This is a genomic window from Aeromonas sp. S18(2024), assembly GCF_041402525.1.
In the GTDB taxonomy this organism is placed as follows: Bacteria; Pseudomonadota; Gammaproteobacteria; order Enterobacterales; family Aeromonadaceae; genus Aeromonas; species Aeromonas enteropelogenes.
The window spans coordinates 115,344-172,631 of record NZ_JBGLQV010000004.1 but is presented as its reverse complement, the minus strand read 5'-3'; the positions used below and the strand labels follow the sequence as shown (position 1 = coordinate 172,631).

The following is a 57,288-nucleotide window of genomic DNA, read 5'->3' as shown; positions in this document are numbered from 1 at the left end:
GTGGGCTTTCTGGTGGGACTGACCGGGGGATTGCACCGCTATACCCTGGGGGGATTTACCGATCTGGCCTGCGCCATCTCCACCACTTGTGAAGGACTGCTGGGCGGTCTGGTGCACTGGCGCTTGATGCGATCCGGCCGGATGGGCGCGCTGTTTGAACCCAAGGTTGCCTTCTTCACCACCCTTTACGCCGAAATGCTGCAGATGGTGATCATCTTGCTGGTGGCCGCCCCCTTCGACAAGGCGCTGCTGCTGGTGCGCACCATCGCCACCCCGATGATCCTGGCCAACTCCTGCGGGGCGGCGCTCTTCATCAGCATGATCCGCGACCAGCAACTGATGTACGAGAAGTTCTCCCGGGTCTTCTCCGCCAAGGCGCTCAACATCGCCAACCGCACCGTGGGGATCATGAGCCAGGGCTTCACCCCGGAGGCGAGCAGCAAAATCGCCAAAATTATTCAGGAAGAGACCGGGGTCGGCGCCGTCGCCATCACGGATACCGACAAGATCCTCGCCTTTATCGGGATCGGGGAGGATCACCACAAGCCGGGTACTCCCATCACCTCGGCCACCACCATGGAAGCCATCGCCCAGAACAAGGTGCTGTTTGCCGATGGCAACAGCCAGCCCTACCGCTGCAGCATCTCACCCCAGTGCCAGCTCGGCTCTGTGCTGGTGATCCCGCTGCAGGGGGACAAGGGAGTGATCGGCACCATCAAGCTCTACGAGCCGAAGAAGCGGCTGTTCCTCAAGATCAACCACACCCTGGGCGAGGGGATTGCCAACCTGCTGTCGCAGCAGTTGCTGGCCGGTCGGCTGGAGCAGCAGCAGCGGCTGCTGGTGCAGTCCGAGCTCAAGCTTATCCAGGCCCAGATCAACCCCCATTTCCTGTTCAACACCCTCAACACCATCAGCGCCATCACCCGGCGGGATCCGGACAAGGCGCGCGATTTGCTGCTGCACCTCTCCCTGTTCTTTCGCAAGAACCTCAAGCGCCACAGCGGTCTCAGCACCCTGCAGGAGGAGCAGGAGCACTGTCAGTCCTATCTGGAGATTGAACTCGCCCGCTTTGGTGATCGCCTGACGGTGATCAACGAGATCCCGGCCCACCTAGCCAACCTGCAGCTGCCGAGCTTCACTCTGCAGCCGCTGATTGAAAACGCCATCAAGCACGGCATCTCGACCCTGCTGGAGCAGGGGCGGATCCGCCTCTATACCGAGGAGCACGCTGACAGCGTGACCATCCACGTCGAGGACAACGCCGGCACCTGGCAACCCCAGCCGGCTGGCGATGGCCTGGGCATGACCATAGTGGACAGGCGACTCAAGAGCGCCTTTGGCGAGCGCTACGGGGTGAGCGTTGCGTGCGAGCCGGAGCAATGGACCCGGGTCTCCTGCACCATTCCCAAAGTGGCTCCCTGATGCAGGCCGTTATCTCTGTCCTGGCGTCAGCAGGATATGGCGCCGGCCCTGTGCCCGACCCCATGCACCCATTCATGTTTGATAGGAGGAAATCATGATCCGCGCCCTGCTTGTCGATGACGAGCCCTACGCCCGTGAAGAGCTGGCCCAGCAATTGGCCGGCTATCCCGACATCGAGATCCTGGGCACGGCGGCCAACGCCATCGAGGCGCTGCCGCTTATCCAGCAGCTCAAGCCACAAGTAGTGTTTCTCGATATCCAGATGCCCAAGCTCAGCGGCATGGAGCTGGTGGCCATGCTCGATCCCCTGCCCCGCATCGTGTTTGTCACCGCCTTCGACGAATACGCCATCCAGGCGTTTGAGGAGAACGCCTTCGACTACCTGCTCAAACCGGTGGAACCCGCCCGGCTGGCCAAGACCATCGCCCGCCTGCGCCAGGACATCAGCCCGCAACCGATTGAGACGCTGGCCCCCGCCATTCACCACATTCCGGGTTATCTGCACAACCGGGTACGCCTCTTGCCCATCAATCAGGTGGAGTATGCCTTCTCCGATCTCGGCGGCGTCCATGTGGCTTGCCAGGGTGAGTTGTTTCATACCCAGCTCACCCTCAAATCCCTGGAGGAGAAGAGCCCGCTGCTGCGTTGTCACCGCCAGTATCTGATCGCCCCGGAGGCCATCTTCGAGATCCAGCTGCTGGAAAACCAGCTGGCGGAAATAGTCACGCCGAGCGGCGCCCGGGTACCGGTGAGCCGCCGCTACCTCAAGGAGTTGAAGGATAGGCTGGGTCTGGAGTAAGGCCGTTTGTGTGCGCTTGATCACAGGCACCAACCACTCGCAGCGCCATGGCGCCGCTCGTCCCGTTTCCACTGCCGGCAGCGCCCATCCCCGCTAGACTGCTCATGCACATCAAAGAATAACAATGCAGGAGCGTAACAATGGTCTGGTTCTTCCTATGCGTCGGCTTGCTCGTAGCCGGCTATTTCGTATACGGCAAATTCATCGAACGGATATTTGGCCCGAAACCCGAGCTGAAAACCCCCGCCATCACCATGGCGGACGGGGTTGACTATGTCCCCATGTCGGACAAGAAAGTCTATCTGGTCCAACTGCTCAACATCGCCGGCGTCGGCCCCATCTTCGGCCCCATCCTGGGTGCCTTGTATGGTCCGGTCGCCATGCTGTGGATCGTGTTTGGCTGCATCTTCGCCGGTGCAGTACACGACTACTTCTCCGGCATGCTGTCGGTGCGCGCCAAGGGCGCCTCGGTGCCGACCGTGGTCGGTGAGCACCTGGGCAACGCCGCCAAGCACTTCATGAACCTGTTCGCCGTAGTCCTGTTGATGCTGGTGGGCGTGGTGTTCGTGCTGAGCCCGGCAGGCCTGCTGGCTAACCTGACCTCCACCGATCTGGTCTACTGGATCATGGCCATCTTCGCCTACTACATCCTGGCGACCATAGTGCCCATCGACAAGATCATCGGCCGCTTCTACCCCATCTTCGGCGCACTGCTGGTATTCATGTCGGTCGGCCTCATCATCGGCCTGATCGTCTCCGGCAAGGGCTTCTACAACACAGGGATGGACTTCTCCAACCTGCACCCGACCGATCTGCCCCTGTGGCCGCTGCTCTTCATCACCATCGCTTGTGGTGCTGTGTCCGGCTTCCACGCCACCCAGTCCCCGCTGATGGCGCGCTGCATGCAGAACGAAAAATCCGGCCGCTTCATTTTCTACGGCGCCATGATCGGTGAAGGCATCATCGCCCTCATCTGGTGCACCCTGGGTCTCTCCTTCTACGACAGCACTGAAGCGCTCAACGCCACCCTGGCAAGCGGCGGTCCCTCTGCCGTGGTACACGAAGTCTCCACCAGCCTGCTCGGCACCGTTGGCGGCATCCTGGCCATCCTCGGCGTGGTGATCCTGCCCATCACCTCGGGTGACACCGCGTTTCGCAGCGCCCGCCTCATCGTGGCGGACTTCCTGAACCTGACCCAGAAGCCGATGGCCAAGCGTCTGCTGATCGCCATCCCCATGTTTGTCCTCGGTTTCATCATCTCCAAGGCCGAGTTCGGGGTGATCTGGCGCTACTTCGGCTGGGCCAACCAGACTACCGCCGTCATGATGCTGTGGGCCGCTGCCGCCTACCTCATCAAGGAGGGCAAGCTGCACTGGGTATGCACCATCCCGGCCATGTTCATGACTGCCGTGGTGTTCACCTACCTGGCCAACGCCCCCATCGGTTTTGGTCTGGAGATGGGTATCTCCACCATCATCGGTCTGGTCGCCACTGCCGTGATCACCGCCACCTTCCTGATCAAGTTCCGCCAGCCACTGGTGAGCCAGACCAGCGAAAGTTGACGCAAATAACACCTGAATCAAAAGGGGGCCCGTGCGGCCCCCTTTTTGATGAAAACAATATTAACGCCCTTCCTTGAAAACCCCATCCCAAATCAGGCTTTCCGCATTATCATGGCGGGCGATATCACGTTAACGATGTGATTATTAATTGCTTTAGTGGCAACAAAAACCAATTATCAATGGGTGCTCAAGCCGCCGGAGGTCTACATGTCCCTTGATTACTTTGCACTCGGTCTGCTCGTGTTTGTCGGGTTGGTCATCTTCTACGGCATCATCGTGATCCACGATATTCCCTACGAGATAGCCAAGCACCGCGACCACCCCCATCAGGACGCCATTCATGTCGCCGGTTGGGTCAGCCTCTTCACCCTCCATGTCCTCTGGCCCTTTCTCTGGATCTGGGCAACCCTCTACCGCCCTGATCGCGGCTGGGGCTTCAACAAGCGTCTGGCAAAGGATGAAGAGGAACTCGCCGCCCTCAGGGAAGAGCTGGCCGAGCTGAAAAACCGCCTCAACCATATCGAACAGAGCGAACAAAAGGGATAAGCCATGGACCTGCTACTGATCCTGACCTACACGGCCATCTGTGTGGCCATCTTCAAAATCTTCCGTATCCCGCTCAACAAGTGGACAGTACCGACGGCGGTACTCGGGGGCGTGTTGATCATCGGCACCCTGATCATGCTGATGAACTACAACCACCCCTACTCCGAAATGGCGCGCAACTACTATATCTCCACCCCTATAGTGCCGCTGGTGAAGGGGCGCGTCGTGGAAGTGCCCGTCAAACCGAACCAGCAGGTCAAACAGGGGGACGTGCTGTTTCGCATCGACGACACGCCGTTCAAGCAGCAGGTTGCCAGCCTGCAGGCCCGCCTGCAGTCAAACCAGGATCACATCAAGTCCATCGACGCACGCCTGCGCTCCGCCCGGCTGGATCGTGACCGCGCCCAGGAGCTGCTGCGCCGCGGCATCGGCAAGCAGCGGGATCTCGACGTGAGCCAGGCCAATGTCGACGATCTGGTTTCCCAGCTCGATCAGCAGCGCGCCCTGGTCAACGACGTACAGGCCCAGCTGGAAAAGGCCCGTTATGACCTCGAGCAGACGGTGGTGCTTGCCCCCTCCGACGGCTTCGTGCTGCAACTGGCGCTGCGTCCGGGCATGATTGCCACCCCCTACCTCTATCGTCCCGTCATGACCTTCGTACACCAGAGCGAGAACTACTACGTGGGCTGGTTCTGGCAAAACAGCATGCAGCGACTGGAAGTCGGCGACGAGGCCGAAGTAGTGATCGACGGCATTCCCGGCAAGATCTTCAAGGGCGAAGTCACTGTCGTGGTGCCCGCCATCGCCGCCGGTAACGTACAGGCCAACTCAGGTCTGCTGGACCAGAGCACCGCCCAGCGCCCGGGTCGCTTGCCGGTCACCATCAAGATCACCGACCCCGAGTGGTCCAAGTATCAGGTGATCGCCGGTGCCAGCGGCCAGGCGGCCATCTACACCCACCACTTCCACCATGTTTCCATCATGCGCAAAGTGCTGCTGCGGATGGCGAGCTGGCTCAACTACCTGTTCCCCTTCCACTAAGCTTCGTTGCTATCTCCTGTCCAGAGGGCCGCGCTTGCCGGCCCTCTGTTTTTAAGCCAGACATTTAAAAACCGAATCCCTATAATGGCGCCATCTTGCAGCAGCCAGTCTCCCCATGTTCGTTCTCAGACCCTATCAAACCGACGCCGTCAACGCCGTCATCAGCCACTTTCGCAAACATCCGGATCCCGCCGTCATCGTGCTGCCCACCGGGGCCGGCAAGAGTCTGGTGATCGCCGAGCTGGCGCGAAAAGCCCGCGGCCGGGTGCTGGTGCTGGCCCACGTCAAGGAGCTGGTGGAGCAGAACCACGCCAAGTACGAGGCCTGGGGACTCAAGGCCGACATCTTCGCCGCCGGACTGTCTCGCAAGGAAGCCTGCGCCCAGGTGGTGTTCGGCTCGGTGCAGTCGGTGGCGCGCAACCTGGACGCCTTTGATGGCGCCTTCTCCCTGCTCATCATCGACGAGTGCCACCGGGTGTCGCTCGATGACGAGAGCCAGTACCATCAGGTGATCGACCATCTCAAGGCCGCCAACCCGGCACTCAAGATCCTGGGTCTCACCGCCACCCCTTACCGGCTCGGCCTTGGCTGGATTTACCGGCGTCACTACCACGGCATGGTACGCAGCCACGGGGATCGGCTGTTTGGCGACTGCGTGTTCGAGCTGCCCCTGCGTTTCATGGTGAAAAACGGCTACCTGACCCCGCCGCGCCTGATTGATGCCCCCATAGTCCACTACGACTTCAGCAAGCTGGTACCGCGGGAGAATGGCCTCTTCAGCGAGGCGGATCTCAACGGCGAGCTCAAGCGCCAGGAGCGGGTCACCCCCCATATCCTGAGCCAGGTATTGGTGTATGCCGCCGAACGTCAGGGGGTGATGATCTTCGCCGCCACCGTCGAACACGCCCGCGAGATTCACGGCCTGCTCGGTGCCAAAGGAGAGAAAGCGGCCCTGATCACCGGCGAAACCCCGGGGCAGGAGCGCGATGCCCTTATCAGCGCGTTCAAGGCCCGCGAACTCAAGTTCCTGGTCAACGTGGCGGTGCTCACCACCGGCTTTGACGCCCCCCATGTCGATCTTATCGTGATGCTCAGACCCACCGAGTCGGTATCGCTCTACCAGCAGATAGTGGGGCGCGGCCTGCGCCTGTCACCTGGCAAGACCGACTGCCTGGTGCTCGATTATGCCGGCAACAACTTCAACCTGTTTGCCCCCGAGGTGGGGGAACCCAGGCCCCACGCCGGCACCGAGCCGGTGCAGGTTCCCTGCCCCGCCTGCGGCTTTGCCAACACCTTCTGGGGCAAGACAGACGAGGATGGCAAGGTCATAGAGCACTACGGCCGCCGCTGTCAGGGGTTGTTTGAAGATGACGAGGGCCACCGCGAGGAGTGTGACTACCGCTTTCGAGCCAAGATCTGCCCCGCCTGCGGCGCCGAAAACGACATCGCCGCCCGCCGCTGCCAGAGCTGCGATCAGCTGCTGGTGGATCCGGACGACAAGCTTAAAGAGGCGCTCAATCTCAAGGACTGCATGGTGATCCGCTGCGCCGGCCTCACCCTGGCCGCTGGCCGTGGCAAACAGGGGGAGCGACTGGAGGTGACCTATCACGACGAGGATGGCCTCACCCTCTGGGAATACTTCGCTTTTCACTCCGCCGGCGCACGGCGCTTGTTTCAACAGCGCTTTGTGCGTCATCATTGGCCCGCCCCGGGGCTGGAGCCCGAATTTGCCACCCTGGAGAGCGTGCTGGCCGCATCCGGCCAGTTCCGTCACCCGGATTTCGTCATCGCGCGCAAGTCAGGACGGTTTTGGCAGGTGAAAGAGAAAATTTTTGATTATGACGGCCGGTATCGTACTGCCAACGCCCTCTATTGAGGACGAGCGCCGGTCGGCAGATGAACATCGTCGATTATCAGAGTCGGTACTCCACTGCCGACACCCTTCATCAAGTTTGAGGATCCTATGCTGCGGCTGTTGATTGGTTTTTGCGCCCTCGTTTCCATGGCGGTTCACGCCACCCCGCTCACCCCGCCCAAGGGTGGCCAGTACGCCATCATAGTGCAGGGCAACAACGGCATTGAGTTTGCCCGCAACGCAGATGACATGATTGCCCCCGCTTCCACCATGAAGGTGCTGACCGCCCTGGCCGCCCGCCTGGAGCTGGGTGCCGACTTCCGCTTCGCCACCGATATCCAGGCCGAGCCCGGTGCCAAGCAGGGCAACGCCATCAACGGCGATATCTGGATCAACTTCGTCGGCGACCCCACCCTGTCGAAAATGGATCTGCTGGCCCTGTTCAAGCAGCTCGGCATCAACCGCATCAACGGCAACGTCTACGTCAACACCGGTGCCTACAACGGCTACGAGCGCGGCAATGGCTGGTCGTGGGGGGATCAGACCCTCTGCTTCGCAGCGCCTGTCTCCTCCGTCATCATTGACAAGAACTGCGCCTACGCCACCATCACCGCCACCCAGATCGGCAAGCCGGCGGTGGGCAATGTCGCCAAAGGCGTCGCCATCGGCGTCGGTGCCGACAACGTGGAGGTGATGAGCTATGGCGACATGGCACGCCAGTTCTGCGCCCTGGAAGTGGACATGGCCAAGGGCAACTTCTATGAGCTCAAGGGCTGCATCACCCCGAACAAGGAGCCCCAGGGGCTGCGCTTTGCCATCCATGACGTGGAGGCCTGGGGCTGGGACAACATCCGCTGGGCGATGGACCGGGCAGGCATCAAGCACGACGGTCTGCTGCGGATCACCCACAAGGCACCGGTCGGAGCCCAGACCCTGGCGACCCACTACTCGGTCTCCCTGCCCATCATGCTGGCCAAGATGCTGAAGAAATCGGACAACCTCTACGCCGACACCTTCCTGAAAACCGTTGGCCGCCACTACTACAACAAGCCGGGTAGCTATCGCAGCGGCACCATGGCGGTGCGCGCCATCCTCACCAAACACGGCATTGACCTTGGCAACGCCACCTTGGCCGATGGCTCCGGCCTCTCTGCTCACAATCTCATCAGCGCCCGCCAGATGCTGTCGGTGCTGAACTTCATCCAGAAAAATGATGCCGAGCTCGACTTCATCAAGCTGCTGCCAAGCTCCCAGGTGGATGGCACCCTGGCCTGGCGACGCAGCGTCACCGCCCCCATGATGAAAAACAAGGTCCATGCCAAGACCGGCACCATCACAGGCACCTCCAACCTGGCCGGTTTCATCGACACCGCCGGTGGCCAACGCAAGGCCTTCGTCATCTTCCAGCGCGGCCTGTCGCAGGATCCGGCCACTCACGAGCGCTATCGTGCCAGCAAGGCGCCCTGGCCCTGGACCCTGTTCGAAAAAGGCGTGCTGGAGAGCATCTATCAGCAGCAACCCATCCAGATTGCCGCCCAGTAACAGACTCAGTCACAACAGGGGGCAGCGTGCTGCCCCGATAAAACTCTGCCCCAGCTTGAAACGACGAGCGAAAGAGCCTCTCTCGGCTGCTCGCCACACAGGGTTGAGCCGATAGAGCCACTCGCAGCAGGGTTGAGCCGATAGAGCCACTCGCAGCAGGGTATCGACAATTTCAGCTTTAAGTCAGCACGAGGCGAGGCTATGCTGGGCCCAGCCTCAATTAACGACCCCATAACGGAGAGATAAGATGTTTGCAGTGATTTTTGGTCGCCCGGGTTGCCCCTATTGTGTCCGCGCCAAGCAGATAGCCGAGCAGCTGGTCGAGCAGCGCGACGATTTCAAATTCCGCTACGTGGATATCCATGCAGAAGGCATCACCAAGGAAGATCTGGCCAAGAGCGCCGGCAAGCCGGTCAATACCGTGCCGCAGATCTTTCTGGACGAGCAGCACATCGGTGGCTGCACCGATTTCGAAGCCTACGCCAAAGAGCATCTGGGCCTCTACCAGTAATTCCTGCGGGTCATCCCGTGCTGGCAAGCCGCCAGCAGCGTATAAAAAATCCGGCGCCAATGGCGCCGGATTTTTTATGGGCAAAACTCGCACATCATCCCTTGTCAGGGAGTCAGCGACTGGGCCGCAAAGCGAGCGATGATGGGGTTGTGATCGGAGGAATCGGTCGCGGGCGAGCTCACCTCCACCAGGTCCAGATTGCGGTAGTAGAGGTGATCGAGCGGGCGGCCGAAGGCGGTGCGGCGCAAGTCGGGCACGGGCACGGCCTCCTGCAGGCCCAGCTCGTCCACCAGCTTGTTTAACCAGAACTGGCGCTTGTCGCTCCAGGTGTTGAAGTCCCCGGCCAGGATCACCGGTCCCTGATGGCGGCGCACCAGAGCGGTCAGATCATTGAGCTGCTCGCGGAAGGTGGCCATCCCCAGCTCGAAGTTGACCGCATGCAGATTGATCACCAGCACGCCGTCAGGATCGCCCTGTAGCGGATAGAGGCTCACCAGCCCGGACTTGGGGATGCGCAGCAGCGGCTCGGGGGAGCGCACGCCACAGACGAACGCCTGCGGGGTCTTGGCCACCGTCATCACGCCAAACGAAACGGAACCCTGGGTGAAGGCTTGCAACTGCTGCCACTGGAAATTCCCGGCGCGCAGCCAGTCGAGCATCTCGGGGCGGGTCGCCGACTCTTGCAAGAGCACCAGATCCTGCCCCTTGGCGTACTGGTCCATCCCCTCGCGCCAGTTCTTGCGCTGCCCCTTGTAGAGGTTCCACACGGTAATGCCAAACTCGCGCGGCAGCGCCGTGGTCGCCAGCGCCACCAGTGGCGGGCGCTGGCAATCGAGATCCGGCACGATTCCTTGCGCGGTCACCAGATGGTTCTGATCCGGCACGTCGAAACAGCCCACCAACCCCAGGGTCAGCAGAGAGGTACCCAGAATGCGATAACTATTTTTCATTGGCTACTTTGCATTGTGCTGTGACCATCACAAACGTCATGAGTGCCGACTAAGCTGATAAGTTCCCGTTCCGCTCAACCAGAAGGAGATGCCCCCATGGCGAAAGAACTCAGGTACAACGTGACGTTTTATGATCAACAAGGAAATTGTCATCAAGTGGAACTTGCCACCGTCTACCAGATCAGACGGGACCCGCAGTGCGATCTCTGCCTGTTTGACACCCTGCAATACGTCGGGTCGGAAGAGATGCTGGAACGCATGATACGGCAAAAAACCGGGCTTGAGCAGGAAATATCCATCATCAATGCCCGGTTGCTCTGATCACTCGCTCACCGGAACCGGGCGGGATTTGCCGTTTTCGTCGATGGCGACGTAGGTAAAGACCCCCTCGGTCACGCAGTAACGCTGGGCGTCGTTTTCACGCAGCACCGGCTTGACCCACACCTCCAGCTTGAGCTTCATGGAGCTGCGGCCGATCTTCATGCAGCGGCCGTAGCAGCAGACCACGTCCCCTACTTTAACCGGGCTGTGAAAGGTCATGCCCTCGACGGATACGGTACAAATACGTCCCTTTGCCAGCTCCTTGGCCATGATGCCCCCACCTATATCCATCTGGGACATGATCCAGCCACCAAAGATGTCGCCATTGGGGTTGGTATCGGCTGGCATCGCCAGAGTTCTCAGCAACAGCTCCCCATCGGGGTGACGTTGTGTATCTACCATCATTACTGCCTCTCTATCATGGATGGGCGGCATGATAGGGGGCGATCTGCCCCTTGGCAAACCTCAATTGCCACGGGCCGCCAGCTCGGCGAACCAGTGGGCCGGATCGGGCCAGCGATAGTTGAATCCCAGTTGCTCGCAGATGCGCAGCCCGTCGATGGGCAAAAACTCCCCGGCAGGCTCGATAAACACTGGCGCGGGCAACCCCAGCTGGCGCGCGGCAAAGGGATAGAACTGCTCGCGGCGCGGATGAACCGGCGCGCTCAGGTTGTAGGCATCCCCATCCTTGCCCCGTTCAAGCAGCAGCAGGCAGGCGGCCACCACATCGTCCAGATGGACCAGATTGACCGCCTGGGCGCCTCCTTCCAGGGTCTTGCCGGCCAAAAAACGCCCCGGATGACGATCCGGGCCATAGAGGCCGGAGGGGCGCACTATCATCACGCACTCGAAACCGGCCGCCTGCACCGCCTGCTCCGCCGCCAGCATCCGCTCGCCGCGGGCATGACGCGGCTTGGGTTGCTCCCCCTCCGCTTGGCCTGCGCCCCATACCGAGGTGGCACTGACAAACAGCACTCGCCGGGTGCCGTGCGCTTTGGCAAGCGCGCAGGCCTGCGCCACCGCTGCCGGATAATCGTCGGTCTTGCTTGGCGGTACGCAGATCACCAGGGTTTCACAGGGGATAGGCCACTGCTCTTTTTTATCAGCGACGGGCATATCGGCAGAAATCGTCAGCGGATGGGCATGGATCCCCTCCTCCTGCAGACGGGCCGCCTTCTCGGCGCTGCTGACCGTCACCGCCACCTGTTTGCCAGCTGCCAGCAGGGTCCGCGCCAGCGGCAAGCCCAACCAGCCCGCCCCCAGAATGCCGAACGTCCCGGCGATATGTTGCTCTGTCATCGTCCCCTTCTCCTGCTTGACGCTGTTTGCCCCGCAGCTTACCTACCTTGGAAGGAAAAGAAAGCCTCATTTGGCAGATAGAAAATGCGGCTAAAGAGGTATGATTAGGAGCAGACTATCGATTTCATACACTGAAAATGCAAAATTGATTAACTGGTCAAGCGCATACTTTACTTCTAAGTGATACTTTAATAGCTTCGGGAAGCTCGACATCATTTTCAATAATATTTATCGCCGACTCTAACCATGTAATGTCATCATCTCTGTATTGCTCCAGCTCTCTATAATTATCCTTAGCCAAGACTGTACACAATTGTTCTCTTACTGTGCCAGAGCATTCATGCATCGAATAAAACTCGATAAATTTATGAATAGCGTTAATTCGTTCCTCCCGATATTTAATATTTACCAATGAGATATCTTTACTATGAATTTCTTGCTGTCTCTCTCACCCACTGATAAAACTCTCTAACTTGAGTATGATAGTCATCAATTATTTTTCTAAGGTCTATGCTATCTCCCTGTGCTCTGATAAATCTTTTAGCCATAGATTTTATACTACTGGACTTAAGCAGCTCTGTTGAATCAATAGTAACAGAGAAGATAAAACCTTCATTCGATTGCGAGTCGAACCTCATTACAGTACCAATTGATGGTAATTTTTCATGCTGGCAGTAAGTTCTTAAAAATTCTATAAACTTACTTAGTGTGTTTTCATCAAAACGAGCTTTGACTTCTACTTCATAGTCATCAAACATATGTTCATTTTCTTTATACACCCTACGATACAAAACCCTTGAGTGATCGATTAAAGATTTTGCGGCACATACATAATTATGTAGCTTAAAACCAAGATGAGTTAGTACCTCTTCCAATTTCCAGCGATTAACCACCGCGAATAGCTCAAGCCCAACCTTTTCATTACACAAAAAATCAATTACAGATATAAGCTCCTGATAATTACTGTCAAATAACCTTAACGAATAGTCGAAATGTTTTAAGAGTTCAATTCTATTCTTTGCTTCATCTAAACTCATTGTAATACCTTGTACTGGCATAGGAAAAAGTGAATTATAATGATAATTCCCAATTACTAACAAATGAAGGAGAAGTTAAAGGAAGCAAATTTCAATCCAATTTAAATCCGTACTTTTTTCTATTTAGAGCTTCTTCCTGTCTTGAAATGTAGTTCAATTTTACAACTCCTTTTCATCTCACCCAATAATGACACGATAATAAACAACGCTCACCCAAATAAATCTGGCATCTCTTTCACAATGGTTTCTTGCTCTGCCCCCTACAACTCAAACCTACTATATCAAAATCATTGTAAAAATATCGCTATTACAATAACCATGCTTATGGCCAAGTAGATTAGCATTTCCCTTATAAATACATCCCACGCATCCCCCAAAAAGCGGGCCATTGGCCCGCTTGGTTATATTTCACCCACCCTGCAATCACACCGGCGGATGGAACTGGCTGGCCTCGCGGGTGGCCATCTCCTCGTAGATGGCCCATTTCTGCCACGCCACCTGCTGCGCCACCTGCATCAACCGTTCGGCCTCCTCCGGGTGGCTCTGGGCCAGCACCCGGTAACGGGTCTCCTCGGCCCGGTAGTCGGCGAGCGGAATGGAGGGGCGCAGGCTGTCGAGGCTAAAGGGGTTCTGCCCCGCACTGCGCAATACCGGGTTGTAGCGCATCAGCGGCCAGTGCCCGGAGGCCACGGCGCGTTTTTGCTGGGTCAGCCCCTGCTCCATATCGATGCCGTGGGCGATGCAGTGGCTATAGGCGATGATAAGGGACGGGCCCGGATAGGCCTCGGCCTCGCGCAACGCTTGCAGCGCCTGCTGCGGGTTGGCACCAAAGGCGATGCGAGCCACATAGACGTTGCCATAGGAGATGGCCTGCAATGCCACATCCTTCTTGGCCAGCGTCTTGCCCCCCGCCGCAAACTTGGCGACGGCACCGAGCGGCGTCGATTTCGACATCTGGCCGCCGGTGTTGGAGTAGACCTCGGTATCCATCACCAGCACGTTCACATCCCGCCCGGAGGCGAGCACATGATCGAGCCCTGCCGAGCCGATGTCATAGGCCCAGCCATCGCCGCCGATGATCCAGACCGAGCGGCGCACCAGCTGATCGATAAGCGAGAGCAGCTCCTGGGCCCGGCTGGAACGCACCTCTTCCAATCTTTCGCGCACCTGCGCCACCCGGCCTCGCTGGGCGCGGATCTCCGACTCCAGCCGCTGCGGGGCGTTGATGAGGGTGTCGACCAGCGTCTCCCCAAGCTCCCCCTTCATGGCCTGCAGCGCCGCCACCGCCTGGGCGTGGTGCTGATCGGCTGTGAGACGGAAGCCAAAGCCAAACTCGGCGTTGTCCTCAAACAGGGAGTTCGACCAGGCCGGCCCCTTGCCTTCACCATTCTTGGCCCAGGGGGTAGTCGGCAAGTTGCCGCCATAGATGGAGGAGCAGCCGGTGGCGTTGGCCACCAGCATGCGATCGCCAAATAGCTGGGTCAGCAGCTTCAGATAGGGCGTCTCGCCACAGCCCGCGCAGGCGCCGGAGAACTCGAACAGGGGCTCGAGGAACTGGGCGCCGCGCACCGTGGAAAAATCCACCCGCTCACGGGCAGGCCAGGGCAGGCTCTCGAACCAGTGCAGTGCCTGCTTCTGGCCGGCCAGATGCGGCGCCTTGTCCATCATGACGATGGCGCGCTCCCCTTCGTGCTCTTCATCGGCACCGGCTCGCACCGGGCAAGCCTGCACGCACTGGCCGCAACCGGTGCAATCCTCCGGATAGAGCTGCAAGGTGTAGCGGCTGTCGGGGAAGCCCCTGGCGGTCACCGGCACCGACTGCGCCGCCTCGGGGGCGCTCGCCAGCCAGTCCTGGTGATAGAACTTGGCCCGCAGCGCCGCGTGGGGGCAGACGAAGACGCAGTTGCCGCACTGGATGCAGATCTCCGAATGCCAGATAGGGATCTCGCGGGCGATATCCCGCTTCTCGAAGCGGCTGGTGGCGGTGGGGTAAGTGCCATCCACCGGCAGCATGGAGACGGGGATCAAATCGCCGCGCCCCGCCAGCATCTCGCCTGTGACCCGCTGGACAAACTCGCTGCCGCCGGGGGCCAGGGGCAGCGGATAGTCGCCCGCCTCGTCCTCCCCGTCCGGAATGCTCACCCGGTAGAGGTGAGCCAGGGTATCGTCCACCGCCGCGAAGTTGTGCGCCACCACCTCGGGCCCCTTGCGGGCATAGCTCTTCTCGATGCTCTCCTTGATGAGCGCGATCGCCTCATCCCGCGGCAAGATGCCGGCCAGGGCGAAGAAGCAGGTCTGCATCACGGTGTTGATGCGATTGCCCATGCCGTTTTGCTCGGCCACCCGATCCCCGTCGATGCAGTAGAGCTGGATATTGAGGGCGCGAATGCGGGCGCGCAGCCGCTCGGGCAGCTGCTCCCACACCACATCGGCCTCAAAAGGTGCGTTAAGCAGCAGGGTTGCCCCTTCTGCGGCGTGTTCGAGCAGGTCTACCGACTCCACAAAGCCCCACTGGTGGCAGCCGATAAAGCTCGCCTGCTCGATAAGCCAGGGGGCGTCGATGGGCTCGGGGCCAAAGCGCAGATGGGAGACGGTGCGCGAGCCCGACTTCTTGGAGTCGTAGACGAAGTAGCCCTGGGCGTGGAAGCCCTCCAGCTCGCCGATGATCTTGATGCTGTTCTTGTTGGCGCCGACTGTGCCGTCGGCGCCGAGGCCGAAGAAGAGCGCCCGCACCCGGCTGGCAGGCTCCAGATCGCCGATGGGGTGCCAGGCCAGACTGAGGCCGGAGACGTCATCCACAATCCCCACGGTAAAGCGCGGGCGCGGCGCATCGGAGGAGAGCTCCTCAAACACGGCGGCGCACATGGCGGGGGTGAACTCTTTGGAAGACAAACCGTAGCGACCGCCACTGAGCCAGGGCAGGCGCTTGACAAGGCCGCGCTGCAGACCGTCGATAAGGGCGCTTTGCACATCCAGCAGCAGCGGCTCACCGCCCGCCCCCGGCTCCTTGGTGCGATCCAGCACCGCCATGCGTCGCACGCTGGCAGGTAGCGCATCGAGCAGCGCCTGCACCGGGAAGGGGCGATAGAGGCGCACCACCAGCACCCCGGTCTTGCGATCCTGCTGGTTGAGCCAATCTACCGTGGTGCGGGCGGTGGCCGCCCCCGACCCCATCAGCACGATGACGTCGGTGGCATCGGGGGCGCCGTGATACTCCACCAGCTGGTAGTGACGGCCGGTCAGCTTGCCAAGGCTCTCCATGCACTGCTGCACCCGGGCCGGCACCGCCTCGTAGAAGGGGTTGACGCTCTCGCGGGACTGGAAATAGGTATCCGGGTTCTGGGCAGTGCCGCGCATCACCGGATGATCCGGGTTGAGCGCCCGGGCGCGGTGGGCGCGCACCCAGTCGTTGTCGATAAGGGCGCGGATCTCGTCCCGGTGCAGGGCCACTATCTTGTTCACCTCGTGGGAGGTGCGAAAACCGTCGAAGAAGTGAATGAAGGGCACCCGGCACTGCAGGGTGACGCTGTGGGCAATCAGCGCCAGATCCTGCGCCTCCTGCACCGAACCGGAGGCGAGCATGGCAAAGCCGGTGCTGCGCGCCGCCATCACGTCCTGATGATCGCCAAAAATCGAGAGCCCCTGCGCCGCCAGCGAACGGGCCGCCACATGAAACACCGCCGAGGTCAATTCGCCGGCGATCTTGTACATGTTGGGCAGCATCAGCATCAGCCCTTGACTCGCGGTGAAGGTGGTGGCGAGCGCCCCCGCCTGCAGGGCGCCGTGGACCGTACCGGCCGCCCCCCCTTCGCTCTGCATCTCCACCACGGTGGGGATGTTGCCCCAGAGGTTGGTCTGCCCCTCCGCCGCCCAGGCATCGGCGAGCTCCGCCATGGTCGAGCTCGGGGTGATGGGGTAGATGGCACACACTTCGCTCAGCTGGTACGCCACCCAGGCTGCGGCCTCGTTGCCGTCAACCATGATCAGTTCGTGTTTCATAGGGACTCCTGTGGTTGGCGCAGCTCGATGGCGTGGCAGGGACACTGGTCGTGGCAGGCGCCGCAGCCGGTGCAGCGTTCGGCATCCACCCGATAACCGTGGCCCGGCCCCAGTTTCTCGATGGCCTGCTCGGGGCAGCTGCCGTAACAGCCGTCACACTCGAAGCAGTTGCCACAGGAGTAGCAGCGCGCCGCCTCGTAGCGGGCCGCCGTTTCGTCCAGCCCGCCGATGATCTCGCCAAAGTCGTCCCGCGCCCAGGTCGGTTTCACCGGCTGGCTGCTGGCGGGCGCATGGGTCTGGAACCAGAGCTGCAACTGCTCCGGCCCCACCAGCGGATAGGAGAGCATCTTCTGGTAGTGGCGCCCCCGCAGCCAGGCATCCATGTGGCGCGCCGCCTTCTTGCCGTGGCCGGTGGCAATGGTGACGGTGCGCTCGGAGGGCACCATGTCGCCGCCGGCAAAGAGGCCCGGTACGTCGGTCATCAGGTTTTCGCCAACCTGCACCACCCCATCCCGGTTGACCCGCACGCCCGGGATGCTTTCAAGCACGGAGAGGTCTACCTCCTGACCCAGCGCCAGAATGAGGGAGTCAGCTTCCAGAGTCTCGAACTGGCCGGTGGGCACCGGCTTGCCCTCTGCATCCAGCGCCATCACCTCCACCTCTATGTTGGTGTTGTCGAGCTGGCGGATGCTGCGCAGCCAGTTGATCTTGATCCCCTCCTCCTCGGCCTCGTCAGCCTCGAAGGCGTGGGCCGGCATATGATCCCGGTCGCGGCGATAGATGATCATCGCCTCCTCCACTCCGAGGCGGCGGGCGGTGCGGGCCGCGTCCATGGCGGTGTTGCCGCCACCATAGATGGCTACCCGGCGCCCCAGTTTGGGAAGCGGCAGCCCCTGCTCTTCGGCCAGGCTTGCCTGCTCGAGAAAGCTCACCGCATCGAGGATCTTGCCCGCCTCCCGGGCCGGAATGTCGACCCGCTTGGCCAGATGGGCGCCGATGGCCATAAAGACGGCGTCAAAGCCCCCCTCGTCGCGCTCACGCAGCACATCCTCCACCTTGTGGTTGAGGGTCAGCGTCACCCCGGCGGCCAGAATGCGGGCCACCTCCCGATCCAGCACGTCGCGGGGCAATCGATAGGCGGGAATGCCAAAGCGCAGCATGCCGCCGGCGAGCGGGCCCGCCTCGCGGATCTCCACCTGATGGCCGAGCCGATTGAGGTGCCAGGCACAAGAAAGCCCGGAGGGGCCCGCCCCTATGATCAGCACCTTCTTGCCACTGGCGGGCGCGGGGGGCGCAGGCTGCCAGCCCTGGGCCAGCGCCTCGTCACCGAGAAAGCGTTCGATGGCGTGAATGGAGACGGCTTCGTCCACTTGGGCGCGGTTGCAGGCGCTCTCGCAGGGGTGATAACAGACCCGCCCGTGGACGGCAGGCAGAGGATTTTCTTCGATCAGGGTCTGCCAGGCCGCTTCAAAGCGCCCGGCCTGGGCCAGGGAGAGCCAGGCTTGAATGTTTTCACCGGCCGGGCAGGCGTGATTGCAGGGTGGCAGGGCCGGCCGCCAAACGGGTAGCCGGGTACGCACCGGGCCTGTTCCCGTTTTCAGGGAGAGATCCGGCAATGGGGTCATATCCAGTTGTTTGCTCATACATTGCTTTCTTCTTGTTGTGGGACAGGCCCCATCCGAATGCGCTTGATACCGTGTAGCCTGGGCAGACGGTGGCCGGAGGGGGAAGAAGCGAAAGCGTCAGAAACTGGAAGCTGACCCGATAGTGGACTGTTTTTTGTACGCCTTGGCCGATCGGGATCAAAAAATGTTGCATTTTATGGGCAATCGCGTCCGAATTGTGACCCATGTAACCCCCATGCAAACGGGTCGTCATCGTGAACGCGCCAGCGGCTTGTCATCGCCAGCCCCAAAATCCGCAACCAGCCGCAATTGCCGCTCACGCCATAAACCGTTATGTTGCCCTCTTCCCGGGCAACGCAGCCACGTCACAAGGAGCCGGACATGCCAACCCTCGACAGCATTCATCTCTATCCCGTCAAATCGACTGCAGGCATGGCGCTGACCCGCGCCCGGGTCACCGAGGAGGGTCTGCTGGGGGATCGCCGCTACATGGTGGTAAAGCCCGATGGCACCTTCATCACCGCACGCACTCACCCCCAGCTGCAACAAGTGCAGGCCACCCCCATTGATGGCGGCCTGCTGCTGCGCTATCCGGGGTTCGAGCCGCTCACCCTGCTGGAGACCGAGTTCAGCCTGACCCCGCAGGCCACCGGCGTCTGGAAGGACAACTTCAATGCCCTGCACACCCACGCCTGGGCCGATGCATGGTTAAGCCGGGTGGCAGGGGAAAGGGTGCAGCTGCTCTGGCTTGGCGAAGAGTCTGCCCGCTTTCGGGAGAAGACAGGCACCCGGGTCAGCTTTGCCGATGGCTATCCCTTGCTGCTTATCAGCCAGGGTTCGCTTGAGGATCTCAACCTGAGATCCGATGCTCTGCACCAGATGAGTCAGTTTCGCACCAACCTGGTGGCGAGCGGCACTCGCCCCTTCGAGGAGGACAGCTGGAAGCGGATCCGCATCGGCGAGGTGGAGTTTCTGGTGGCCAAGCCGTGCAGCCGCTGCATCATGACCACGGTGGAGCCTGGCACGGATCGCTTCAATGCCCTGAAAGAGCCGCTGGCCACCCTCACCCGCTACCGCCGGGGCGAGGATGGAGAGGTCTATTTCGGCCAGAATCTGGTAGCCCTGAACGAGGGGTGGATCGAGGCGGGCAGCGAGATAGAGGTGCTGGAGCGCGCCCGCGCCCCCGTCTATCCCAACGCGGCCCCGAAAAAACGCGAGCTGGTGTGCGTGGCCCGCGAGCCCCTGGCCCGGGATCTGGAGACCTTCTGGTTCGAGGCGGCCGACGGCGAGCCCCTACCGGATTATCTGCCGGGTCAGCACCTGCCCATCAGCCTGGATATCAAAAACGAGCGCATTCAGCGCCGCTATACCCTGAGCGCCAGCCCGGATCAGCCGGAGCGTTACAGCATCAGCGTCAAAAAGGTGGCCGATGGCCGCATCTCCCACTGGCTGCACCAGCAGTTGCAGGTGGGTGACCGTCTGCTGGCAAGCGACCCGGCCGGAGAATTTCACCTGGGGACAGGACGGTCCTTGCTGTTGCTTTCGGCAGGTTCGGGGGTGACCCCCATGCTCTCCATCGCCCGTACCTTAGGCTTGCGCGGGGAGCTTGGGGATGTTCACTTTATGCACCTGTGCCGCAGCGAGGCGGACATTCCGGCCGCCAACGAGTTGCACGCCATGGCGCGCCAGGGGATGACCCTCACCCTGATCCTGAGCCAGCCCGATGAGCACTGGCAGGGGCTCAAGGGACGGCTTGCCGATGAACACCTCAAACAGGTGAAAGAGCTGGCAGGACGCGACGTGTTTGTCTGCGGTCCCCACGGCTTTATGGCCGATGCCACGGCTCGCCTGCTGGGGTTGGGCGTTGCCGCCGAACGCATCCAGCAGGAGAGCTTTGGTGGCGCCATTCTCTCGGTCGCTCGTCCCCATCAGGCGGTGCAGCTGCGCATCGGCGAGCGCGCCTTTGCCGGCAACAATCAGGGCACCGTGCTGGATCAGGCCCACAAGCAGGGTGTGGAGCTGCCCTGGAGCTGCCGCGCAGGGATCTGCGGCAGCTGCAAGCAGACCCTGCTCGAGGGCGAGGTGGAGCACCCGGATGCCCCCGCCATCACGGCCGCCGAGCGGGCCGAAGGCAAGATCCTCACCTGCTGCGCCGTGCCGCTCACCGATCTGGTGATCGGCCCCCGTTAATCACAAGGCCGGGAGCCTGGCTCCCGGCGCCCTTGTTCCGCTTGCGTTCCCTCTTTATCTCCCTGCTTCAACTCCCTGCTTCGTAATCTCTCTCCCGGCGTCACATCGTTTTTCTTGGCCTGCGCCCTGCTCCGTCCGACCAGCCACCTATACTCACAACAAAAATAAAACCCCATCAAGACAGCGGGTTCTGCCGTCTGCCCAAGGGGGTATCTTTGGCGCGAATAAGGAACGCTCAGACCATGGAACAAAACAGACCCGCCTTTCAGCTCAACCTGCTGCTGTCGGTTGTCACCCTGATCCTGCTGTCACTGGTATTTTTTGCCTACAGCTGGTCGGAAAGCAGGCTCGAACACAACTATCAACAACGCTACCAATCCTATCTGCTGGCCGACGAACTGCGGCAATCCTCCGACGATCTGACCCGGCTGGCCCGCACCTATGTGATCACCAAGGATCCCGCCTACGAACAGCAGTACATGCGGATCCTGGCCATTCGCAACGGGGAGCAGAACCGGCCGCAAGGCTACAACCGCATCTATTGGGATTTTGTCGCCGCCACGGGCCAGAACCCGCGCCCCGACAGCGGGCTGCGCCGCAGCCTCATCGATCTGATGAAGGACACCGGCTTTACCGAAGAGGAGATGGCCAAACTCAACGAGGCCAAAAACAACTCGGATGCCCTGGTCAACACCGAGGTGGCCGCCTTCAAGCTGGTGCAGCAACAGGATGGAGATCTGGCCGGCAACCAGCAACAGGCGATCGCCATGATGCATGACAAGGCCTATCACCAGAACAAGGGGCGCATCATGTCTCCCATCGATGACTTCTACGTCTTGATGGAGACCCGCACCCAGCAAGCGGTGGATGACGCGGCAAGCCTCGCGACCATGTTGCGCTACCTCTTCATCGCCCTGGGTCTGGTGTTGATGTTCTTCCTGTGGCGCACCTACAAGGCGCTGCTCGATCTGGTCGGTACTTCGGTCGATCAGCTCAGAAGCGAGCTGAACAACCTGGCACAGGGGGATTTCTCTCGCCCGATCAAGGTACCGAACGGGGCCAAAGATAGCCTGATCGCGCTGCTGGCCGGCATGCAGACCACCCTCAAGGGGATCATTGCCCAGGTCTCCCACTCCAGCGGCGAGCTGTCGGAGTCGGCTGACAGCATTGCCCAGATTGCCGAGCAGACGGCCCACTTCGCCACCTCCCAGCAAAGCAGCACCCAGACCATGGCGGCCGCCATCGAAGAGCTGGTGGTGAGCATCAGCCACCTCTCCGACAACGCCACCCACGCCGACGAGCTGAGCAAGGTCTCCGCCGATACCCTGGAACAGGGCGCCGGCGTCATCAAGCAGACCCTCGACAGCATAGAGAACATCTCGAGCACGGTGGGGGATGCCGCCAGCAGTCTTGCCGACCTCAACAACCATACCCAGCAGATCTCCGACATCATCGAGGTGATCCGCGGCATCGCCGATCAGACCAACCTGCTGGCCCTGAACGCCGCCATCGAGGCGGCTCGGGCCGGGGAGCAGGGGCGCGGCTTTGCCGTGGTGGCCGACGAGGTGCGCAACCTCGCCAGCCGCTCGGCGGCCTCGACCCAGCAGATCACCGGCATGATAGGCAAGATCCAGAGCGGTGCGGATACCTCCATCCGCAGCATGGAGCTCACGGTCAACAACGTCTCGCGCGGGGTGAGCCTGGCCAACCAGACCGGTGAGGCCATCGCCAGCATCCAGAGCCACGCCGCCAACCTGACCGGCCTGATGGGGGAGATCAGCCACACCCTGCGCGAGCAATCCACTGCCGCCAACGAGGTGGTCTCCACCGTGGGCAATATCACCTCCCTCTCCGAACAGTCGGGCGAGGCGGCGCGCCACGTCTCCCAGGAGGCGGCCAAGCTCAAGCAGCTGTCACGGCTGCTGCGCCAGGAGATGGCCCACTTCAAGCTCTGAGCCCGGGGCCTAAAAGCAAAACGGCTGCCCGAGGGCAGCCGTTTTTCATGGCAGGTCGCTTAACCGCGCAGGGCGGCGATGCGCTGCTCGATGGGCGGGTGGCTCATGAACAGCTCGCTCATGGAGCGCTTGCCGTTGATGCCGAAGGCCATCATGGCGCCTTCCATCTGCGGCTCGGCACCGCGGGAGAGACGCTCGAGGGCGGCGATCATCTTGTCGCGGCCGGCCAGCTTGGCGGCGCCGGCGTCGGCGCGGAACTCACGCTGACGGCTGAACCACATGACGATCATGGAGGCCAGCACGCCGAACACCATCTCCAGCACGAATACGGTGATCATGTAGGCAAAACCACCGGTGCTGCTGCTCTCTTCCTCATTGTTGGAGCTGAAGAAGTTGCTGATGACGCCGGCCACGATACGGGCGAAGAACATTACGAAGGTGTTCACCACACCCTGGATCAGGGTCAGGGTCACCATGTCGCCGTTGGCCACGTGGCTCACCTCGTGGGCCAGCACGGCTTCCGCCTCGTCGCGGCTCATGCTGTAGAGCAGACCGGACGAAACAGCGACGAGCGAGTCGTCACGACGGGCGCCGGTGGCGAACGCGTTCATCTCGGGGGAGTCGTAGATCCCCACTTCCGGCATCTTGATGCCGGCTTCACGGGCCTGACGAGCCACAGTGCTCACCAGCCAGTGCTCGGTCTCGTTGCGGGGCTGTTCGATGACCTGGACGCCATAGCTGCGCTTGGCCATCCACTTGGACATCAGCAAGGAGATGAAGGAGCCCCCAAAACCGAACACGGCACAGAATACCAACAGACCGGAAATGCTGGACTTGTTGATCCCCAGAACCGAGAACAGGATGTTGAGTACCACCCCCAGCACCAGCATGACGGCCAGGTTGGTCACCAGGAATAGCATTATTCGCTTCATATAGACTCCTTGTGAAAATAAGGGACATGGGCGGGGAAAACGGATCTCTCCTGCCCATGTTAATGCCCACATTCTAGGAAAATTCGATGAATGTTCGCTGAATGTGTCGTCACAGCAGTGGGGAGATATCCAGCCGTCCCTGCAAATTCGCTTCAAGTGGATTGTTTACAAAGGGAATTTCACCCAAAAACGGAGCAGGTATCAAGCCTCTCAAGGTGTCCAGATTTTCCTGATAGTGGCTCATGGCGCCATGCAGCCGGTTGATAACCCAGCCCGCCACCGGCAAGTTGTCGTTGCGAATGGCGGCAAAAGTGAGCAGCGCATGGTTGAGACAGCCCAGCTTGGCTCCCACTACCATGATCACCGCCATGTTCTCCTGCTTCACCCAGTCCGACATCAGATGCTGGCGATCCAGCGGCAGATACCAGCCTCCCGCCCCTTCCACCACGGTCAGCTCGGCCCCGGCCTGCTCAATCTTGCGCAGCCCCTCGCTGATCCCCTGCATGTCGATGGGCTGGCGCACTTCGCTGGCGGCGATATGGGGGGCGATGGGGGGCTCATAGGCAAACGGATTGACCAGATCGTAAGGCAGCGCAAGGCTCGCCGCCTCCTGCAAGAGCACGGCGTCGAGGTTGCGAAGCCCGTCCGGAGTGCGGGCACAGCCCGCCGATACCGGCTTGTAACCCGCGCAGCGGATACCCTGGGCGCTGAACTCCCTAAGCAGGGTGCGGGCCACCAGGGTCTTGCCCACGTCGGTATCGGTGCCGGTAATAAAAAATGATTTCATCTTCTTCTCTCCCTGGCGTGACAGCGAGCTCACTGCCCCTGCCACGCCGCAATTCCAACATCCGCTTCGCGTCAGACCGGTTTGTCGATCCGGCCAAGACAGACCCGATAGCTGGCGACCAGCTGGCCATCCGGCTGGCGAAAGGCCTCGTAGGCTTGGCCAAGACGCTGCAAGCGGGCGCGGCCGCTCAGACCGGCGCCGCTGTTGGCCTGGTTGTCGTTGACCTCATTGGCGCCGATGCCCTTGAGATCACGCAGCAGCTGGGTCACGTCAAGATAGGCAAGATCCCAGGTCTGACACTGCAAGCGGGGAGCGGTGACCCCGGCAGCCGCCAGCGCCTGCTCCAATTGTGGCAGGCTGAGGAAGCGATTGACATGGGCACGGCCGTCCACCTGTTGCCAGGCGGTGCGCAGTTGCCAGAGTGACTCGTCCAGCAGGGTGGAGAAAAAGAGCTGGCCACCGGGTCTGAGCACCCGCATCAGCTCGCCAAAGGCCTGGGCCGGCCGCTCGCACCACTGCAACGCCAAGCTGGAGAAGACCCAATCAAATGCCTCGTCGGTAAAGGGCAACTGCTCGGCATCGCCGCACACCAGGCGGGCGCCGCTGCCGCGCTCCGCGGCCCGGGCCAGCATGCCGGGGGCGAGATCCAGCCCCACCAGGCTCTGACAGCGATCGGCGAGTGCGGGCAGAAAATATCCGGTGCCGCAGCCGAGATCCAACCCGGCGCGGGCCACATCACATCCAACCAAACTGGTCGGCCCCTGCGGCATCAATCCCAACAGCGCCTGCCCCACCTCCTGCTGAAAGCGGGCGTGGGCATCGTAGTGTCGGGCGGCGGCGCCGAAGCGGCGGGCGAGGCGGGCCTTGTCGACCGACTGAAAACGCTCATGCATCCTGGGTGCCTCCCGCGCTGTAGACAAAGGGGCAAGGGCCGAGGGCATCAAGCAGCCGATCGATATCCTCATCGCGGTGAGCGGCGCTCAAGGTGATGCGAAGACGCGCCGTGCCGACCGGCACAGTGGGCGGACGGATGGCGCCGGCCCAGATGCCACACCCTCGCAGCCTATCGGCCAATTGCAAGGCGGCACTGCTTTCCCCCACCAGCAGCGGCTGGATGGGGGTATCGCTCGCGCCAAGCTGCCAACCCAATGTCTGCGCCCCTTGCCGAAAGCGGGCGATAAGGCGAACAAGTCGGGCACGGGACTCGTCGGCCCCGCGCACCAGCTCGATGCTTTTAGTGATCGCGCAGGCCTGAGCCGCCGGCATATGGGTGCTGTAGACATAGTGGCGAGCGAAGTTCACCAGATACTCCACCAGCTCACGGCTGCCGCCGACAAAGGCGCCAGCTACCCCGAGCGCCTTGCCAAAGGTGCCCATCTGGATGTGCACTCGGGCAGGATCAACCCCCTGGGCCGCCAGGGTGCCACGCCCCTCGGCTCCCAGCACGCCGAGGCCGTGGGCGTCGTCAATCATCAGCCAGTTGCCGCTTCGGGCGGCCAGGGCTGCGAGCTCGCGCCAGGGGCCCTGATCCCCGTCCATGCTGAACACCCCTTCCGAGACGATGAGCCCGCGGTTTGGCTCAAGCAACCGTTCAAGAGCCGCCATATCGTTGTGGCCAAAGCGCTTCATCTTGCAGGGAAGCTGGCTGCCCATCTCCTGCAGGGAGGCGTGGTTTAGCCTGTCTTGCCACAGCAAATGATCCTTGCCGAGCAAGGCTTTCAGCACCGCCTGATTGGCGGAAAAGCCGCAGTTGAACAGCAGTACCGCCTCCAGCCCCAGCCACTCGGCCAGCGTCTCTTCCAGCTGCTGATGAGCGCGGCTGTAGCCGGTCACCAGCGGCGAGGCGCCCGCGCCCGCGCCATAACGCTCAATTCCCTCTTTGAAGGTAGCCTTGATGGCGGGGTGACCGGCAAGCCCCAGATAGTCGTTGGCAGAGAAGTTGAGGTACTCTCGCCCCGCCACCCTGAGTCGCCCACCGCTCGCCCCGTCGGTGGCTGCGCGGCTGCGTAGCAGGGCGGCCTGCTCACGTGCTGCCAGCGCCTCTCCCAGCGCAAAGGGGCTATTTACAACGGGGGCGTTCATGAGCGAACGCCGTTGGCACTGGGGGTCTTCGTTTTGGTGGCGTCATAGAAGAGATCCCTTGGCTCGCTCTGGCGACTCACCTCGGCCAGCAGTTCTTCTTCTTGCACCTGATCCGGCTTCTGGGCCCGCTGGGCGGGGCGAATGCCGAGCCGCTTGAACAGCTGCATGTCGCTGTTTTCGTCGGGATTCGGGGTGGTCAGCAGCTTGCAGCCATAAAAAATCGAATTTGCCCCCGCCATAAAGCACATGGCCTGCATCTGCTCGTTCATCTTCTCCCGTCCGGCTGAGAGGCGCACATGGGAGGCCGGCATCATGATGCGCGCCACGGCGATGGTGCGGATAAATTCGAACGGATCGAGATTTTCCTGGTTCTCCAGCGGCGTCCCCTTCACCTTGACCAGCATGTTGATGGGTACACTCTCCGGGTGGCGCGGCAGGTTGGCCAGCGCCATCAAGAGGCCCGCCCGATCCTTGGCCTGCTCCCCCATGCCGACGATACCACCGGAGCAGACCTTCATGCCGGCGCTGCGCACGTGCTCCAGGGTATCGAGTCTGTCCTGATAGGTGCGGGTGGTGATGATGTCGCCGTAAAACTCCGGCGAGGTGTCGAGGTTGTGATTGTAGTAATCAAGGCCGGCGGCACCGAGGCGCGCCGCCTGATCGGCGGTGAGCATCCCCAACGTCATGCAGGTCTCCATGCCGAGCCCGCGCACCTCCTCGATCATCCGCAGGATGTAGGGCATGTCTTTTTCTTTGGGGTTGCGCCAGGCCGCCCCCATGCAGAAACGCGACGAGCCGTTGGCCTTGGCTTCGCGGGCCCGCTCCAGCACCTTCTCCACCTCCATCAGCCGCTCGGCCTCGAGGCCGGTGTGATAGCGGGCGCTCTGGGGGCAGTACTTGCAATCCTCCGGGCAGGCGCCGGTCTTGATGGAGAGCAGGGTGCTCACCTGCACCTCGTTGGGATCGAAATGGACGCGGTGCACAGTCTGGGCCTGGAACAGCAGATCGTTGAATGGCAGGGCAAACAGGGCCTGAACCTCGGCGAGGGTCCAGTCGTGACGAAGGGCGTGGCCGCCCCGGGTGAGAGCATTCATACATGGCTTCCGGTTGTGATAGATGGGATCCTGCGCCGCCTCCCTGGAGTGCGTGCAAAATCCGCCAGCGGGCCCGGGCGAGCAAAAGTGCGCGCAGGGCCAAGTGGCTGAAATTGTTGGCTAGTGTAGAGAGCGGGCGTAGACTGTCAACACCGACCAGATCTCATAAATTGACAACAGAACGATAAATGACCAACCAAGAATTCGACCTGCACCATGTGTGGCACCCCTATACCTCCCTCACCCACCCCCTGCCCTGCTATGAAGTGGCCAGTGCCAGGGGAGTGACCCTTACCCTGACGGATGGCCGTGAACTGGTGGACGGCATGAGCTCCTGGTGGGCCTGCGTCCACGGCTATCAGGTGCCGGAGCTCGATGCGGCCGCCACTGCCCAGCTCGGCAAGATGTCCCACGTGATGTTTGGCGGCCTGACCCATGCTCCGGCGGTGGAGCTCTGCCGCAAGCTGGTGGAAATCACCCCAAAGGGGCTGGATCGGGTGTTTCTGGCAGATTCCGGCTCGGTGGCGGTGGAGGTGGCGCTCAAGATGGCCCAGCAGTACTGGCACGCCAAGGGCTCGCCCAGAGCCAAATTCATTGCTCTGCGCGGCGGCTATCACGGTGACACCTTCGGCGCCATGAGCGTGTGCGATCCCGATGGCGGCATGCACGAGCTCTACAAGGGGTTCTTGCCCGAGCACCATTTCGTGGCAGCACCGAGCTGTCGCTTTCACGCCGAGTGGGACGAGAGTTGCGTGGTGGAGCTGGCGACGCTTATGGCAGACACCCATGAGGAAATCGCCGCCATCGTGCTCGAACCCATAGTGCAGGGGGCGGGCGGCATGCGCTTCTATCACCCCCGTTACCTGCAGTGGGTGCGCGCCCTGTGCGACGAGTTCGGCGTGCTCTTGATTGCCGACGAGATTGCCACCGGCTTTGGCCGTACCGGCCAACTGTTTGCCTGCGACTGGGCCGGCATCAGCCCCGACATCATGTGTCTGGGCAAGGCGCTCACCGGGGGCTACCTGACCCTGTCGGCGACCCTGACCACCGAACATGTCGCCCGCACCATCTGCGACGGGAAAGCGGGGGTCTTTATGCACGGCCCCACCTTTATGGGCAATCCATTAGCGTGTGCGGTCGCCAATGCCTCCATCGAGCTGCTGCTGGACTCGCCTTGGCAGGAGCGAGTGCGCGCCATCGAGCACCAACTGCGCACCGAACTGGTCGAGCTAACCCTGCACCCGTCGGTGGCGGACGTGCGGGTACTCGGCGCCATCGGCGTGGTGGAGATGAAGGAGCGGGTGGACGTGGCGCGCATCCAGCGCAAGTTCGTGTCACTTGGGGCCTGGATCCGCCCCTTTGGCAAGCTCATCTACCTGATGCCGCCCTTTGTCATCACTCCTGAAGAGCTCGGCGTGCTGACCCGCGCCATTCATGAGGCCATCCATCAGGGTGAGTATTGAGGCAGACGGACGAGCATCGCCATTTGTTGCATTGCAATGGCAACTTAATCTGGGTCCATTAGCCAGAATGTGAGCAAAACACCAGACCTGAGGCGCACGGGAGGGTAGACTGTAGCGGTTTTACCATACTGATCGACTCTCCATGCGCCTCTCCATTGCTGCCAAAATCAACTTCTTCCTGCTGTTCATCTTCTCCATGGTGCTGGTCTTTTCCGCGGCCTATCAGGCGGTGCGCGAGCGCGACCTCATCCTGACCCTGATCAAGGAGCAGAGCCGCGAGCAAACCGAAGCCTATTTCGACGGCCTCAACATGCTGATGCTGACCGGCAAGATGGATGCCCGCGATACCCTGCGCACCAAGTTTCTGGAGCACGCCCATGTGGAAGATGCCCGCATCGTGCGCGGCGAGGGGGTGAGCAAGCAGTATGGTCCCGGCTTCGAGAGCGAGCAGCCCAAAGACAGGTTCGATGAGCTGGCACTGGCGGGGAAAGGCAGTCTGGAGGTGGTACACGACGGCATGCACAGCCGGCTGGTGGTGACCCAGCCGCTGCTGGCCAGAAAGGATTTTCGCGGCACCGACTGCACAAGTTGCCACCAGGTGGCAGAAAACAGCGTGCTGGGGGCGGTGCGCTTTGACTACTCCCTCGACTCCCTCTTTACCCGGGTCGAGCAGAACATCCTCACCTCGGCCCTGAGCCTCACAGTCATCTTCGGCCTGGGGCTCTTGCTCACCCTCTGGGTCATTCGCACCTGGATCGTTCGCCCCCTCAACCAGCTGACCCGCTCCATGGAGGAGGCTACCGATCTGCACGACTTTGGCCACCGCCTGGAGGGGGACGACGGTGACGAGATTGGCCGGGTGGCGCTCGCCTACAACCAGATGCTCGACAGCGTGGAGCGCCAGCTGGGCAAGCGCCCCAAGAAGCCGGACGAAGAGAACGACCGGGCAGCAGGCTAACCGACGTAATAAAAAAGCAGGCTGGCCAGCAAAATCAGCAGCAGGATGGCCAGATTGATATGACGGGCATCGTCCCGACGCCGGCTGCGCTTGCGCTCCAGCAGCAAGACCCCCAGGGTGAGGGCGCAACATCCCCACAATCCGTACACCAGCCAGGGGGTCAACGCCGGCTCCCAGTAGTTTCGCACTTCAATGCCGCCATAGACCAAAAAGCCGTAGGCTATCTCGGGGCGAGCATAGTGATAGAGGGAGAGCAGCACGATAAAGCCGCCCCAGCAGAGCAGCACCAGCCCTCGCAATACCCTGGTCAGCCAATCCGGTCCACGTCGTCGCTCTTTCACCCGCCTCTCCTGCGTTGATGACTCTCGTCTCGCGCAAAACATGCTGCAAACCCCAGCAGAGTCCGACATTTTTGCTTGTTTATCAAACCTGCACGGGTAAGATTAACGGCTTAGTCTGCCATGATGGGCCCTTGAATGCCCGGGCCAGACCCATAGCGCTGCAAGAACAAGCTGGAGACAATATTTCGATGACGCACGCATCCGTAGTAGATGTGCTGACCGGTAAACATGCGGTTGGCACCACCCTGACTGTACGAGGGTGGATCCGGACTCGCCGTGATTCCAAGGCGGGGATCTCATTTTTGGCCATTTCCGATGGCTCCTGTTTCCATCCGGTACAGGCCGTCGTCCCCAATACCCTGGCCAATTACGAGAATGAAGTGCTGCGTCTGACCACCGCCTGCTCCGTGGAAGTGACCGGCGTCGTTGCCGAATCCCAGGGCAGCGGCCAGGCGTTCGAGCTGCAGGCAACCGACGTCAAGGTGGTCGGCTGGGTCGAAGACCCGGACACCTACCCCATGGCCGCCAAGCGCCACAGCATCGAGTACCTGCGCGAGCAGGCCCACCTGCGTCCGCGCACCAACATCGTTGGCGCCGTGACCCGGGTGCGCAACAGCCTGGCACAGGCCATCCACCGCTTCTTCCACGAGCAAGGCTTCATCTGGGTTGCCACGCCACTCATCACCGCCTCCGACACCGAAGGTGCCGGCGAGATGTTCCGCGTCTCCACCCTGGATCTGGAAAACCTGCCGCGTACCGACGCCGGCAAGGTGGACTACAACGAAGATTTCTTCGGCAAAGAGGCCTTCCTGACCGTATCCGGCCAGCTGAACGCCGAAACCTATGCCTGCGCCCTCTCCAAGGTCTACACCTTCGGGCCGACCTTCCGCGCCGAAAACTCCAACACCAGCCGTCACCTGGCCGAGTTCTGGATGGTCGAGCCGGAAGTGGCGTTCAACGATCTGGAAGATAACGCTGCGCTGGCCGAAGCCATGCTGAAGTATGTCTTCAACGCCGTGCTGACCGAGCGTCGCGACGATCTGGAGTTCTTCGCCCAGCACGTGGACAAGGACGCCATCGGCCGTCTGGAGCGCTTCGTCGCCTCCGACTTCGCCCAGATCGACTACACCGACGCTATCGAAGTGCTGAAAAACTGCGGCAAGAAGTTCGAGTTCCCGGTCTCCTGGGGTATCGATCTCTCCTCCGAGCACGAGCGCTATCTGGCCGAGGAGCACTTCAAGTCTCCGGTGGTGGTGAAAAACTACCCGAAAGACATCAAGGCCTTCTACATGCGTCTCAACGACGACGGCAAGACAGTTGCCGCCATGGACGTACTGGCCCCGGGCATCGGCGAGATCATCGGTGGCTCCCAGCGTGAAGAGCGTCTGGACGTGCTGGATGCCCGCCTGGCCGAGATGGGTCTGAACAAGGAAGACTACTGGTGGTATCGCGACCTGCGCCGCTACGGTACCGTGCCGCACTCCGGCTTTGGTCTGGGCTTCGAGCGTCTGGTGGTCTATGTGACCGGCATGGGCAACGTGCGCGACGTGATCCCCTTCCCGCGTACCCCGCGCACCGCAGAGTTCTGATTACAGGCCTTTGCCGACAAAGCCGACCCCAGGGTCGGCTTTTTGCTATCTGCTTCTCCCCTACCCGGCCGCTGACCCCATCCTGTCCTTGGGTTTTGCAAGGTCGCACGGTATTTATCCACTTTCCGCCAGACCACAAGTGTCATACGTACCTGCTCCGGCACGGCAAAATGACAATTAAGTTAATACGTGGTTTTTAAGGCGTTAAATCAGAAAACGTCGACTTATTGAAGTATCTCAATTTTTTGCCCTTTTCCGGCGGGCAAAATACCGACTAACCCTTTAGGGCTAAATAAAAAACGGGCTATTCAGATCCATGAGCCCGACACAACTCAGGCATGGATTCAATTACACGAGGTAATGGAATGATCTTGATGGAATTTTTGGTAGTACTCGGCTGTTTGCTGCTGGGTACCCGCTTTGGGGGCATGGGACTCGGTCTCATCAGTGGTATCGGTCTGTTCCTGCTGACCTTCGTGTTTGGTCTGGTGCCGGGCGAGCCGCCGGTACAGGTGATGCTGACCATTCTGGCGGTGATCGGTTGTGCCGCTACCCTGCAGACCGCCGGCGGTCTCAACCTGATGATGCAGGTGGCAGAGCGCCTGCTGCGCCGCCACCCGCAATACATCACCATACTGGCTCCGCTCACCACCTGGACCCTCACCTTCCTGTGCGGTACCGGCCACGTGGTCTACACCATGTTCCCCATCATCGCCGACATCGCGCTGCAGAAGAACATCCGCCCCGAGCGTCCGATGGCGGTGGCTTCCGTTGCCTCCCAGATGGCCATCTGCGCCTCACCTGTCTCGGTGGCCGTAGTCTCCATGGTCTCCATCCTGGCGGCGGCCCACGGCATCGGCCAGGCCTATGGTCTGCTGGACATCCTGATGGTCGCCATCCCCTCCTCCCTGACCGGCGTCATCGTCGCCGCCCTCTGGAGCCTGCGTCGCGGCAAGGATCTGGACAAGGACGAGGAGTTCCAGGCCAAGATCCAGGATCCGGAACAGCGCGCCTTCATCTATGGCGGCGGTGAAACCCTGCTCAATACCAAGTTCCCGAAACAGGCCTACTGGTCGACCTGGATCTTCTTCGCCGCCATCGCCGCCGTGGTGATGCTGGGTGCCTATGAGGGTCTGCGTCCCGTCTTCACCATCAAGGAGAAGACTGGTCCCCTCTCCATGAACCTGGTGATCCAGATGATGATGCTGATCGCCGGCGCCTTCATCCTGATGGTCTGCAAGGTCAAGCCGGGCGAGATCTCCAACGGTGCCGTGTTCAAGGCCGGCATGGTCGCCATCTTCTCCGTATTCGGGGTTGCCTGGATGAGCGAAACCTTCTTCCAGGCCCACATGCCGCTGCTCAAAGAGACCCTGGCCCACGTGGTGCAGGCCCAGCCCTGGACCTACGCCCTGGTGCTGTTCCTCATCTCCAAGCTGGTGAATAGCCAGGCCGCGGCCCTCACCGCCATCGCCCCCATGGGTCTGGCGCTGGGTGTCGAGCCCAAGCTGCTAATCGCCTTCCTGCCGGCGAGCTACGGCTACTTCGTGCTGCCGACCTACCCGAGCGATCTCGCCTGCATCGGCTTCGACCGCTCCGGCACCACCCGCATCGGCAAGTTCATCATCAACCACAGCTTCATCATTCCCGGCCTCATCGGGGTGATCACCTCCTGTACCCTGGGCTATATCCTGACCAGCATACTGCTGTAACCGGACACTCCCATCCCGCAAGCCCTCGTCATCGGGGGCTTGTCATTTTGGGCCCGTGCTGCTTTGCCAAGCAGTCGACGCCCTAGTAGCATGCTTCCTCTCTTTTTTCACAAAAATGGAACCCCATGTCTCGCGTCATCCTGCTCTGGAGCGGCGGCAAAGATGCCATGCAGGCCCTCTGCCATGCCCGTGAACAGGGCCATCAGGTGGTGGCACTGGTGACCTTTGCTCCGCCTTCGCCCCGCTTTCTCGCCCATCCACTGCATCAGATTCGCCGCCAGGCGGCCGCCCTCGCGCTCCCCCACCGGCTGGTCACCATCGAGGCACCGTTCGAGCAAAGCTATGAAGATGCGCTGGCCCAGCTACGCCGGGAGTGGGTCATCGATGGGGTGGTCACCGGCGATATCGACAGCGTGGGGGGCGCCAGCAACTGGATCCGCGAGCGCTGCCGCCCGCTCGGGATAACGGTTCATACCCCGCTCTGGCAGCAATCCCGCGACGACTTGCTGGCGGATCTGCTGACCCGCGGGATAGTGGCACACCTCTCCTGCGTCGATACCCGCTTCCTGACGCCCGACTGGGTCGGCCGGGGGCTCGATGGCGAAACCATCGCCGAGTTGCAGCAACTGGCGGCAAGCCAAGGCTTCGATGCCTGCGGCGAACAGGGGGAGTTTCATACCATGGTGACCGATGGCCCCGGGTTCAGCGCCCCCGTGCGGCTCGGTCGCTGGCAGGTGGCGCAGGAGGGAAACCTCGCCTATCTGGCCGAAGAGGAGACGTGAGCCACGCCCCTCCTAGCCAATCGCAGAGATAAAAAACGGGAGGCATCCGCCTCCCGTTTTCATGGTCCTTGCGCAGGGCTATTTGGCCAGCTTGCCCAGCACCCGCTGCAGCAGGCGAATGCGCGGCGCTATGCTATCGAGCAGCAAAAACTCGGCCTCTGAGTGAAAACCGCCGCCCATGGGTCCGAAGCCATCCAGCGACGGCACTCCGGCCGCGGCGGTAAAGTTGGCATCCGAGCCGCCGCCAGCCTCCAGCCAGTTGAAGGGGATCCCCTCCTCTTTGGCCGCCGCCTCCACCAGTGCCATTAGCGCCTGGGTATCACCGCTCGGGCGCATCGCCGGCTTGAAGGTCTGGCGATCCACCTCGACCCGGCAACCTGGCAGGAAGGGGTTCTTGGCCATGAAACTGAGCCTGTCGTGCACGGCGGCCGCCTCTTCATTGCTCCAGAAACGCAGGTCGACGATGGCCTCGGCATAATCCGGCACCACGTTGACGCCGGTGCCCCCCTGTACCACCCCCACATTCATGGTGGTGCCCGTCTCCATGTTGACCTGCTGGTTGATGGCGAGCACCCAGTTGGCGAGCTCGGTGATGGCCGAGATCCCTTCCGCCAGCGCAGAGCCCGCATGGGAGGCCTTGCCATGGAAGGTGATCCGGTACTTGGCATTGCCCTTGCGGGCGCTGATGAGATCCCCGTTCGGGCGAGCCGCCTCGGCCACCAGCACGCAGGCGCTCTGGCGGGCCTTCTCCACCAGCCACGCTTTCGACCAGGGGGAACCAATCTCCTCATCGCAGTTGCAGCAGACCAGCACCCTGAGTTTGGCCAGCACCGCCGGGTCCATCCCCTTGAGGGCATACCAGAGGGAGAGCAGGCCGCTCTTCATGTCCGATACCCCGGGGCCAAAGGCCTGATTGCCCTCGATTTTCAGCGGCCGCTTGGCCGCCGTCCCCTCGGGGAAGACGGTATCCATGTGGCCAATCAGCATCACATCGTAGTGATCGGCGCCCGGCGCATTGGTGATCTCGAGACAGGGGCCACATTCGGCGGCGAACTGGTGACGGCGCACCTGCCAGCCGATGGACTCGAATTTCTCGGTCATGATGTCGGCGACCCTGGCCACCCCGGCCGGGGTGCGGGTGCCGCAATCCAGGTTGATGAGGGGGGCCAGATCCGCCAGATAGGTCTCAAGGGAAAAGGGTGTTTTTACATCAGTCATCATCTTCTCCATGCAACGGCCCCCATGAGGGGGCCATCGTCGGCAACAGAGTGAAAGAGGCGGGCAGCCGGGCTGCCCGCCTCGCCAATACCGTCAAAAAACCATTACATAAACAACAGGTAGTTGAGTGTCAGGGCGGTGATCAGCGCCCCCGCCATGGGCACACTGGTGCGCTTCACCACCACGAAGGGCGACACCTTGGCGATGCCGGCACAGGCGATCACCACGGCCGCGATGGGGGAGATGCTGCGCCCGATACTGGAGGCCAGCTGCATCGGCAGCAACATGGTCACCGCCGGCACGCCAAACTTGGCCGCCACCGCGGGAGCCAGGGTAGAGAAGCTCAGGAAGGCCGCGTTGCCGGAGCCCATGATGACGGCCGCCACCATGATGAGGCCCACCATGACGAGGGTCATCAGACCGCTGCCGATGCCGGCGTCGCTGGCCGAATGGAGCAGGGTGTCGATGGCGCCGATGGCCTTGAGGGACTCGGCAAACAGCTCGGCGCAGACGATGAGCGCCACCACAGGACCGAACACCTTGCCCATGCCGTCGAGGAAGCTCGACAGGCCGGCGAAGGAGGTACGCACCGAGCGCGAACGCAGCAACTCGCACAGCATGCCGATGAAGACCGACAGCAGCATGGCCACTTCCACGCTCATCTTGATATCGCTCACCAGCAGCTTGGAGAAGGTCATCATCAGCACGAAGGGAATGATGGGCAGCAGGGCATACCAGGTCGGCGCCTTGACCTCGTCCGTTCCCTTCTCGTCCAGCTCGGCGTGCTCGCCGCGATGCAAGGCCGGATCCCAGCCATCTTTGCGATCGCAGTGACGCTGCCAGAAGAAGTGCAGCACCATGGTCACCAGCAGCATGGGGGCCACCAGCCAGATCTGGTAGTCGACGAAGTAACTGGTGGGATCCATGCCAGACTGGCCGGCCGAGAAGATGGCGTTGGTCTGGGTCGGGCCAATCTCGAACGCCTGGGAAGTGGCGATGACGCCGCAGGCGGAGGCCGGGCTGATGCCGAGGTTGCGCATCACCGGGTACATGGTGACCATCAAGAGCAGGCCAAGGCCGGTCGCCGAGGTGACAAACAGGGAGACGAACACCGCCACCAGGTAGCAGATGGCCAGCATCAGGTAGCTGGACTGAATGCCCGCCACCGGTTTGACCGCCACCCGCACCAGCGCCTGGGAGGCGCCAATGTGGGACATGTAGGTGGCAAAGCCGGCCACCGCCATGATGGTGAGACCCAGCCCGGCCGCGCGGTAGGAGAAGATCCCCTTGAACACCTCGAACAGGTCGAACAGGGCGAAGCCTGTGCTCTTGTCGGCAGGCAGTATGGGGTGCAGTCCCAGCCAGTAGGCCAGGGTGAAAATGGCCATGCCCGCCAGCGCCAGCACGGCTTGCGGGTTGTAATCCTTGATGATGCCGTAAACCACGGCCACCAGGACGAACAGGACGAATAGAAGTTCCAACACAGACTCCTGACAGATTTATCGAAAAGCGAAATCTAGTGTGCCCTCTGCCAGCAGCCTTTGATCCCCATCAATAAAGGTGAACTCGCCGCCATTTAGCAGCATAATATGTCGGTCAGTTAACAAAATTTCGATATTTAAACTGATTCATGCATATTGCCTGAGATTATTCACGAATCGTGCGACATAACTGGTCTCTTTTTTGCGTTGGATCAACATCAGAGAGCCCTGAAGCCGCCAAGATGCGCATCGACACCTAGCGACCATTTCGCACCGGAGAGAGTTATGACAAGCCAAGCCACCGCAGAGACTTCAACCTGCGACTACAAGCTGTGGGACATCCTCATCGAGTCTGCAAGGGAACGCACCACCATTCGCTACTCCAAACTAGCCAGACAGGCTGGGCTGGAACAGTGCCAGGACGAGCTGCGCACCCTGCTGCAGCGTATTCGCATGTACTGCACCGAGAACAATCTGCCGATCCTCTCCGCCATCGTGGTGGACGATGTGGGCAAATATACCGGCCTCTCCTCCAGTCTGCCGGACGCTCCCTGGGAACGTGCCCGGGTTTTTGATCACGAGTGGACCACGCTGCACTGATCCTGCCGCTCCTTCCCTCCTCCAAAACGCGCCCGATGGCGCGTTTTGGCTATCAGCCCCCTGGCTGCCCGCCATTTTCCGCTCTGCAACGGCCAACTGACGCGCCCCGGTGATTGCCTTGGGATCGCCACAATGCCAGAATCGTGCCTCTCCTTGATTTCCCGTATCGATCTCAAGTTTCCGATTTCAGGGCCCGTGCCCGCAGACAAGGACTCCCCATGGCCACCACCCTCTATGGCATCAAAAACTGCGACACCATCAAGAAAGCCCGCAAGTGGCTAGATGAGGCTGGTGTCGACTACCGCTTTCACGACCACAGGGCCGATGGCCTGGATCCGGCCGCGCTGGATGGCTGGCTAACCAAACTCGGCTGGGAAACCCTGCTCAACACCCGTGGCACCACCTTCCGCGCCCTGCCGGAAGAGGAGAAGCAGGGGCTCGACAACGACAGGGCCCGTGCCCTGCTGCTGGCGCACCCGGCGATGATCAAGCGCCCGCTGCTGGACTGCGACGGCGAACTGACCCTGGGGTTCAAGGCTGACCACTACCAATCCCTCTTCTCTCGTTAACCTCTGCTTTTAAGGAACACCGATGTCGGATGTCATCGCACTGGCCAAGGATCTGATCCGCCGCCCCTCCGTTACCCCGCTGGATGAAGGGTGCCAGACCCTGATGAGCGAGCGCCTCGCTCGTCTTGGTTTTGTCATCGAACCCATGGTGTTCGAGGACACCACCAACCTGTGGGCACGGCGTGGCAGCGAAGGGCCGCTATTCTGTTTTGCCGGTCACACCGACGTGGTGCCGGCCGGGCCGCTCGATAAATGGCACACCCCGCCGTTCGAGCCGACCATCCGGGATGGCGTGCTGTACGGGCGCGGCGCCGCCGACATGAAGGGGTCACTGGCCGCCATGGTGGTGGCCACCGAGCGCTTCGTGGCCGAACATCCGGATCATCAGGGGTCGATTGCCTTTCTCATCACCTCAGATGAAGAGGGGCCCTTTATCAACGGCACCACCCGGGTAATCGACACCCTGGAGGCACGTCAGGAGAAGATCACCTGGTGCATCGTCGGCGAGCCCTCCTCCACCAATCAGGTGGGCGACGTAGTGAAAAATGGCCGACGCGGATCCATCACCGGCGATCTGCTGGTGCGCGGGGTGCAGGGCCACGTGGCCTACCCCCATCTGGCGGACAACCCGATCCACAAGGCGGCGCCGGCGCTGGCGGAACTTGCCGCCACCGTGTGGGATGAGGGCAACGCCTACTTCCCCCCCACCAGCTTCCAGATCGCCAACATCCAGGCCGGCACCGGCGCCTCCAACGTCATTCCGGGAGAGCTGCACGTCCAGTTCAACTTCCGCTTCAGCACCGAACTCACCGACACGGATATCCGCGAGCGGGTCGAGGCGCTGCTGGACCGGCACGGCCTCGACTATCAGCTCACGTGGACCCTCTCCGGCCAGCCCTTCCTCACCGACACCGGAGCTCTGCTTGAAGCGACCGTGGGCGCCATCGAACAGGTCAACGGCCAGCAGCCGGCTCTGCTCACCACGGGGGGAACGTCTGATGGGCGCTTTATCGCCCCCACCGGGGCGGAAGTCATTGAGCTGGGTCCGGTCAACGCCACCATCCACAAGGTGAACGAGTGCGTGAAGGCCGAAGATCTGGATCTCCTGGCGGACATGTATCAAGGGGTACTGACGCGGTTGCTGGCGTGAACCCGGACCAGCAACGCTCTTCTCTTCCAAGACCCATCGGAGGGACTGTGATATGACCCAGGATCAACTGCTGGGGCTCGACGAGAGCCATCTTATCCTGATGGGGCGCGGGCCCCATCGCCTGACCGCCGCCACCGCGGCGGCCTTCAACGACATGCAGGTGGCGGCGGCCCACGACGGCTTCAACCTGCAGGCGGCCTCCAGCTGGCGCGGCTTCGAGCGCCAGCTCGCTATCTGGAACGGCAAGTGGCGCGGCGAGCGACCACTGCTGGATGCCGCCAGCCAACCCATCGATGCCCTGCAACTGAGCGACGAGGAGCGGCTGCACGCCATCCTGCGCTGGAGCGCCCTGCCGGGCACCAGCCGCCATCACTGGGGCACGGATCTCGATATCTACGATCCGGACTGCCTGCCCACGGGCACCAAGCTGGCGCTGGAGCCCTGGGAGTACGAAGAGGGGGGCTGGTTTGCCGACCTGAGCGAATGGCTCGGCGAGCGGATGAACGATTTTGGCTTCTTCCTGCCGTATGACAAACCGGTCGGGGCTGGCCAGGGCGTTGCCTACGAGCCCTGGCATCTGAGTTTTGCCCCCGAATCGCGGGAGCTGCGCCTCGAACCGGATGCGCTGGCACTTTGCCTGCAACAGGCGGATATTGAAGGCAAGGAGACCATACTGGCCCATCTCGACGAGATCCTGGCCCGTTATGTGACTATCGAGAGTGACGAGAGGACGACATTATGAATTTATGGCTCTGGATAGGCTTGCCACTGCTCTTCCTGCTCGGGCTGTTTCTCAATGCCATCAAGGACATGAAACAGCTGGAAAAGCAGTTGCCCAAGTACAAGGACAAGATCCGCGAAGTGAAGGATGACGAGGACGACTGACTTCGCGTATAAACCCGGTCCGATGGATGGCGGCATCCCGGGCCACAACCACGCTTTACAGGCGGCCAGCAGAGACTGGCCGCCGCTTTTTATCCGCCTCAGTCGGCGACCTCTACCCGGTTGCGCCCCGCCCCCTTGGCGCGATAGAGCGCCATGTCGGCGCGCTGCAACGTCTTGAGCAGCGGCTCGTCAGGCCGGCGGCTTGCCACCCCGAACGAGGCAGTGACTGCCACCCCAAGCGGCCAGTTGCGACTCTCGACCATCGCCAGACGCAGGCGCTCGGCCAGGGCCTGGCCCCAGGCCAATGAGCGCCCGGGCAGCAGCAATACGAACTCCTCCCCACCCCAGCGACAGAGCATGTCCCCATCCTCCAGTTGCAGCAGCAACTCGCTCACCAGGCACTTGAGCACCTCGTCACCCACCGGATGACCATGACTGTCGTTGATCTGCTTGAAGTGGTCGATATCGATAAACACCAGAGTCATCTCGCCGCCGTGGTGCACCAGCCTGGACTCCCCCTCATAGCGACTCAATGCCCCGGTCAGGGGGTCATATCGCACCTGGTTGCTGGCCATCCGGTACTCCAGCTCGAGATCCCGGTTGCGCGCCATGGTCTGCCTGGCTTGCCTGCTTAACTTCGCCAGGCGCCGCCGCATCCCGAGATAATCCATCAGCAGCAGGGAGATCACCGACAGGCTCCAGCCGATGAAGAGGGCCCGATAAAAGAGGGTGGGCGACATCCAGGGCCCCTCGAAGATCAGCGTCTCCACCTTGAGTTGATAGTGGCCCGGCGCCGCTCCCGAGCCGGTCGCCAGTTCGATGGCGAAGACCCGGCTCAGATCCTGGCCCTGCTGCATCAGGGGAATGTCGTAGTCGGTCAGCCACCAGGTGGTGGGGGTAAAGAGCTTGAGGGGGATCTCGACCCGCCCCGGGTACTGTTTGGGGTCGAACAGGATGGCGTTGACCTTGTGGGAGACGGGATCCCCGGCCCGGGAATAGTCGGGGTGGTAGTTGCGCAGATAGATACGCCAGGCGGCGTCACTCGGCCCCTCTCCTTCCAGCTGCAGGATCAGGTTATCGAAATCGGAGAGATCGATCCCCTGTTCGGGGGCGGTGAGGGTGATCGCCAGTTCGCAATAGGGCCAGCGGTATTTGTTCCCCAGCTCGCACGTCATCCCGGTACCTTGCGCCGCCAGGGTTGCTACCGAGTCGCCCCCCGTGGGGCGATCGTCGATGGTAGCGACCTCCCACTTGTCACTCGGCACTATCACCAGATGGCGTCTGGGGCCCCACTCAAACAGTGCGACCAGGAACAGCGAGGTCACCATCAAGAGGGCAAGGAGCCACCATAACCGTCTGAGTTGTAACATTATTATTCCGATCCAAGCGTCAATTGCATCATGGCCGGAATATACCTCAGTTCGATGAGAAAACGGTTTTTTATTAACACTTCAAGCAGTAGTCATCTCGAAAACCGGATGGGGGCCACATATCGGGTGGACGACGCGAATTGAGAGGGGAAAGAAATAGGACAAAAACCGCTTCCGGGATGGCAGGATGTCGGCGAAGGCGGGGAAAGGGATTCATAGGTGTACCGACAGACTGCGTCCGGTCAGAGGCGGAGAAGTGTAATGAATTGCAAATTCGAGACACAAAATCGCCACATTGTCACATTTGCTGCATATAATGTGCCTACTTTACACCAGCCAGGAAGGAGTTCGCCCTTGGATGCCGTCACCATCAACAGTTTCTTCTTCATCGGTGCCCTGTTGGTGGGAGCCAGCGTCCTGCTGAGTGCTCTCTCTTCCCGCCTCGGCATCCCCATCCTGGTGATCTTTCTCGCCGTCGGCATGCTGGCGGGGGAAGATGGCCCCGGTGGCATCCAGTTTGCCGACTACTCGGTCGCCTATCTGGTGGGCAACCTGGCGCTGGCCATCATATTGCTCGACGGCGGCATGCGCACCCGGGTCTCCTCGTTTCGGGTGGCACTCTGGCCCGCTCTGTCGCTTGCCACCGTGGGCGTTGCCATCACCACGGGCCTGACGGGCCTCGCTGCCGCCTGGCTGTTTGACCTCAATCTGCTGCAAGGGATGCTGATCGGCGCCATCGTCGGTTCCACCGATGCGGCGGCAGTCTTCTCCCTGCTTGGCGGGCGCAGCCTCAACGAGCGGGTCAGCGCGACCCTGGAGATAGAGTCGGGCAGCAACGATCCCATGGCAGTGTTTCTCACCGTCACCCTGATCGAGGTGCTGGCCACCGCCCAGCAGGGGCTGGATGCCGGTTTCCTGCTGCTGCAACTGCTCCAGCAATTTGGCATGGGGGCAGGCATCGGCCTGGCCGGCGGCTGGCTGTTGTGGAAGCTCATCAACAACGCCAAACTGGCCCCCGGCCTCTATCCCCTGCTCACCGTCAGCGGTGGCCTCTTGATCTTCGCCCTCACCACGGCGGTGGGGGGTAGCGGCATCCTCGCCATCTACCTCACCGGTCTGCTGCTCGGCAACCTCGCCCTGCGCAGTCGCAGCAGCACGCTGTCGGTGCTGGATGGCCTGACCTGGCTCAGCCAAATCGGCATGTTCCTGGTGCTGGGGTTGCTCGCCTCCCCCCACAAGCTGCTGCCCATCGCCCTGCCGGCCCTGGCGCTGGCGATGTGGATGATCCTGTTTGCCCGCCCCGTCTCGGTCTGGATTGGTCTGCTGCCGTTCAAGAACTTTGCCCCCCGCGAGCGCTGGTTCATCTCCTGGGTGGGGCTGCGCGGCGCCGTGCCCATCATTCTGGCGGTCTTCCCCATGATGGCGGGGCTGCCCAATGCCCAGCTCTATTTCAATGTGGCCTTCTTCGTGGTGCTGGTCTCCCTCATCCTGCAGGGCAGCTCCCTGCCGCTGGCCTCCAGGCTGGCACGAGTCGAGGTGCCGGCGCCCCCGTCCCCCATCAACCGCTCCGGCCTCGAGATCGATCTCGACAGCCAGTGGGAAACCTTCGTCTACCGGCTGGGGGCCGAGAAGTGGTGCATCGGCTCGCCGCTGAGGGATCTCAAGATGCCCGCCGGCACCCGGGTCAGCGCCCTGTTTCGCGGCCGCGAATTGCTGCACCCCTCGGGCAGTACCTGCCTGCTGGCCGATGACATCCTCTGCGTCATCGGTCACGAGCACGATCTCCCCGCCCTCGGCCAGCTGTTCAGCCAGGCGCCAGAGCAGGATCTGGGCCCGCGCTTCTTCGGTGACTTCCTGCTGGAAGCCTCCGCCCGCCTCATCGATCTTGCCCCCCTCTACGGGCTTGATGTGAGCGAGGTGGCGGATCAGACGCTGGGGGATTTTATTGCCTCCCTGTTGGGCGATAATCTGGTGGTCGGTGACAACATCGAATGGCAGGGCCTGATCTGGACCGTGGCCGAAATGGACGAGAGCGTGCCGAGCAAAATCGGGGTGCGTTTCCAGGAAGAAGATCCGGTGTAACCCCGGGTCCCGACCTCCAAACGAGAAGGGAGAGAAGTTATGCCATATCAAAACATGCTGTCCGGCCCCCAAGCCCCCTTCCCCAATCTGGGGGTGATCGAAGGCTTCTTTGGCAAGGGATGGAGCTGGCAGGCACGCGCCCGTTATGCCCAGTGGCTGCCTCGCCACGGCTATGGTTTCTATATCTATGCCCCGAAAGAGGATGGCTATCTGCGCAAGCACTGGGCCCAGCCCTGGCCAGAACAACAGCTGGCAGACCTGGCCCGCCTCGCCCGGCAGTGCCGTGACAACGGTCTCGCCTTCGGGGTAGGCCTGAGCCCCATGGGAGCCCACCACGATTACGAACGAAAGCGTCCGGCACTGCTCGAGAAGGTGCGCCTCATCGAAGAGACACTCCAGCCCGACATTCTGGCGGTGCTGTTTGACGACATGAAGGGGGATACCCCGGATCTCGCCCATCATCAGCTCACCATCGCCCACGACATCGCGGCTCACAGCAAGGCGGGCCGGCTCATCTTCTGCCCCAGCTACTACTCGACCGATCCCGTGCTGGAGAAGGTGTTTGGCGCCATGCCTCCCCGCTATCTGGAAGATATCGGCGAGCAGCTCGACCGCCGCTTCGAGATCTTCTGGACCGGCCCCAGGGTCTGCTCGAGCGAATACCCGGCGGCGCACCTTAAACAGGTGACCGGGCTGCTCGGGCGCAAGCCCTTCCTGTGGGACAACTACCCGGTCAATGATGGCAGCAAGGCGAGCAACTTCCTGCATCTGCGCGCCTTCGAGAACCGCCCCGCGGAGCTTGCGGATCTGGTCAGCGGTCATGCGGTCAATCCCATGAAGCAGGCGGCCCTCTCGGCCCTGCCGCTCGCCACCCTGCCCATGAGCTATCGGCTCGGCAAGCAGTATGATCCGGACAAGGCGCTGCACGCCTCCCTCAACGCCACCTGCGGTCCGCAGATCTCGGCGATGATCGACGCCGACTTGCCACTGTTCCAGGACATAGGCCTGGCCCAGCTCACCCCGGAACAAATAAGCCACCTCAAGGCGCGCTACCTGCCGTTTCGTGACCAGGCCTGCGTCGACGAGATCGTGGGCTGGCTGGAGGGGAAATATGTGTTCGATCCGGACTGCCTGACCGATTGACGTCCCTATGATGGCAGGGAGTAACGAGGAGGAGAGCCCATGGAAGCGTCTGTGATCTACCAGAACCTGGCGGTGCTCGCCGCCTTTTTACTGCTCTACAGCCTGATTGCCGGACGCTTCGAATCAAAGCTCATCAACGGTCCCCTGCTGTTTCTGCTGGTGGGCGGCGTACTGGGCTCTGGCGGCCTGGGCCTGCTCTCCCTCGATATCGACAGCGAAGGGCTCAAACTGCTGGCCGAGTTGGCCCTGGTCATAGTGCTGTTCAACGACGCTGCCAACACCAACTGGCAGGTGCTGCTGGCCAACCGCCAGCTCCCCGTCCGGTTGCTGCTCATCGGCCTGCCCCTGACCCTGCTGGCGGGTACCCTGTTCGGCCGCCTGCTGTTTCCCGAACTGCCACTGCTGGAGGTGGCGATCCTCGCCACCATACTGGCTCCAACCGATGCGGCGCTCGGCAAGGCGGTGGTGAGCAATCCGGCGGTACCGGCAGCGGTGCGGGAGGGGCTCAATCAGGAGAGCGGCCTCAACGACGGCATCTGTGTACCGGTTCTGCTTCTGCTGCTCGCCCTGATCGCCCCCACCGAACAACACGCGGGCACCGCCACCCTGGCCGTGACCCTGTTATTGGAAGAGATAGGCATAGGGGTGCTGGTGGCCTTCGTGCTCAGCACCCTGACCATCCGATTGCTCAAACTCTCCTATCTCAATGGCTGGCAGTTGCCGCTGTGGCGCCAGCTCACCATGCCGGGGCTGGCCCTGCTCTGTTTTGCCCTGGCCCAGACTCTGGGTGGCAGCGGCTTTATCGCCGCCTTTGTCGGGGGACTGCTGATCGGCCATCGCTTGGGAGAGCACAAGCACGCCTACATGGACAGCTGCGAAGGGTACGGAGATCTGCTCTCTGTGGTGATCTGGATGGTGTTTGGCGCCATCATGATGCCGCTGCTGCCCATCCTGCTGCAGTGGCAGTACTGGCTCTATGGCGCCGCCAGCCTCACCTTGCTGCGCATGGTGCCGGTCTGGCTGAGCCTGCTGGGCACGGGTCAATCCCTGGAACTCAAACTCTTTATCGGCTGGTTCGGGCCAAGGGGGCTTGCCAGCATCGTCTTCGCCGTCATGGTGCTGCAGCATCAGCCGGCCCTGACGGGCCAGTTGCCCGTCATCGCCACCGTGCTCTGCACCATCATCTTGAGCGTCATTCTGCACGGGGTGAGCGCCAATCCCTGGGTCAGACGCTTCACCCGCAAGGCCTGACGCTCCCCACAAAAATGCCCCCTCTTTTTGCCAAAGAGGGGGCATTTTTCATGCACTTTTTGTCAACCCAGCGCCAACCAGACGCCGACCCCCAACATCAGGGTGCCGGCGATGCGGTTCATCAGGGTGACGTTGCCACTCCTGGCGAGGAAGTGGCGCAGGGTGCGGCCACCGCTGGCGTAGAGCAGCAGGCAGGAGAACTCGATGAGCAGAATAAGGGCCACCAGCGCCGAGATCTGCGGCGCCATCGGCTTGCTTGCCGAGATAAAGGGAGGCAGCAGGGAGATCATGAAGGCCCACCCCTTGGGGTTGGCGATGGCAGTCACGAAGCCCTGCATGGCCAGCCCCATGGCGCTGGTCTGCTGGCCCGCCGAGAGATCCGCCGGAATGGCCATCTTGCCCTTGGCCTGCCACATCTGGATGCCGAGCCACATCAGATAGGCGCCCCCCACGTATTTGAACGCGGCGAAGATCCCCGGGTAGTTGAGCATGATGGCCGCCACCCCGATCACCGACAGCACCGAGACCAGCCCCACCCCGATAAGCTCCCCCCACATCATGTGCAGGGCCCGGCGCACCCCCAGGCTCATGCCCAGGGTCATCGCCAGGGTCATGCACATGCCGGGGGTCACGGAGACAAAGAAAAAAGTGGGAATAAACAACGCCAGAATGGCCGGATCAATCCAGCTGGACACACAACACCTCCATGGAACGCATAGAACAGGGACAAAACGGGAACTGACAGACCCAATCCAATCAGATTGGTCGAACTTATACCAAGTTGGCCAGACAGTGTCGTCTATCTCGCTCTTTTACCACAAGAAAAAACTGTAACTACCTCCAACGTCGGCAATAAAGTCTGTGACAACCCTTGTCGCGTCTGTGTAAGATGCCAAACTTTGCCATTCTTCCGATTAGAGCCTTTTATGTCATTGAATAATCTATCAATTCGCCTTCAAGTTCTCGTTCCATTACTCCTTGCCAGTCTGCTGATGGTCATCACCGCCGGATTCAGCAAACAGGAAGTCGACAATGCCATTCGGGAGATAAATGACACCACCGCCAGCGTGATCCGCCACAAGGATGACATTGCCACCCTGATCCATGCCGCCTACCGGATGCGCACCAATGCCATCTACGGCCTCTACGACGCCAAGCAATTCGCCGAGCTGCCCGCCAGCCTCAACGCAGCCGAGCAAGAGATCCGGGGCATTCTCGCCCGTCTGGTGATCGAGGGGGCCGAGCAGGATAACCGCCAGGTAATGGCGGCGCTGCAAGCCTATCTGGATCATCTGCGCGGCAAGATGATGCCGCTGCTGGCACTGCAACATCAGGGCAATGCGGATCCGGTTGCCTTTGAGGCGGCCCGCCTCCATTTCCGCCAGCTGGGCGAGCAGCTGAACAAGGAGATCGACGGCATGTCCGCCCACATCAACCAGCTGATCCAGGACGAACTGGTCCGGGAGCAGAAACACTATGATGAGGCGCTGTTCCATGCCCTGCTGCTGACGGCCGCCGCCCTGATCGCGGCCCTGGCCTGCGGCTGGTGGCTGTCAGGCCATATCGTGCAACCCATCAGTCAGCTGCAGGGGGTGATGCGCGCCATGGCCCAGGGCCGCTTCAACGTCCGTGCCAGTGAAGAGGGCAATAACGAAGTGACCCACCTGGCGCGGGACATCAACCTCACCCTGAGCCAGCTCGGCAACACCATCCAGACCCTGACCGGCATCAGCCAGAATGTGGCCTCCGCCGCCACCGAGCTCGCCGCCGTGATGACCCAGGCCGAGGCGAACGCCCAGCAGCAACGTGGCGAGATCGAGCAGGTTGCCTCGGCGGTCACCGAACTCTCCAGCACCGCCGACAACGTCAACCACAACGCCGCCGTGGCCGACGATCTGGCCCGCGATGCCAACAGCCGGGTCGAGCAGGGGCTCACTCTCTTTGGCGAGAGCGTAGCCGCCAACGATCGCATGGCGGGCAGCCTGGAGAGCGCCGCCGCCGTAGTGGCCCGGCTCAAGTCCCAGTCCGAGCAGATCGGCAAGGTGATCGAAGTCATTCAGGGCATCTCGGAGCAGACCAACCTGCTGGCCCTCAACGCCGCCATCGAGGCCGCCCGCGCCGGGGAAACCGGTCGCGGCTTCGCGGTGGTAGCCGACGAGGTGCGGATGCTGGCGGCTCGCACCCAGGAGTCCACCAAGGAGATCCAGGGCATCATAGAGCAGTTGCAGAGCCAGTCCCTCTCTGCCAACCAGGGGGTGCAGGAGACCCTGACCATCCTCGAGCACAACCAGCGTCTCGCGGCCGAGGTACAGAGCCTGCTTGGCGGGATCACCGGCGCGGTGCAGCAGATCAATGACGCCAACGCCCAGGTGGCCACCGCCGCCGAGGAACAGTCCTGCGTCACCGCGGACATCAGCCGCAACATCTCCAACATTCACGAGATAGTGAGCCAGAGCTCTGCCGGGATCAGCCAGAGCGCCAGCGCCAGCCAGGAGCTCTCCCAGCTGGCCGAGCAGCAGCGCAGGCAGCTCGCCCAGTTCCAACTGTAATAGCCATCCGTTTTCAAAGGCCCGCAAGGGCCTTTTTTGTTGCCAAGGTGAAGGGTTTGTTTCTGTTTTAAACGCCATTTTTTGGCTTGTGGTGCCATAAGGGGCTAGGCCGCTCCGCCAAATGTGAGTATGGTAGAGGCACGTTACTCCCCCTCACGCGAGCACATCCATGAGCCTGAAATTCAAGAAACCCGCCTTTATTCTGCTGGGCCTGATCGCCCTGCTCTCTGCCACCTGGCTCGACTACTACCTGCCGGAGCACACCATCGCCACCATCACCGGGGTCGAGGTGAAACGTACCGACAAGGATGGCCCCATCAGCAAGAAGAACCCGGCCGATGGCCCCACCACCGACGTCTACTACATCTACACCGAGCGTCCCGGTGAGCAGATCCGGGTGTTCCGCAACGAAGATACCGAGTGGGGCTGGCCCTTCTACTTCAAGTTCAACGCCGCCGACGTCCAGGCCAAGGCCAAATCCATGGAGTTCGAAAAGCGCCTGGCCATCATTACTTCCTACGGCTGGCGCGTGAACATGTTCTCCATGTTCCCTAATGTCACCAAGATTGAGAGCACAGAGCCCGACGCCTCCACCTGGAGCTTCTTCCGCTGGTTCTGGTTCGGTGTCTGGGCCCTGGTGATGGGCAAGGCTGCGCTGGCCACCTGGCGCTACTTCGATCGCCTCGAGGACGAGATATGACGGAATCGAGCAAGACCCGCACCAGCTTCTACCGCCGCCTCTACGTGGCCTGGCTGATCAGCCAGGGCACGGATACGGTCCCCGCCATCATGGCGGCCACCGGCATGCCGCGGCGCACTGCCCAGGACACCCTGGCGGCGCTGGCGGATCTCGATATCTGCTGCGGCTTCGAGCAAACCGAGGGGGCCCGCCATCTGCAGGGGCACTACCGCATCAGCGACTGGGGCCCCATCAATCCCGAGTGGATTGCCGCAAGGTTGCCGGTCATCAAGGAGACCCTGAGCTATCCCTGAGCTTGGGCTAAAAGATAACAAGAGGGGCCAGCCGGATGGGCTGGCCCCTCTTTTTTGTACGCCGAATTTGTGCGCCGAATTGCCCCTATTCTGGCAGGGTTGCATCCCCCTGCTCCCCTTCCGACTCGCCACGGGTGCAGTCGATGATGGTGCGTTTGGGGTTGTTGGGGTCGCGCAGCAGCAGGGGAGCCTTGCCCTCGTCGTGCAGGGTTTCGTCGGCAAACTCGCTGCCATAGGCGTTGTGGGTCAGCCGCCGTGCGTTGGCGATGGGGGTATCGATAAAGAGGGCGTGCACCTCGAAGGTGGAAGCCGGCACGATAAAGCCGACCACCGGCAAGCCGTGCAACTCTTCATGCAGCTTGTACCAGGCAAAGCCGTCGCTCACCTTGTAGGGGACGTACTTCCTGAGCTGCGCATTGGCCGCCTGCCCGGTCTCGCCATCGACATAGAGCTCGGCGAGATCGCAGGTGGCCAGTCCCTGCCACATCCGCTCGAACGGCGACGCACAGCCGGTCAGTTGCAACCCGGCCAGCAGTGCCAACCCTGTCTTCCACATTCTCTGTCCCTTCTGTTGAGAGTGAGTCTGTGCTCAGTCAAAGGCGCGCAGCCGCGTGACCAGCAAGTCGATAAAGCCCGGGCGATCCAACCCCAGCAACACCAGCGCATTGGCCGGCTTGCCGGTGAGACAGTAGCGATCCACCACCGTCATGCCGCTAGTATGTGCCCCCTGCGTCTCGATATCGACCCGGCATTCGATGCCATGAAACAGTTCGGGGGCCAGCAGCCAGGCGATGGTGCAGGGATCGTGCAGCGGGGCACCGGCAAATCCCCACTTGGGATCCCGGTGGTAGATCATGAAAAAGTCGAGCAGACCGGCCACACACTGAGCCACCGGATTGGAGATGGCGCGCACCCGCTCGATATCCTCGTCCATCACCTGCGCCTCGTGGGTCACATCGAGGCCGCACATGGTGATGGGGATCCCTGAGTTGAACACCATATCGGCCGCTTCTGGGTCCACATAAATATTGAATTCCGCCGCCGGGGTCCAGTTGCCCGGTCCGGCCGCCCCCCCCATCAGCACGATGCGGGCGATCCTGGACTTGAGCTCGGGGTGGGCCGCCAGCAGCAGGGCTATGTTGGTAAGCGGGCCGGTCGGCACCAGGGTCACGGGCTCGGGACTCTCGCGCAGGCATTTGGCCATCAATTCGAGTGCCGTCATCGCCTGTGGGGCAAAGGCGGGATCCGGCAATTTCGGGCCATCCAGGCCCGACTCCCCATGCACGTTGTCGGCGATGATGAGCTCGCGGGCCAAAGGCTTTGGCGCCCCCGCCGCCACCGGAATGTCGTGGCGGCCCAGCAAGGTGAGGATGCGCAGGGCGTTGTTGAGGGTCTTGTCCGGCGTCTGGTTGCCAGCGCTGGTGGTCACTGCCAGCACCTTCAGCTCGGGGCTGGCCAATGCCAGAATGAGGGCGATGGCATCATCGTGGCCGGGATCACAATCGAGAATAACGGGCAACGCCATGGACAGACTCCTTACAACATGACAGGGAGCCATACCTTAACAAGCGGCGGCCGGATTAACTCGGGAGGGAGTCACAAAATGGCTCCCTCCCGACTAATCAAGCAGTTAGCATCGCGATCTACCGTGTGCCCACCCCGATTCGCCGCACGCCGCCCGTTCGGGTATGATGCCCTCCCCCTTTTCCAGCCCGCGAGCCTTATGTCCGTTATCGTCGATACCTTTATCGCCCCGCCCTGCGAGGCTGCCATCGAGATCCTGTTTGCAGACGAGCACCTGCTGCTCATCAACAAGCCGAGCGGCCTGCTGAGCCTCTCGGGCAAGAACCCGCAAAACCTCGACTCGGTCCACCATCGGCTGGTGCAGGCGTATCCCGGCTGTACTCTGGTACACCGCCTCGACTTTGGCACTTCGGGCATCATGGTGGTGGCCAGAAACAAGGCTATCAATGCCGCCCTCTGCCACCAATTCAGCCAGCGTGCTGTGAGCAAGGCCTATCACGCCCTGCTGTGCGGCCATCTGGCGGCAGACGAGGGGATGATCGAAGCGCCCATCGCCAAGGATCCGGCGCTCTTTCCCCTGATGAAGATCTGCGATAACAGCGGCAAACCGGCCCGCTCCCGCTTTCAGGTAGTGGAGCGCCTGATGCGCCAGGGGGAGCAGGGTGCCATTCCCCTGACCCGGGTCAGGCTGGTGCCGGAGACGGGGCGCACCCACCAGCTGCGCATTCACAGCCAGTGGCTGGGCCACCCTATCCTGGGTTGCGATCTCTATGGCGGCATGGAGCGGCCCGGCACACAAACGGCGCCAAGGCTGATGCTGCACGCCAGCGAACTCGATTTTGTCCACCCGGTGAGCGGTGAGTCCATGGCGGCAAGGTGTGCCTGCCCCTTCTGACAAGCGAGTGGATGGGAAGGTGAACGGCGAGCGGACGGAAGAACAGGGAAACGGCGGATAAAGATAGGGGCCGCGCTTTCGCAACGGCCCCCACCCCCCACTCGGTACTCTTCGTTACAAAGAGGGCGATCAGATCAGCTTGCGGGCAGCGCCCAGCACGATCTTGATGGCATCAGATTCGGTCTTCGCCATGGTTTCGGCGTTCGGGATCTCCTGCTGGGTGCGGTTCACTATGATACCGGCCACCATGCCCGCGCGCAGGCCCTGGCTGGCACACATGGTCAGCAGGGTGGCGGACTCCATTTCGAAGTTCAGCACGCCCATGGATTGCCACTCCTTCATGGAGCCCTGGAAGCGTTGCACCACGCGACCGGAGAAGGTGTCGTAACGCTCCTGACCCGGGTAGAAGGTGTCAGAAGAAGCAGTGACGCCCACGTGCAGCTTGGAGCCCAGTTCCTTGGCGGTCTCGACCAGTGCAGTGGTGCACTCGAAGTCGGCGACGGCCGGGAATTCCATCGGGGCGAAGTGCAGGCTGGCACCGTCGAGGCGCACGGAGCCGGTGGTGACGATCACATCGCCTACGTTCAGGTGCGGCTGGATGGCGCCGGTGGTGCCGATGCGCAGGAAGGTGCGGATCCCCAGTTGGGCCAGCTCTTCCACGGCGATGGAGGTGGACGGGCCACCGATGCCGGTGGAGCAGACGATGACGGCCTTGCCGTCCATCTCGCCGCGCCAGGTGGTGAATTCACGGTGGCTGGCCAGCAGCACAGGGTTGTCCATCAGCTCGGCGATGCGCTTCACGCGCTCGGGATCACCGGGGACGATCGCCAGGGTGGCGCCTTGCAGATCAGCCTTTTTCAAACCCAAGTGAAAAACATCAGACATAGTGGACTCCTGGTTGCCCCCTGCCAAACATGGTCCGGGCGCACGATAAGATGATTCTTAATAATAGGTTTCAAGCCTGCTCCCCTGTTCGGGGAAGGGCCAACTATGGGCGAAAGCGTCTGCCAATTCCTTGAAGCGCCTCACACTTCCATGCATTGACAGCCGCGAATTGTGCGCAAAACGTTTGCTAACTTGATGAATTAATTGGAAAACGTTTTTCGTGTCGCCATTTGTCTCTCCCCCTTGTCAATCCCTGTCGTACCCCGTTTTGCCAGTACGTGATCGAGTCCATAAAGTTGTAAAACAGATACCATTGACCCCTTTCCATCCCCTCTCTGGGTGCTATGTTGAAGCCCGCATACCACTTAATGGCTAACGACAGGAATTCCATCATGGCAACATTCAAGTTCTTTATCCCCGCGATCAACCTGATGGGTGCAGGCTGTCTGCAAGAGGCGGCGGCCGACATCAAGGGTTACGGCTACCGCAAGGCACTGATCGTCACCGACAAGATCCTGGGCCAAATCGGCGTAGTGACCAAGCTCACCGCCCTGCTGGCACAAAACGGCATCGACAGCGTGGTATTTGACGAGACCAAGCCCAACCCCACCACCACCAACGTGGAAGCGGGTTTGGCGATGATCAAGGCCAATGGCTGCGACTGCGTTATCTCTCTGGGCGGCGGCTCCCCCCATGACTGCGCCAAGGGGATCGCCCTGGTGGCGGCCAACGGCGGCAACATCAAGGACTACGAAGGGGTGGATCGCTCCGCCAAGCCGCAACTGCCGCTGATCGCCATCAACACCACGGCCGGCACCGCCTCCGAAATGACCCGTTTTTGCATCATCACCGACGAGGCCCGTCACGTGAAGATGGCCATCATTGACAAGCACGTCACCCCGCTGATGTCGGTCAACGACCCCGAGCTGATGCTGGCCAAGCCCGCTGGCCTCACCGCCGCCACCGGCATGGATGCTCTGACCCACGCCATTGAGGCGTATGTCTCCACCATCGCTACACCGGTGACCGATGCCAGCGCCGTCATGGCGATCCAGCTGATTGCCAAGCACCTGCGCACCGCCGTCAACCAGGGCGATGATCTGCACGCCCGCGAACAGATGGCCTATGCCCAGTTCCTGGCCGGCATGGCGTTCAACAACGCAAGCCTTGGCTACGTGCACGCCATGGCCCACCAGCTCGGCGGCTTCTACGACCTGCCACACGGGGTCTGCAACGCCGTGCTGCTGCCCCATGTTCAGGCCTACAACGCCCAGGTGAGCGCCCCCCGTCTGAAGGATGTGGCCGGTTTCATGGGGGTGGACGTCAGCGCCATGAGCGACGAGCAGGGCGCTGCTGCCGCCATCGAGGCCATCAAGGCCCTGGCCCGCGATGTCAAGATCCCGGCCGGGCTGGAGCAGCTCGGCGTCAAGGTCGATGACTTCGACACCCTGGCCAGCAACGCCCTGAAAGATGCCTGCGGCTTCACCAACCCGAAACAGGCGAGCCACGAGGAGATCGTCGCCATCTTCCGTGCCGCCATGTAACCGGGCCATCACTGCGCCATGCCATCAAGGGTCGCAATGCGGCCCTTTTTATTGGCTGATGGATCAATGGCTTTTTACTTCCGTGGAGGGAGTCGGTATGATTTGCCGAGCCAAAAAAGACTGTATGGATGATCTGAACTCGATATGCGGATGAAACACCTGATTGCCGCGGCCCTGACCGCCCTCACCCTCTCCGGTTGCAGCCTGGTCTATCGTATCGATATTCCCCAGGGCAACTATGTGGAACAAAAACAGGTCGACAAACTGCGCCAGGGCATGACCCGCGAGCAGGTCAGCTATGTACTGGGGACCCCCATGCTGCGCGACGGCTTCGATCCCAACACCTGGTACTATCTCTATGAATTCCAGCCGGGGCGCGGTGAGAAAGAGCGCAAGGAGCTCACTCTGACCTTCGCCAATGACAGGCTCACCACGGTGACGGGGGACTTCCCGCTGCCCGCAGCCTTCAATACCCCGCTCTGATATATCGCAAAACCGGCCTCGCGCCGGTTTTGTTTTATCAAAGACACAATGCCAGGGAGAACGCCATGAGCCGTATTCTGATAGCCGGGGCCAGCGGATTGATCGGCCGCGAGCTGGTAAAGCAGATGCCCGTCGAGCATGAGCTGACCCTGCTCTGTCGCAAACCGGGGGAGGCCCCCCACCACTGGTTGCCGGTGGACTTCGACAAGCTAGCCGAAGTGGCCCTGCCCCAGCCGGTGGATCTCGCCTTCTGCGCCCTGGGCACGACCCGCAAGGCGGCAGGCTCTGCCGAGGCGTTTCGCCGGGTCGATCTCGACTATGTGCTGGCATTTGCCGATCTGGCCCGTCGCCACGGCTGTCAGCGCCTGGTGGTGGTCTCGAGCCTGGGAGCCAATCCCGACTCCCCGGCCCTCTATCCGCGCACCAAGGGACAGATGGAGCAGGCCCTGCTGGCCCTGCCCTGGCAGCGGCTCGCCATCGTGCGCCCCGCCATGCTGCTCGGCCATCGCTCCCCTCCCCGCCTCTCGGAGCAGTGCTTTCAGGCGATCTACCCGCTGTTTCGCCCGCTGCTGCGGGGCAAACTGACCCGCTGGCGTGCCATCGAGGCCCATCAGGTGGCTCACGCCATGCTCATGCTCGCCCGCCAACCAGCAGGGATCGAGATCGTCGAAAACGAGCGGCTGCTGGCCCTCTGATCCCGGCTCTACGACAATGTAAAAGGGCAAGCCATTGGCTTGCCCTTTTTACTTGGCGCGTTACTTGGCGCGTTTTCGACGCAGCCCGCTGTCAGCTTGTGTGACTGGCAATAACGCCCCCTGCTTAGCCGCGAAGGTGTTCGATAAAGGCGTCGATCTGCTCGCGGCCGCAGGCCGGGTTCATAAACACCGCCTTTTCCCCGGCAATGTAGGAGTAACGCCCACGCGCGTCGTAGTCGGAGCGGGCCACCGCCTCGACCCAGTTGGTGTAGAGCCCCACCTTGCCGCGCCCCTTGAAGATCTGGCGATGCCAGTCGGTGTTGCGCGCCAGCCGCGCCTTGTAGGCGGGATCGGGGCTGCGAGCCAGCTCAAAGGCGAACTCGGCCTCCGGATCCTGCACCCACTCGGGGTTGTAGATCTTGAAGCCCACGCTCGGTCCCTGGTTCTCCTGGGCCACCAGCTTGACGTTGCCAAGCTGGCTCAGACGGAAGCGGAAGTAGTTGGCATTTTGCAGGCAGTGGGCCAGCACGGTGCGATACCCCTCGACTCCCAGGTAGTTGAGGGCCGCGTAGGCGCCAAACAGACCGCTCGCCCCGCGGGAGCACTCTATGGTGGACTGCAGGTGGGTGTGGCCCTGGATGTCGCGCTCGAAATAGGAGAAGTTCTCCGGATCGTTCTCCATCGCCTTGAGATCGTCCTGCTCCTTGATCATCACCAGGCTCGAGGTGTAGGGCACATAGCCCCACTTCTGGAAGTCGACGGTGAAGGAGTCGGCATATTTCAGCTCGGCAAAACGCGCCACGTTGCGCTCGATACCGGCCAGGGTGGCGGCGTTAATGGCCAGCGGGTTGGCGGCAAAATCGTAATCGAGGAAGAAGATCATCGACCAGCCGATGGCGGCGTCCACGTGGATGTGGGGCTTGACCGCCACCTCGAAGCGCTCGCACAGGCGATCCCGCAGGTCCACCACGGGTTTGACCTGATCCACCCCGAAGGTGTCGGTGGTGCCCATGGTGAGCATGATGGTGGGCACCACGTGCTTCAAGGCAAAACAGGCGGTCAGGGTGCGCTCGAGATCGACCAGATCGATGTCGTTGTTCTCGCCGACCTGAATGCGGATGGTCTTGTTCTCGATGTCCACCCCGAGCAGGGAGAGGTTGGTGATGTTGGAGTAGTGGCCGCCCTGAGAGTTGATGATGCGGTAGTCCTGATAGTGGCCGAGCCCCTTGTGCTTGGCCTCGGGCAGGCTCTTGCGAATGCCGAGCAGGTAGCCGTAGAGGTTACAGAAGGTCCCCCCCTGGGTGAAGATGCCGGTGGCCCGCTCGGGGTCGTAACCCGCCAGCAGCGCAATCTGGCGCACCACCTTCTTCTCCAGCTCCTCGGCCACCCCGGCGTATTCGGAGTAGACCAGGTTGGGGTTGGCCAAAATGCCCATCTGGGCACCGTAGATGGCGGGATCCGCCGACATGGTGATGACGTTCTCGACGCTCGAGGGGTTCTCCCAGTCTTTGGACAGTGCACCGGCAAACAGCAGTTCGGCCATGGGCTCCCCCGGGGTACGCATGGCCGCCGGCACCGGC

The 57,288-nt window shown here is 61.6% G+C and carries 51 protein-coding genes (2 of these 51 running past the window's edge); 31 read left to right on the top strand and 20 right to left on the bottom strand.

Annotated features, from left to right (window positions below):
- From ACB034_RS09285 to ACB034_RS09250, 8 genes are all read left to right on the top strand, one after another.
- Positions 1-1,422 carry the 3' portion of a sensor histidine kinase gene (locus tag ACB034_RS09285; RefSeq protein WP_342009557.1) on the top strand. The gene continues 249 nt to the left of window position 1, outside the view, so the window shows 1,422 of its 1,671 coding nt (coding positions 250-1,671); the start codon falls outside the window, past its left edge; its stop codon occupies positions 1,420-1,422.
- Positions 1,423-1,516: 94 nt separating this feature from the next.
- The gene (btsR, locus tag ACB034_RS09280) at positions 1,517-2,221 is read left to right on the top strand and encodes a two-component system response regulator BtsR (protein WP_225632992.1); all 705 of its coding nucleotides are present in this window, start codon (positions 1,517-1,519) and stop codon (positions 2,219-2,221) included.
- A gap of 140 nt (positions 2,222-2,361) precedes the next feature.
- Positions 2,362-3,783, top strand: a complete 1,422-nt coding sequence (locus ACB034_RS09275) for a carbon starvation protein A (protein ID WP_042025591.1) — start codon at positions 2,362-2,364, stop codon at positions 3,781-3,783.
- Positions 3,784-3,990: 207 nt separating this feature from the next.
- A complete protein-coding gene (locus ACB034_RS09270; RefSeq protein ID WP_026457466.1) occupies positions 3,991-4,329 on the top strand; it encodes a DUF3302 domain-containing protein in 339 nt (112 codons plus the stop codon).
- Between the two features lie 3 nt (positions 4,330-4,332).
- Complete coding sequence (locus ACB034_RS09265; protein WP_026457467.1) at positions 4,333-5,370, top strand: HlyD family secretion protein; 1,038 nt, start codon at positions 4,333-4,335, stop codon at positions 5,368-5,370.
- Between the two features lie 115 nt (positions 5,371-5,485).
- Positions 5,486-7,246, top strand: a complete 1,761-nt coding sequence (locus ACB034_RS09260) for a DEAD/DEAH box helicase (RefSeq protein WP_371172671.1) — start codon at positions 5,486-5,488, stop codon at positions 7,244-7,246.
- Between the two features lie 87 nt (positions 7,247-7,333).
- Entirely contained in the window at positions 7,334-8,767 is a 1,434-nt protein-coding gene (dacB, locus tag ACB034_RS09255) for a D-alanyl-D-alanine carboxypeptidase/D-alanyl-D-alanine-endopeptidase (protein WP_201977020.1), read from the top strand.
- A gap of 247 nt (positions 8,768-9,014) precedes the next feature.
- A complete protein-coding gene (locus ACB034_RS09250) occupies positions 9,015-9,278 on the top strand; it encodes a GrxA family glutaredoxin (protein ID WP_026456982.1) in 264 nt (87 codons plus the stop codon).
- A gap of 104 nt (positions 9,279-9,382) precedes the next feature.
- On the opposite strand, the gene ACB034_RS09245 is transcribed toward ACB034_RS09250, so the two are convergent.
- A complete protein-coding gene (locus ACB034_RS09245) occupies positions 9,383-10,228 on the bottom strand; it encodes an endonuclease/exonuclease/phosphatase family protein (RefSeq protein WP_042025586.1) in 846 nt (281 codons plus the stop codon).
- A 96-nt stretch (positions 10,229-10,324) separates the two neighbouring features.
- Here ACB034_RS09245 and ACB034_RS09240 point away from each other — a divergent pair, with 96 nt between their 5' ends.
- Positions 10,325-10,549 (top strand): hypothetical protein, encoded by a 225-nt coding sequence (locus tag ACB034_RS09240; protein ID WP_026458683.1) that lies wholly within the window; start codon positions 10,325-10,327, stop codon positions 10,547-10,549.
- On the opposite strand, the gene yciA is transcribed toward ACB034_RS09240, so the two are convergent.
- The 5 genes from yciA to ACB034_RS09215 all read right to left on the bottom strand — a co-directional run bounded on the left by yciA (position 10,550) and on the right by ACB034_RS09215 (position 18,527).
- Positions 10,550-10,954, bottom strand: a complete 405-nt coding sequence (gene yciA / locus ACB034_RS09235; protein WP_042025585.1) for an acyl-CoA thioester hydrolase YciA — start codon at positions 10,952-10,954, stop codon at positions 10,550-10,552. It abuts the gene before it with no gap.
- 60 nt (positions 10,955-11,014) lie between these two features.
- A complete protein-coding gene (locus ACB034_RS09230; protein ID WP_371172670.1) occupies positions 11,015-11,848 on the bottom strand; it encodes an NAD-dependent epimerase/dehydratase family protein in 834 nt (277 codons plus the stop codon).
- A 425-nt stretch (positions 11,849-12,273) separates the two neighbouring features.
- Positions 12,274-12,885, bottom strand: coding sequence for a hypothetical protein (locus ACB034_RS09225; protein WP_371172669.1), 612 nt, complete (start codon positions 12,883-12,885; stop codon positions 12,274-12,276).
- Positions 12,886-13,308: 423 nt separating this feature from the next.
- Positions 13,309-16,884, bottom strand: a complete 3,576-nt coding sequence (gene nifJ / locus ACB034_RS09220) for a pyruvate:ferredoxin (flavodoxin) oxidoreductase (RefSeq protein WP_371172668.1) — start codon at positions 16,882-16,884, stop codon at positions 13,309-13,311.
- Entirely contained in the window at positions 16,881-18,527 is a 1,647-nt protein-coding gene (locus tag ACB034_RS09215) for an NAD(P)-binding protein (RefSeq protein WP_371172667.1), read from the bottom strand. The genes nifJ and ACB034_RS09215 overlap by 4 nt, the downstream gene beginning before the upstream one ends.
- Positions 18,528-18,890: 363 nt before the next feature.
- Here ACB034_RS09215 and ACB034_RS09210 point away from each other — a divergent pair, with 363 nt between their 5' ends.
- On the top strand, positions 18,891-20,699 hold the full coding sequence (locus ACB034_RS09210; protein ID WP_371172666.1) for an MOSC N-terminal beta barrel domain-containing protein: 1,809 nt from the start codon (positions 18,891-18,893) through the stop codon (positions 20,697-20,699).
- Between the two features lie 242 nt (positions 20,700-20,941).
- Positions 20,942-22,654 carry a methyl-accepting chemotaxis protein gene (locus tag ACB034_RS09205; protein WP_371172665.1) on the top strand — a complete coding sequence of 571 codons (1,713 nt, stop codon included), beginning with the start codon at positions 20,942-20,944 and terminating at the stop codon, positions 22,652-22,654.
- Positions 22,655-22,713: 59 nt separating this feature from the next.
- Here the strand turns inward: ACB034_RS09205 and htpX are convergent, their stop codons facing one another.
- The 5 genes from htpX to bioB form a co-directional block, all read right to left on the bottom strand.
- Positions 22,714-23,586, bottom strand: coding sequence for a protease HtpX (gene htpX / locus ACB034_RS09200; protein ID WP_042025577.1), 873 nt, complete (start codon positions 23,584-23,586; stop codon positions 22,714-22,716).
- A gap of 109 nt (positions 23,587-23,695) precedes the next feature.
- Positions 23,696-24,373 carry a dethiobiotin synthase gene (gene bioD / locus ACB034_RS09195; RefSeq protein ID WP_124240368.1) on the bottom strand — a complete coding sequence of 226 codons (678 nt, stop codon included), beginning with the start codon at positions 24,371-24,373 and terminating at the stop codon, positions 23,696-23,698.
- A 71-nt stretch (positions 24,374-24,444) separates the two neighbouring features.
- Positions 24,445-25,266: a malonyl-ACP O-methyltransferase BioC gene (gene bioC / locus ACB034_RS09190; RefSeq protein WP_371172664.1), complete on the bottom strand. Its 822-nt coding sequence runs from the start codon at positions 25,264-25,266 to the stop codon at positions 24,445-24,447.
- On the bottom strand, positions 25,259-26,455 hold the full coding sequence (bioF, locus tag ACB034_RS09185; protein ID WP_371172663.1) for an 8-amino-7-oxononanoate synthase: 1,197 nt from the start codon (positions 26,453-26,455) through the stop codon (positions 25,259-25,261). Before bioF ends, bioC begins: the two co-directional genes overlap by 8 nt.
- Positions 26,452-27,549, bottom strand: coding sequence for a biotin synthase BioB (bioB, locus tag ACB034_RS09180; RefSeq protein WP_371172662.1), 1,098 nt, complete (start codon positions 27,547-27,549; stop codon positions 26,452-26,454). Before bioB ends, bioF begins: the two co-directional genes overlap by 4 nt.
- A gap of 188 nt (positions 27,550-27,737) precedes the next feature.
- Here bioB and bioA point away from each other — a divergent pair, with 188 nt between their 5' ends.
- Positions 27,738-29,012 (top strand): adenosylmethionine--8-amino-7-oxononanoate transaminase, encoded by a 1,275-nt coding sequence (gene bioA / locus ACB034_RS09175; protein WP_371172661.1) that lies wholly within the window; start codon positions 27,738-27,740, stop codon positions 29,010-29,012.
- A gap of 142 nt (positions 29,013-29,154) precedes the next feature.
- Positions 29,155-29,970 carry a HAMP domain-containing protein gene (locus tag ACB034_RS09170; RefSeq protein ID WP_026457026.1) on the top strand — a complete coding sequence of 272 codons (816 nt, stop codon included), beginning with the start codon at positions 29,155-29,157 and terminating at the stop codon, positions 29,968-29,970.
- Here ACB034_RS09170 and ACB034_RS09165 read toward each other — a convergent pair.
- Positions 29,967-30,311 carry a hypothetical protein gene (locus tag ACB034_RS09165; RefSeq protein ID WP_026457027.1) on the bottom strand — a complete coding sequence of 115 codons (345 nt, stop codon included), beginning with the start codon at positions 30,309-30,311 and terminating at the stop codon, positions 29,967-29,969. The genes ACB034_RS09170 and ACB034_RS09165 overlap by 4 nt on opposite strands.
- A gap of 188 nt (positions 30,312-30,499) precedes the next feature.
- On the opposite strand from ACB034_RS09165, the gene asnS reads away from it, so the two are divergent.
- The 3 genes from asnS (at position 30,500) to ACB034_RS09150 (ending at position 34,391) form a co-directional block, all read left to right on the top strand.
- Positions 30,500-31,900: an asparagine--tRNA ligase gene (gene asnS, locus ACB034_RS09160; RefSeq protein WP_042025569.1), complete on the top strand. Its 1,401-nt coding sequence runs from the start codon at positions 30,500-30,502 to the stop codon at positions 31,898-31,900.
- A gap of 365 nt (positions 31,901-32,265) precedes the next feature.
- A complete protein-coding gene (locus tag ACB034_RS09155; protein WP_042025567.1) occupies positions 32,266-33,609 on the top strand; it encodes an anaerobic C4-dicarboxylate transporter in 1,344 nt (447 codons plus the stop codon).
- 125 nt (positions 33,610-33,734) lie between these two features.
- The gene (locus tag ACB034_RS09150) at positions 33,735-34,391 is read left to right on the top strand and encodes a hypothetical protein (protein ID WP_371172660.1); all 657 of its coding nucleotides are present in this window, start codon (positions 33,735-33,737) and stop codon (positions 34,389-34,391) included.
- A gap of 78 nt (positions 34,392-34,469) precedes the next feature.
- On the opposite strand, the gene ACB034_RS09145 is transcribed toward ACB034_RS09150, so the two are convergent.
- Together ACB034_RS09145 and dcuC are read right to left on the bottom strand one after the other, a co-directional pair.
- Positions 34,470-35,609: a M20 family metallopeptidase gene (locus ACB034_RS09145; protein ID WP_371172733.1), complete on the bottom strand. Its 1,140-nt coding sequence runs from the start codon at positions 35,607-35,609 to the stop codon at positions 34,470-34,472.
- A 104-nt stretch (positions 35,610-35,713) separates the two neighbouring features.
- Positions 35,714-37,090, bottom strand: a complete 1,377-nt coding sequence (gene dcuC / locus ACB034_RS09140; protein ID WP_042028438.1) for a C4-dicarboxylate transporter DcuC — start codon at positions 37,088-37,090, stop codon at positions 35,714-35,716.
- 285 nt (positions 37,091-37,375) lie between these two features.
- Between dcuC and ACB034_RS09135 the strand changes: the two genes are divergently transcribed.
- From ACB034_RS09135 to ACB034_RS09115, 5 genes are all read left to right on the top strand, one after another.
- Complete coding sequence (locus ACB034_RS09135; RefSeq protein WP_026458114.1) at positions 37,376-37,690, top strand: hypothetical protein; 315 nt, start codon at positions 37,376-37,378, stop codon at positions 37,688-37,690.
- Positions 37,691-37,908: 218 nt separating this feature from the next.
- Positions 37,909-38,259 carry an ArsC family reductase gene (locus tag ACB034_RS09130; protein ID WP_371172659.1) on the top strand — a complete coding sequence of 117 codons (351 nt, stop codon included), beginning with the start codon at positions 37,909-37,911 and terminating at the stop codon, positions 38,257-38,259.
- 22 nt (positions 38,260-38,281) lie between these two features.
- The gene (dapE, locus tag ACB034_RS09125; protein ID WP_042072062.1) at positions 38,282-39,409 is read left to right on the top strand and encodes a succinyl-diaminopimelate desuccinylase; all 1,128 of its coding nucleotides are present in this window, start codon (positions 38,282-38,284) and stop codon (positions 39,407-39,409) included.
- A gap of 52 nt (positions 39,410-39,461) precedes the next feature.
- The gene (locus ACB034_RS09120) at positions 39,462-40,151 is read left to right on the top strand and encodes a M15 family metallopeptidase (protein ID WP_371172658.1); all 690 of its coding nucleotides are present in this window, start codon (positions 39,462-39,464) and stop codon (positions 40,149-40,151) included.
- Positions 40,148-40,294, top strand: coding sequence for a hypothetical protein (locus ACB034_RS09115; protein ID WP_124240348.1), 147 nt, complete (start codon positions 40,148-40,150; stop codon positions 40,292-40,294). Before ACB034_RS09120 ends, ACB034_RS09115 begins: the two co-directional genes overlap by 4 nt.
- A gap of 98 nt (positions 40,295-40,392) precedes the next feature.
- On the opposite strand, the gene ACB034_RS09110 is transcribed toward ACB034_RS09115, so the two are convergent.
- Positions 40,393-41,664, bottom strand: coding sequence for a diguanylate cyclase (locus ACB034_RS09110; protein WP_371172657.1), 1,272 nt, complete (start codon positions 41,662-41,664; stop codon positions 40,393-40,395).
- 354 nt (positions 41,665-42,018) lie between these two features.
- On the opposite strand from ACB034_RS09110, the gene ACB034_RS09105 reads away from it, so the two are divergent.
- From ACB034_RS09105 to ACB034_RS09095, 3 genes are read left to right on the top strand one after another with little or no spacing between them, the layout of a single operon-like run.
- Positions 42,019-43,746: a potassium/proton antiporter gene (locus ACB034_RS09105; RefSeq protein WP_042028431.1), complete on the top strand. Its 1,728-nt coding sequence runs from the start codon at positions 42,019-42,021 to the stop codon at positions 43,744-43,746.
- Positions 43,747-43,785: 39 nt separating this feature from the next.
- Positions 43,786-44,889, top strand: coding sequence for a beta-N-acetylglucosaminidase domain-containing protein (locus ACB034_RS09100; protein WP_371172656.1), 1,104 nt, complete (start codon positions 43,786-43,788; stop codon positions 44,887-44,889).
- 39 nt (positions 44,890-44,928) lie between these two features.
- Positions 44,929-46,140, top strand: a complete 1,212-nt coding sequence (locus tag ACB034_RS09095; protein ID WP_223380226.1) for a cation:proton antiporter — start codon at positions 44,929-44,931, stop codon at positions 46,138-46,140.
- A gap of 62 nt (positions 46,141-46,202) precedes the next feature.
- Here the strand turns inward: ACB034_RS09095 and ACB034_RS09090 are convergent, their stop codons facing one another.
- A complete protein-coding gene (locus ACB034_RS09090; RefSeq protein WP_042072069.1) occupies positions 46,203-46,835 on the bottom strand; it encodes a LysE family translocator in 633 nt (210 codons plus the stop codon).
- 231 nt (positions 46,836-47,066) lie between these two features.
- Between ACB034_RS09090 and ACB034_RS09085 the strand changes: the two genes are divergently transcribed.
- The 3 genes from ACB034_RS09085 to ACB034_RS09075 all read left to right on the top strand — a co-directional run bounded on the left by ACB034_RS09085 (position 47,067) and on the right by ACB034_RS09075 (position 49,682).
- Positions 47,067-48,689 (top strand): methyl-accepting chemotaxis protein, encoded by a 1,623-nt coding sequence (locus ACB034_RS09085; RefSeq protein WP_026456776.1) that lies wholly within the window; start codon positions 47,067-47,069, stop codon positions 48,687-48,689.
- 169 nt (positions 48,690-48,858) lie between these two features.
- Positions 48,859-49,389, top strand: a complete 531-nt coding sequence (locus ACB034_RS09080; protein WP_042028425.1) for a DUF1523 family protein — start codon at positions 48,859-48,861, stop codon at positions 49,387-49,389.
- Complete coding sequence (locus tag ACB034_RS09075) at positions 49,386-49,682, top strand: helix-turn-helix domain-containing protein (RefSeq protein ID WP_026456774.1); 297 nt, start codon at positions 49,386-49,388, stop codon at positions 49,680-49,682. The genes ACB034_RS09080 and ACB034_RS09075 overlap by 4 nt, the downstream gene beginning before the upstream one ends.
- A gap of 85 nt (positions 49,683-49,767) precedes the next feature.
- On the opposite strand, the gene ACB034_RS09070 is transcribed toward ACB034_RS09075, so the two are convergent.
- Both ACB034_RS09070 and rihA read right to left on the bottom strand, forming a co-directional pair.
- Positions 49,768-50,238, bottom strand: a complete 471-nt coding sequence (locus tag ACB034_RS09070; protein WP_371172655.1) for a hypothetical protein — start codon at positions 50,236-50,238, stop codon at positions 49,768-49,770.
- Between the two features lie 33 nt (positions 50,239-50,271).
- Positions 50,272-51,207 (bottom strand): pyrimidine-specific ribonucleoside hydrolase RihA, encoded by a 936-nt coding sequence (gene rihA, locus ACB034_RS09065; protein ID WP_371172654.1) that lies wholly within the window; start codon positions 51,205-51,207, stop codon positions 50,272-50,274.
- 198 nt (positions 51,208-51,405) lie between these two features.
- Here rihA and ACB034_RS09060 point away from each other — a divergent pair, with 198 nt between their 5' ends.
- The gene (locus ACB034_RS09060; protein WP_342009535.1) at positions 51,406-52,101 is read left to right on the top strand and encodes an RluA family pseudouridine synthase; all 696 of its coding nucleotides are present in this window, start codon (positions 51,406-51,408) and stop codon (positions 52,099-52,101) included.
- A gap of 129 nt (positions 52,102-52,230) precedes the next feature.
- On the opposite strand, the gene udp is transcribed toward ACB034_RS09060, so the two are convergent.
- A complete protein-coding gene (gene udp / locus ACB034_RS09055) occupies positions 52,231-52,986 on the bottom strand; it encodes a uridine phosphorylase (protein ID WP_042072075.1) in 756 nt (251 codons plus the stop codon).
- 392 nt (positions 52,987-53,378) lie between these two features.
- On the opposite strand from udp, the gene yiaY reads away from it, so the two are divergent.
- The 3 genes from yiaY to ACB034_RS09040 all read left to right on the top strand — a co-directional run bounded on the left by yiaY (position 53,379) and on the right by ACB034_RS09040 (position 55,708).
- Entirely contained in the window at positions 53,379-54,530 is a 1,152-nt protein-coding gene (gene yiaY / locus ACB034_RS09050; RefSeq protein ID WP_371172653.1) for an L-threonine dehydrogenase, read from the top strand.
- A gap of 144 nt (positions 54,531-54,674) precedes the next feature.
- Complete coding sequence (gene bamE / locus ACB034_RS09045; protein ID WP_026457574.1) at positions 54,675-55,013, top strand: outer membrane protein assembly factor BamE; 339 nt, start codon at positions 54,675-54,677, stop codon at positions 55,011-55,013.
- Between the two features lie 65 nt (positions 55,014-55,078).
- The gene (locus ACB034_RS09040; protein WP_342009533.1) at positions 55,079-55,708 is read left to right on the top strand and encodes an NAD(P)H-binding protein; all 630 of its coding nucleotides are present in this window, start codon (positions 55,079-55,081) and stop codon (positions 55,706-55,708) included.
- 124 nt (positions 55,709-55,832) lie between these two features.
- Here the strand turns inward: ACB034_RS09040 and ACB034_RS09035 are convergent, their stop codons facing one another.
- Positions 55,833-57,288, bottom strand: partial view of a pyridoxal-dependent decarboxylase gene (locus tag ACB034_RS09035; protein WP_124240136.1) — the 3' portion only. Its footprint extends 239 nt past the window's final position; only the last 1,456 of its 1,695 coding nucleotides appear in the window; its start codon lies off the right edge, out of view; its stop codon occupies positions 55,833-55,835.

Excerpts from the sequence above, each read along its gene's own strand:
- ACB034_RS09240 (WP_026458683.1), top strand. The coding sequence starts at position 10,325 with ATGGCGAAAGAACTCAGGTACAACGTGACGTTTTATGATCAACAAGGA.
- ACB034_RS09265 (WP_026457467.1), top strand. The coding sequence starts at position 4,333 with ATGGACCTGCTACTGATCCTGACCTACACGGCCATCTGTGTGGCCATC.
- ACB034_RS09135 (WP_026458114.1), top strand. The coding sequence starts at position 37,376 with ATGACAAGCCAAGCCACCGCAGAGACTTCAACCTGCGACTACAAGCTG.
- bioF (WP_371172663.1), bottom strand. The coding sequence starts at position 26,455 with ATGAACGCCCCCGTTGTAAATAGCCCCTTTGCGCTGGGAGAGGCGCTG.
- ACB034_RS09080 (WP_042028425.1), top strand. The coding sequence starts at position 48,859 with ATGAGCCTGAAATTCAAGAAACCCGCCTTTATTCTGCTGGGCCTGATC.
- ACB034_RS09130 (WP_371172659.1), top strand. The coding sequence starts at position 37,909 with ATGGCCACCACCCTCTATGGCATCAAAAACTGCGACACCATCAAGAAA.
- ACB034_RS09110 (WP_371172657.1), bottom strand. The coding sequence starts at position 41,664 with ATGTTACAACTCAGACGGTTATGGTGGCTCCTTGCCCTCTTGATGGTG.
- udp (WP_042072075.1), bottom strand. The coding sequence starts at position 52,986 with ATGTCTGATGTTTTTCACTTGGGTTTGAAAAAGGCTGATCTGCAAGGC.
- bamE (WP_026457574.1), top strand. The coding sequence starts at position 54,675 with ATGCGGATGAAACACCTGATTGCCGCGGCCCTGACCGCCCTCACCCTC.
- ACB034_RS09245 (WP_042025586.1), bottom strand. The coding sequence starts at position 10,228 with ATGAAAAATAGTTATCGCATTCTGGGTACCTCTCTGCTGACCCTGGGG.
- ACB034_RS09275 (WP_042025591.1), top strand. The coding sequence starts at position 2,362 with ATGGTCTGGTTCTTCCTATGCGTCGGCTTGCTCGTAGCCGGCTATTTC.
- ACB034_RS09070 (WP_371172655.1), bottom strand. The coding sequence starts at position 50,238 with ATGTGGAAGACAGGGTTGGCACTGCTGGCCGGGTTGCAACTGACCGGC.
- ACB034_RS09095 (WP_223380226.1), top strand. The coding sequence starts at position 44,929 with ATGGAAGCGTCTGTGATCTACCAGAACCTGGCGGTGCTCGCCGCCTTT.
- dacB (WP_201977020.1), top strand. The coding sequence starts at position 7,334 with ATGCTGCGGCTGTTGATTGGTTTTTGCGCCCTCGTTTCCATGGCGGTT.
- ACB034_RS09210 (WP_371172666.1), top strand. The coding sequence starts at position 18,891 with ATGCCAACCCTCGACAGCATTCATCTCTATCCCGTCAAATCGACTGCA.
- ACB034_RS09205 (WP_371172665.1), top strand. The coding sequence starts at position 20,942 with ATGGAACAAAACAGACCCGCCTTTCAGCTCAACCTGCTGCTGTCGGTT.
- ACB034_RS09060 (WP_342009535.1), top strand. The coding sequence starts at position 51,406 with ATGTCCGTTATCGTCGATACCTTTATCGCCCCGCCCTGCGAGGCTGCC.
- ACB034_RS09075 (WP_026456774.1), top strand. The coding sequence starts at position 49,386 with ATGACGGAATCGAGCAAGACCCGCACCAGCTTCTACCGCCGCCTCTAC.
- ACB034_RS09115 (WP_124240348.1), top strand. The coding sequence starts at position 40,148 with ATGAATTTATGGCTCTGGATAGGCTTGCCACTGCTCTTCCTGCTCGGG.
- ACB034_RS09100 (WP_371172656.1), top strand. The coding sequence starts at position 43,786 with ATGCCATATCAAAACATGCTGTCCGGCCCCCAAGCCCCCTTCCCCAAT.
- ACB034_RS09270 (WP_026457466.1), top strand. The coding sequence starts at position 3,991 with ATGTCCCTTGATTACTTTGCACTCGGTCTGCTCGTGTTTGTCGGGTTG.
- rihA (WP_371172654.1), bottom strand. The coding sequence starts at position 51,207 with ATGGCGTTGCCCGTTATTCTCGATTGTGATCCCGGCCACGATGATGCC.
- ACB034_RS09170 (WP_026457026.1), top strand. The coding sequence starts at position 29,155 with ATGCGCCTCTCCATTGCTGCCAAAATCAACTTCTTCCTGCTGTTCATC.
- ACB034_RS09155 (WP_042025567.1), top strand. The coding sequence starts at position 32,266 with ATGATCTTGATGGAATTTTTGGTAGTACTCGGCTGTTTGCTGCTGGGT.
- bioD (WP_124240368.1), bottom strand. The coding sequence starts at position 24,373 with ATGAAATCATTTTTTATTACCGGCACCGATACCGACGTGGGCAAGACC.
- ACB034_RS09225 (WP_371172669.1), bottom strand. The coding sequence starts at position 12,885 with ATGAGTTTAGATGAAGCAAAGAATAGAATTGAACTCTTAAAACATTTC.
- dapE (WP_042072062.1), top strand. The coding sequence starts at position 38,282 with ATGTCGGATGTCATCGCACTGGCCAAGGATCTGATCCGCCGCCCCTCC.
- yciA (WP_042025585.1), bottom strand. The coding sequence starts at position 10,954 with ATGATGGTAGATACACAACGTCACCCCGATGGGGAGCTGTTGCTGAGA.
- ACB034_RS09230 (WP_371172670.1), bottom strand. The coding sequence starts at position 11,848 with ATGACAGAGCAACATATCGCCGGGACGTTCGGCATTCTGGGGGCGGGC.
- bioC (WP_371172664.1), bottom strand. The coding sequence starts at position 25,266 with ATGCATGAGCGTTTTCAGTCGGTCGACAAGGCCCGCCTCGCCCGCCGC.
- htpX (WP_042025577.1), bottom strand. The coding sequence starts at position 23,586 with ATGAAGCGAATAATGCTATTCCTGGTGACCAACCTGGCCGTCATGCTG.
- ACB034_RS09260 (WP_371172671.1), top strand. The coding sequence starts at position 5,486 with ATGTTCGTTCTCAGACCCTATCAAACCGACGCCGTCAACGCCGTCATC.
- ACB034_RS09215 (WP_371172667.1), bottom strand. The coding sequence starts at position 18,527 with ATGAGCAAACAACTGGATATGACCCCATTGCCGGATCTCTCCCTGAAA.
- btsR (WP_225632992.1), top strand. The coding sequence starts at position 1,517 with ATGATCCGCGCCCTGCTTGTCGATGACGAGCCCTACGCCCGTGAAGAG.
- yiaY (WP_371172653.1), top strand. The coding sequence starts at position 53,379 with ATGGCAACATTCAAGTTCTTTATCCCCGCGATCAACCTGATGGGTGCA.
- ACB034_RS09250 (WP_026456982.1), top strand. The coding sequence starts at position 9,015 with ATGTTTGCAGTGATTTTTGGTCGCCCGGGTTGCCCCTATTGTGTCCGC.
- bioA (WP_371172661.1), top strand. The coding sequence starts at position 27,738 with ATGACCAACCAAGAATTCGACCTGCACCATGTGTGGCACCCCTATACC.
- ACB034_RS09040 (WP_342009533.1), top strand. The coding sequence starts at position 55,079 with ATGAGCCGTATTCTGATAGCCGGGGCCAGCGGATTGATCGGCCGCGAG.
- ACB034_RS09150 (WP_371172660.1), top strand. The coding sequence starts at position 33,735 with ATGTCTCGCGTCATCCTGCTCTGGAGCGGCGGCAAAGATGCCATGCAG.
- ACB034_RS09145 (WP_371172733.1), bottom strand. The coding sequence starts at position 35,609 with ATGACTGATGTAAAAACACCCTTTTCCCTTGAGACCTATCTGGCGGAT.
- asnS (WP_042025569.1), top strand. The coding sequence starts at position 30,500 with ATGACGCACGCATCCGTAGTAGATGTGCTGACCGGTAAACATGCGGTT.
- ACB034_RS09085 (WP_026456776.1), top strand. The coding sequence starts at position 47,067 with ATGTCATTGAATAATCTATCAATTCGCCTTCAAGTTCTCGTTCCATTA.
- nifJ (WP_371172668.1), bottom strand. The coding sequence starts at position 16,884 with ATGAAACACGAACTGATCATGGTTGACGGCAACGAGGCCGCAGCCTGG.
- ACB034_RS09120 (WP_371172658.1), top strand. The coding sequence starts at position 39,462 with ATGACCCAGGATCAACTGCTGGGGCTCGACGAGAGCCATCTTATCCTG.
- bioB (WP_371172662.1), bottom strand. The coding sequence starts at position 27,549 with ATGAATGCTCTCACCCGGGGCGGCCACGCCCTTCGTCACGACTGGACC.